Annotated in this window: 39 protein-coding genes and 2 tRNA genes; 27 read left to right on the forward strand and 14 right to left on the reverse strand. The window is 61.5% G+C overall.

The window, feature by feature from the left end; translation table 11 throughout:
• Positions 1-126 precede the first annotated feature (126 nt).
• From dxs to xseB, 3 genes are read right to left on the reverse strand one after another with little or no spacing between them, the layout of a single operon-like run.
• Positions 127-1,986, reverse strand: coding sequence for a 1-deoxy-D-xylulose-5-phosphate synthase (dxs, locus tag AB5Y48_RS03170; protein WP_368163739.1), 1,860 nt, complete (start codon positions 1,984-1,986; stop codon positions 127-129).
• A 23-nt stretch (positions 1,987-2,009) separates the two neighbouring features.
• Positions 2,010-2,900, reverse strand: a complete 891-nt coding sequence (ispA, locus tag AB5Y48_RS03175; protein WP_060584207.1) for a (2E,6E)-farnesyl diphosphate synthase — start codon at positions 2,898-2,900, stop codon at positions 2,010-2,012.
• A complete protein-coding gene (gene xseB, locus AB5Y48_RS03180) occupies positions 2,901-3,152 on the reverse strand; it encodes an exodeoxyribonuclease VII small subunit (protein ID WP_050666835.1) in 252 nt (83 codons plus the stop codon).
• A gap of 212 nt (positions 3,153-3,364) precedes the next feature.
• Here xseB and pomA point away from each other — a divergent pair, with 212 nt between their 5' ends.
• The 3 genes from pomA to greA all read left to right on the forward strand — a co-directional run bounded on the left by pomA (position 3,365) and on the right by greA (position 5,626).
• The gene (gene pomA / locus AB5Y48_RS03185) at positions 3,365-4,123 is read left to right on the forward strand and encodes a flagellar motor protein PomA (protein ID WP_050666834.1); all 759 of its coding nucleotides are present in this window, start codon (positions 3,365-3,367) and stop codon (positions 4,121-4,123) included.
• A gap of 5 nt (positions 4,124-4,128) precedes the next feature.
• Positions 4,129-5,037 carry a flagellar motor protein MotB gene (locus AB5Y48_RS03190; protein WP_050666833.1) on the forward strand — a complete coding sequence of 303 codons (909 nt, stop codon included), beginning with the start codon at positions 4,129-4,131 and terminating at the stop codon, positions 5,035-5,037.
• 112 nt (positions 5,038-5,149) lie between these two features.
• Positions 5,150-5,626, forward strand: coding sequence for a transcription elongation factor GreA (gene greA, locus AB5Y48_RS03195; RefSeq protein ID WP_050666832.1), 477 nt, complete (start codon positions 5,150-5,152; stop codon positions 5,624-5,626).
• A 40-nt stretch (positions 5,627-5,666) separates the two neighbouring features.
• Here greA and AB5Y48_RS03200 read toward each other — a convergent pair whose 3' ends face one another.
• A complete protein-coding gene (locus tag AB5Y48_RS03200) occupies positions 5,667-6,251 on the reverse strand; it encodes a PilZ domain-containing protein (RefSeq protein ID WP_368163740.1) in 585 nt (194 codons plus the stop codon).
• Between the two features lie 103 nt (positions 6,252-6,354).
• Positions 6,355-6,651 carry a ribosome assembly RNA-binding protein YhbY gene (gene yhbY, locus AB5Y48_RS03205; RefSeq protein WP_050666830.1) on the reverse strand — a complete coding sequence of 99 codons (297 nt, stop codon included), beginning with the start codon at positions 6,649-6,651 and terminating at the stop codon, positions 6,355-6,357.
• Positions 6,652-6,748: 97 nt separating this feature from the next.
• Here yhbY and rlmE point away from each other — a divergent pair, with 97 nt between their 5' ends.
• The 14 genes from rlmE to pnp all read left to right on the forward strand — a co-directional run bounded on the left by rlmE (position 6,749) and on the right by pnp (position 21,405).
• Positions 6,749-7,378, forward strand: coding sequence for a 23S rRNA (uridine(2552)-2'-O)-methyltransferase RlmE (gene rlmE / locus AB5Y48_RS03210; RefSeq protein WP_050666829.1), 630 nt, complete (start codon positions 6,749-6,751; stop codon positions 7,376-7,378).
• A 45-nt stretch (positions 7,379-7,423) separates the two neighbouring features.
• Entirely contained in the window at positions 7,424-9,364 is a 1,941-nt protein-coding gene (gene ftsH, locus AB5Y48_RS03215) for an ATP-dependent zinc metalloprotease FtsH (RefSeq protein WP_050666828.1), read from the forward strand.
• Positions 9,365-9,429: 65 nt separating this feature from the next.
• The gene (gene folP / locus AB5Y48_RS03220; RefSeq protein WP_136612888.1) at positions 9,430-10,275 is read left to right on the forward strand and encodes a dihydropteroate synthase; all 846 of its coding nucleotides are present in this window, start codon (positions 9,430-9,432) and stop codon (positions 10,273-10,275) included.
• 16 nt (positions 10,276-10,291) lie between these two features.
• A complete protein-coding gene (gene glmM, locus AB5Y48_RS03225) occupies positions 10,292-11,626 on the forward strand; it encodes a phosphoglucosamine mutase (protein ID WP_050666826.1) in 1,335 nt (444 codons plus the stop codon).
• Positions 11,627-11,836: 210 nt separating this feature from the next.
• Positions 11,837-12,163, forward strand: a complete 327-nt coding sequence (gene secG, locus AB5Y48_RS03230) for a preprotein translocase subunit SecG (RefSeq protein ID WP_050666825.1) — start codon at positions 11,837-11,839, stop codon at positions 12,161-12,163.
• Between the two features lie 8 nt (positions 12,164-12,171).
• A tRNA-Leu gene (locus AB5Y48_RS03235) sits at positions 12,172-12,256 on the forward strand.
• 89 nt (positions 12,257-12,345) lie between these two features.
• Positions 12,346-12,422, forward strand: a tRNA-Met gene (locus AB5Y48_RS03240).
• Positions 12,423-12,585: 163 nt separating this feature from the next.
• Positions 12,586-13,044, forward strand: coding sequence for a ribosome maturation factor RimP (rimP, locus tag AB5Y48_RS03245; protein ID WP_050666824.1), 459 nt, complete (start codon positions 12,586-12,588; stop codon positions 13,042-13,044).
• Positions 13,045-13,058: 14 nt separating this feature from the next.
• Positions 13,059-14,555, forward strand: coding sequence for a transcription termination factor NusA (nusA, locus tag AB5Y48_RS03250; RefSeq protein ID WP_050666823.1), 1,497 nt, complete (start codon positions 13,059-13,061; stop codon positions 14,553-14,555).
• A gap of 25 nt (positions 14,556-14,580) precedes the next feature.
• On the forward strand, positions 14,581-17,274 hold the full coding sequence (infB, locus tag AB5Y48_RS03255; RefSeq protein ID WP_050666822.1) for a translation initiation factor IF-2: 2,694 nt from the start codon (positions 14,581-14,583) through the stop codon (positions 17,272-17,274).
• 54 nt (positions 17,275-17,328) lie between these two features.
• Positions 17,329-17,757 carry a 30S ribosome-binding factor RbfA gene (gene rbfA, locus AB5Y48_RS03260; protein ID WP_005347492.1) on the forward strand — a complete coding sequence of 143 codons (429 nt, stop codon included), beginning with the start codon at positions 17,329-17,331 and terminating at the stop codon, positions 17,755-17,757.
• Position 17,758: 1 nt separating this feature from the next.
• Positions 17,759-18,712 carry a tRNA pseudouridine(55) synthase TruB gene (gene truB, locus AB5Y48_RS03265; RefSeq protein WP_050666821.1) on the forward strand — a complete coding sequence of 318 codons (954 nt, stop codon included), beginning with the start codon at positions 17,759-17,761 and terminating at the stop codon, positions 18,710-18,712.
• A gap of 121 nt (positions 18,713-18,833) precedes the next feature.
• A complete protein-coding gene (gene rpsO, locus AB5Y48_RS03270) occupies positions 18,834-19,103 on the forward strand; it encodes a 30S ribosomal protein S15 (protein WP_050666820.1) in 270 nt (89 codons plus the stop codon).
• 157 nt (positions 19,104-19,260) lie between these two features.
• Complete coding sequence (pnp, locus tag AB5Y48_RS03275) at positions 19,261-21,405, forward strand: polyribonucleotide nucleotidyltransferase (RefSeq protein WP_368163741.1); 2,145 nt, start codon at positions 19,261-19,263, stop codon at positions 21,403-21,405.
• A 73-nt stretch (positions 21,406-21,478) separates the two neighbouring features.
• On the opposite strand, the gene AB5Y48_RS03280 is transcribed toward pnp, so the two are convergent.
• From AB5Y48_RS03280 to AB5Y48_RS03300, 5 genes are all read right to left on the reverse strand, one after another.
• The gene (locus tag AB5Y48_RS03280) at positions 21,479-23,563 is read right to left on the reverse strand and encodes an alpha-amylase (protein ID WP_368163742.1); all 2,085 of its coding nucleotides are present in this window, start codon (positions 23,561-23,563) and stop codon (positions 21,479-21,481) included.
• 161 nt (positions 23,564-23,724) lie between these two features.
• Complete coding sequence (locus tag AB5Y48_RS03285; RefSeq protein ID WP_060584230.1) at positions 23,725-24,870, reverse strand: hypothetical protein; 1,146 nt, start codon at positions 24,868-24,870, stop codon at positions 23,725-23,727.
• On the reverse strand, positions 24,870-25,241 hold the full coding sequence (locus tag AB5Y48_RS03290) for a GtrA family protein (protein WP_050666816.1): 372 nt from the start codon (positions 25,239-25,241) through the stop codon (positions 24,870-24,872). Before AB5Y48_RS03290 ends, AB5Y48_RS03285 begins: the two co-directional genes overlap by 1 nt.
• Positions 25,238-26,227 carry a glycosyltransferase family 2 protein gene (locus tag AB5Y48_RS03295; protein ID WP_050666815.1) on the reverse strand — a complete coding sequence of 330 codons (990 nt, stop codon included), beginning with the start codon at positions 26,225-26,227 and terminating at the stop codon, positions 25,238-25,240. Before AB5Y48_RS03295 ends, AB5Y48_RS03290 begins: the two co-directional genes overlap by 4 nt.
• A 92-nt stretch (positions 26,228-26,319) precedes the next feature.
• On the reverse strand, positions 26,320-26,853 hold the full coding sequence (locus tag AB5Y48_RS03300; RefSeq protein WP_050666814.1) for a hypothetical protein: 534 nt from the start codon (positions 26,851-26,853) through the stop codon (positions 26,320-26,322).
• A 202-nt stretch (positions 26,854-27,055) separates the two neighbouring features.
• On the opposite strand from AB5Y48_RS03300, the gene AB5Y48_RS03305 reads away from it, so the two are divergent.
• The 4 genes from AB5Y48_RS03305 (at position 27,056) to AB5Y48_RS03320 (ending at position 30,370) form a co-directional block, all read left to right on the forward strand.
• Positions 27,056-27,841, forward strand: a complete 786-nt coding sequence (locus AB5Y48_RS03305) for an ABC transporter substrate-binding protein (RefSeq protein ID WP_136612891.1) — start codon at positions 27,056-27,058, stop codon at positions 27,839-27,841.
• Positions 27,842-27,884: 43 nt separating this feature from the next.
• Complete coding sequence (locus AB5Y48_RS03310; RefSeq protein ID WP_368163743.1) at positions 27,885-29,360, forward strand: murein L,D-transpeptidase; 1,476 nt, start codon at positions 27,885-27,887, stop codon at positions 29,358-29,360.
• A gap of 138 nt (positions 29,361-29,498) precedes the next feature.
• On the forward strand, positions 29,499-30,044 hold the full coding sequence (locus tag AB5Y48_RS03315) for a DUF882 domain-containing protein (RefSeq protein ID WP_136612893.1): 546 nt from the start codon (positions 29,499-29,501) through the stop codon (positions 30,042-30,044).
• A gap of 77 nt (positions 30,045-30,121) precedes the next feature.
• Positions 30,122-30,370, forward strand: coding sequence for a hypothetical protein (locus AB5Y48_RS03320; protein WP_050666810.1), 249 nt, complete (start codon positions 30,122-30,124; stop codon positions 30,368-30,370).
• A gap of 58 nt (positions 30,371-30,428) precedes the next feature.
• On the opposite strand, the gene AB5Y48_RS03325 is transcribed toward AB5Y48_RS03320, so the two are convergent.
• From AB5Y48_RS03325 to AB5Y48_RS03340, 4 genes are all read right to left on the reverse strand, one after another.
• Entirely contained in the window at positions 30,429-31,016 is a 588-nt protein-coding gene (locus AB5Y48_RS03325; RefSeq protein WP_050666809.1) for a superinfection exclusion B family protein, read from the reverse strand.
• 118 nt (positions 31,017-31,134) lie between these two features.
• The gene (ansB, locus tag AB5Y48_RS03330; RefSeq protein ID WP_224162744.1) at positions 31,135-32,193 is read right to left on the reverse strand and encodes an L-asparaginase 2; all 1,059 of its coding nucleotides are present in this window, start codon (positions 32,191-32,193) and stop codon (positions 31,135-31,137) included.
• A gap of 133 nt (positions 32,194-32,326) precedes the next feature.
• Positions 32,327-32,521, reverse strand: coding sequence for a heavy-metal-associated domain-containing protein (locus tag AB5Y48_RS03335; RefSeq protein WP_368163744.1), 195 nt, complete (start codon positions 32,519-32,521; stop codon positions 32,327-32,329).
• 55 nt (positions 32,522-32,576) lie between these two features.
• Positions 32,577-33,527, reverse strand: a complete 951-nt coding sequence (locus AB5Y48_RS03340) for an AEC family transporter (RefSeq protein ID WP_368163745.1) — start codon at positions 33,525-33,527, stop codon at positions 32,577-32,579.
• A 105-nt stretch (positions 33,528-33,632) separates the two neighbouring features.
• On the opposite strand from AB5Y48_RS03340, the gene treR reads away from it, so the two are divergent.
• The 6 genes from treR to AB5Y48_RS03370 all read left to right on the forward strand — a co-directional run bounded on the left by treR (position 33,633) and on the right by AB5Y48_RS03370 (position 40,422).
• The gene (treR, locus tag AB5Y48_RS03345) at positions 33,633-34,583 is read left to right on the forward strand and encodes a trehalose operon repressor TreR (RefSeq protein ID WP_368163746.1); all 951 of its coding nucleotides are present in this window, start codon (positions 33,633-33,635) and stop codon (positions 34,581-34,583) included.
• A 158-nt stretch (positions 34,584-34,741) separates the two neighbouring features.
• On the forward strand, positions 34,742-36,172 hold the full coding sequence (treB, locus tag AB5Y48_RS03350; protein ID WP_368163747.1) for a PTS trehalose transporter subunit IIBC: 1,431 nt from the start codon (positions 34,742-34,744) through the stop codon (positions 36,170-36,172).
• Between the two features lie 68 nt (positions 36,173-36,240).
• Positions 36,241-37,911 (forward strand): alpha,alpha-phosphotrehalase, encoded by a 1,671-nt coding sequence (gene treC, locus AB5Y48_RS03355; RefSeq protein ID WP_368163748.1) that lies wholly within the window; start codon positions 36,241-36,243, stop codon positions 37,909-37,911.
• A complete protein-coding gene (locus AB5Y48_RS03360) occupies positions 37,908-38,495 on the forward strand; it encodes a sugar O-acetyltransferase (RefSeq protein ID WP_368163749.1) in 588 nt (195 codons plus the stop codon). The genes treC and AB5Y48_RS03360 overlap by 4 nt, the downstream gene beginning before the upstream one ends.
• A gap of 314 nt (positions 38,496-38,809) precedes the next feature.
• Positions 38,810-39,130, forward strand: coding sequence for a hypothetical protein (locus tag AB5Y48_RS03365; protein WP_368163750.1), 321 nt, complete (start codon positions 38,810-38,812; stop codon positions 39,128-39,130).
• Positions 39,131-39,324: 194 nt separating this feature from the next.
• On the forward strand, positions 39,325-40,422 hold the full coding sequence (locus AB5Y48_RS03370; protein ID WP_368163751.1) for a PotD/PotF family extracellular solute-binding protein: 1,098 nt from the start codon (positions 39,325-39,327) through the stop codon (positions 40,420-40,422).
• The last annotated feature ends 1,271 nt before the right edge of the window (positions 40,423-41,693 follow it).

Genomic DNA, 41,693 nt, shown 5'->3' on the forward strand with positions numbered 1-41,693 from the left:
GATGCGCATAAAAAATCCGAAACCAATCAATAGGTTTCGGATTTTCACACATCAGAAGGATCGGTCAATGGATCCTTAACTGATCGGCATTAGGCCCTTGGGGCCCGTCTTCGTACATCCGGCCAATCAGGCCAGGTAGCGCTCGATGGCGATGCGAATGCCGTCGCCGTCGAGGCCGAGCAGGGCGTAGATCTCCTCCTGGGTGCCCTGCTCGACGAAGCGGTCAGGCAGACCCAGGTTGAGTACGGGGCGCAGCAGTCGCTCGCGCATCAGGAACTCATTGACCGCCGAGCCGGCGCCGCCCTGAATGGCGTTGTCCTCGACCGTGACCAACACCTCGTGGCGAGCGGCCAGGTCCCGCAGCAGCACCTCGTCCAGCGGCTTGACGAAACGCATGTCCACCAGGGTGGCGTCCAGCGCCTCGGCGGCGATCCGGGCCTGGGTGAGCAGGGTGCCAAAGGCCAGGATGGCCAGCTTGCTCCCTTCACGCACGACGTGTCCCTTGCCGATGGGCAGGGTCTCGAGATCCTGGCCTGCCTCGATGCCGGTACCACAGCCGCGGGGGTAGCGCACCGCAGCCGGGCCATTGTGGTGATAACCGGTGGAGAGCATCAGGCGGCACTCACGCTCGTCGGACGGGGTCATGATCACCATGTTGGGCACGGTGCGCAGGAAACCGATATCGAACGCTCCCTGATGAGTCGGACCATCGGCACCCACCAGACCGGCACGATCGATGGCAAACAGCACCGGCAGGTTCTGCAGGGCCACGTCGTGGATCACCTGATCGTAGGCGCGCTGCAGGAAGCTCGAATAGATGGCCACGACCGGTTTCTTGCCTTCGATGGCGAGACCGGCGGCGAAGGTGACCGCATGTTGCTCGGCGATGGCCACGTCGAAGTAGCGGCCCGGGTACTGCTGGCTGAACTTGACCAGTCCCGACCCTTCGCGCATGGCCGGGGTGATGCCGATGAGGCGCACATCCTGGGCGGCGGTGTCGCACAACCACTGGCCGAAGATGGCGGAAAAGCTTGGCTGGCCGCCACTCTTGGGCAGGGCACACTCGTCCGGGTTAAATTTTGGGACACCGTGATAGCCGATGGGATCTTTCTCGGCCGGCTCGTAACCCTTGCCCTTCTTGGTCTTGACGTGCAGTAGCTGGGGCCCCTTGAGGCTGCGCATGTTGCGCAGGGTCTCGATGAGGGCGTCGATATCGTGACCGTCGATGGGACCTATGTAGTTGAAGCCGAACTCCTCAAACAGAGTGCCCGGGACCACCATTCCCTTGAGGTGCTCCTCGGCCCGTTTGGCCAGCTCTTTGACCGGCGGCATGCCGGAGAGCACCTTCTTGCCCCCCTCGCGGATCGTGGTATAGAGCTTGCCGGACATGAGGCGAGCCAGGTTGTTGTTGACGGCTCCCACGTTTTCGGAGATGGACATCTCGTTATCGTTGAGGATGACCAGCATGTCCTTGTGCACGTCACCGGCATGGTTGAGGGCCTCGAAGGCCATGCCGGCGGTGAGGGCGCCATCGCCAATGATGGCGACCACCTTGCGTCCCAGCGCCTCTTCCTCGGCGGCGACGGCCATGCCCAGTGCGGCACCGATAGAGGTGCTGGAGTGGCCAACCGACAGCACGTCATACTCGCTCTCGCCGCGCCACGGGAAGGGGTGCAGGCCATCCTTCTGGCGGATGGTGTGCATGCGATCCCGTCGTCCGGTCAGGATCTTGTGGGGATAGGCCTGGTGGCCCACGTCCCACACCAGGCGATCGAACGGCGTGTTGTAGACGTAGTGCAGGGCCACCGTCAGCTCGACGGTGCCGAGGCCCGAGGCAAGATGGCCACTGGAGCGGCTCACCGAGCGCAGCAGGTATTCACGCAGCTCGTTACAGAGCAGGGGAAGGCGCTCGCGGGGGAGAGATCTCAGCTCGATCGGGGTATCGGCCAAGGCCAGGTTGGGATAGTGGTTGATGTCGACGCTCATGTTATTTGAATCGTGTCCAGCGTTCAGTGGGTTCGTTCGACTATGTAGTCGGCGAACGCTTCCAGAATGTCCGTATTGTAGGGCAGGGAGTGCAGCGCCGTTAAGGCGCGTTGGTGCAATTCGCGGGCCAGCTCACGGGCGCCCTCTATGCCGATGAGGGCCGGGTAGGTGCTCTTCTCATGGGCGAGATCGGATCCTTGTGGCTTACCCAGGGTCGCGGTATCCCCGACGATATCGAGGATGTCATCCTGTACCTGGAAGGCGAGACCAATCGCGGCTGCATAGTCGCGCAGGGCGGTCAGGGTTGCATCATCCATGTCGGGGCGGCACAAGGCTCCCAGCGTGACGGCGCAGCGGATCAGGGCACCCGTCTTGTGGCGATGGATCGCCTCGAGTTGGGACAGGCCCAGTTGCTGACGCTCTCCTTCCATGTCCAGTGCCTGACCACCGCACATCCCCCCATAGCCGGAGGCCTGTGCCAGTTCGGCCACCATTCTGACTCTATTGGGCATCAGGTCGGCAGGCATGGGGTGCTCGGCGAGGATGGAGAAGGCCAGGGTCTGCAATGCATCGCCGGCGAGGATCGCGGTCGCCTCATCGAACGCCTTGTGGACCGTGGGCTGACCGCGACGCAGGTCATCGTCATCCATGGCCGGCAGATCGTCGTGAATGAGTGAGTAGGCGTGGATGCACTCCACGGCGGCGGCGGGACCATCCAGCACCTGCGGGCTGACTCCCAGCATCTCGCCCACCGCGTAGACCAAAAAGGGGCGAACGCGTTTGCCGCCGAGCAGCAGGCCGTGTGACATGGCCTGCTTGAGGCGCGGGGCGATCAGGGGAAGGGTATCGAGGTGGGCCTGCAGAGCCCGATCGATACGAGCCCTGTGCTGCTCGGTAAAGGGTTCCAGAGACACTCAATCCTCTCCTTGCTCGGGTCTGAACTCGGTCAGCGATGTCTGGCCGTGGTGGTCGCTCATCAGGATCTGGATCTTCTGTTCTGCTTGTTCCAGCTTGGCCTGGCCGGCGCGCACCAGATTGATGCCCTGCTCGAACTGCTTGAGTGCTTCCTCCAGGGGCAGGGAACCTTGCTCCAACTGTTGAACAATGGTTTCCAACTCCGCCAGGGTGGCATCAAAACTCAGGCGATCACTCTTTTTGCTGGCCATCTTGGTCCTCTGGGGGTGAAAAAACGCCTTATAGTAACACCAGAGTGGACGTCGGGGGAGGCTGAAAGCGGCGGGCGGGTTAAACTCAGAAAGCTTGGTGCCGATACAGGTGAGCCAGCCGGTGCAGAGGCGACAGGGCTTTGTCACCTGTTGTACATTACGTATTAAATTCAAATAACTACTGTTTTTCTTGGGCCGACAGGAGCAGCGACGTGGATCTGGGCAGTTTAATCGGGGTTTTGCTGGGATTTGGGGTGGTGATCTACGGCATGCTGCTGGGTGGTCCGGTGAGCATGTATGTGGATGTGCCCTCCGTCATGATCACCATCTTCGGTTCACTCTTCATCGCCATGATGAAGTTCAATCTGGGACAGTTCCTGACTTCATTCAAGGTGGCCGGCAAGGCCTTCATGTACAAGAGCGACAAGCTCGAAGAGCTCATCGCCAAGTCGGTGGAGCTGGCCGATGCGGCCAGAAAGGGGGGCTTTCTGGCGCTGGAGGCTGCCGAGATCCCCAACTCCTTCATGAAGAAGGGAATCGACATGTTGGTCGACGGCCATGACGCCGATGTGGTGCGCTCTGTGCTGGAGAAGGATATCGAGCTGACGGCCGAGCGCCACTCCATCGCCATCAAGGTGTTCAAGACCATAGGTGACCTCGGTCCTGCCATGGGCATGATCGGTACCCTGGTCGGCCTGGTGGCCATGCTCTCCAACATGAGCGATCCCAAGTCCATCGGCCCGGCCATGGCGGTCGCTCTGTTAACGACCCTCTACGGGGCCATCGAGGCCAACATGCTGGCTCTGCCTATCGCCGACAAGCTGGACCTGCGCAGCGGAGAGGAGAAGCTGGCCCGCTGCCTTATCCTCGATGCGGTGATGGGGATTCAGGATGGCCAGAATCCCAGGGTCATCGAGGCCATGCTGAAGAATTATCTCAATCAGTCCAAGCGTGATGTGGGCGGGGAGTAATCCATATGGCCGACTGCAAGTGCCCACCACCCGGCCTGCCCGCCTATATGGGGACCTTTGCCGATCTCATGTCCCTGCTCATGTGCTTCTTCGTGCTGTTGCTCTCGTTTGCCGAGATGGATGTGCAGAAGTTCAAGCAGATTGCGGGATCGATGGAGAAGGCCTTCGGGGTGCAAAATATTCTGGAGGTCAAAGATATTCCCAAGGGAACCTCGGTGATCGCCCAGGAGTTCAGACCTGGCCGTCCCGAGCCGACCCCTATCGATACCGTGATGCAGCAGACGGTCGACCTGACCCAGACCGAACTCGATTTCCAGCCCGGCAAGGAGGACACCTCGGGCGGGCAGAAGAATCAGGATGGCTCTGAGGCCGGTGGCCGTGGGCAAGAGGTGGCTGCCAGCGCCAGCAGCAACGCCGAGGCACAGGCACAGTCCAATGCCCTGGCCCAGCAACTGGCGCAGCAGTTGAACGACCAGATCAAGGATGACTCCATCGAGATCGAGGCGCTGGGCCAACAGGTGATCATCCGCATTCGTGAAAAGGCGGCCTTCCCGGCGGGCTCCGCCTTCCTGCAGCCCCAGTTTTGGCCGGTGATCACCAAGGTCGCCCGACTGCTCAAGGATGTACCGGGTGAGATTACCGTCTCCGGCCATACGGATAACAGTCCCACCTCGAACGAACTCTATAGCTCCAACTGGGATCTTTCGACCCAGCGTGCCGTGGCGGTGGCGCACCAGATGATCAAGGTTCCGGGTTTTGGCCAGGATCGCCTGGTGGTGCAGGGAATGGCCGATACCCATCCCCTGGTGCCCAATACCACGCCCGAGAACCGGCGCATGAACCGGCGTGTCGAGATTGCCATCATGCAGGGCAAACCCAAGGTGAGTGAGCCCCTCTCCGTGCCTGCAGAGTGACCGTTTCGACTTGGATTTGTGGGAGCGACATATTAAGATGCCCTCCCACAACCCGTGACAGCGGCCGGTTTCCGGCGGCTGTCTCTCTCTTTATGTAACCCAGGTTTCGACTATGAATCATACTCCGATGACTGTGCGCGGCGCCGAGAAGCTGCGTCAAGAGCTTGAACATCTCAAGACCGTGTTGCGCCCGCAGATTATCGAAGCCATTGCCGAAGCGCGTGAGCACGGCGATCTGAAGGAGAACGCCGAGTACCATGCGGCCCGGGAGCAGCAAGGGTTCTGCGAAGGCCGGATCCAGGAGATCGAGAGCAAGCTCTCCAATGCTCAGGTGATCGATGTGACCAAGATTGCCAACAATGGTCGTGTCATCTTCGGGGCTACCGTTACCCTGCTCAAGGTGGAAGAGGATGAAGAGGTCACCTACCGCATCGTGGGTGACGACGAGGCGGATATCAAACAGAACCTCATTTCGGTCAACTCCCCCATCGCCCGCGCCTTGATCGGCAAAGAAGTGGATGATGTGGCCGTGGTGAAAACCCCGGCTGGCGATGTGGAGTACGAGGTACTCGACGTCCAGTATCTCTGAGTCGGCAGAGAGTGATGCGGGGAGCCCAGGCTCCCCGTTTTTACTCGTTATCGCCGCTGCCCGGGAAGACCCGTTGGTGATGCCGAAACAGCCAGCCTTGCAGCCGTTGTCGCTTATCGGGGTCCAGAGCGAAGTGCAGTGCCCAGTGGCCGGGCTCTGTCGTTGGCCTGATCCAGACCCCTTCGAGGGGAAGCGGATCCATCCCCTCCAGCTCCAGGGTAGCGCTGAACGTCTCACCGGTTTTCGGGGTGAAATGGGTTACATCGACCTGTAATCCCTGTTCCGAGAGCTCGTATACGGCCCAGTGCCAGGGGCCTGCCTTGAGGATGGCTTTCTGCTGCGATCGCCAGGGCCTTGGATGGTCGCCACCGAGTTCCTCGATGGCCGGGGCGGCCAGGGTGGGAGTGAGTTCGCCCTCCGAGTGAGCCTCTAGGCTCAGGGGGAAACGGAGTCGGTGATCGGCAACCTCGGCCTCCAGCGTCAAGCGCCGGGAGCGCTGTAACAGAGAGAGTAAGGCCGGAGGAAGTTGGCCATGCAGCAATGAACCGACCTCTGTACGGGGGGCTTCGAAGCCCTCCAACAGCATGGCCAGTTCATCGGGGGTCAGGTGTGACGCGCCGCTCATGGTTGTCTCCCGGACTGCATTCATCACAGGTTAAGAGGCGTGGCGCTAGCTTGGCAACCGCTTTATGCAGGTAGAAAGGGCAAGGAGAGAGCGGGCTCTCTCCTTATTTGCGGGGCAGGGCGATCTTGGGTTCTTGTGCCTGGCGATAGATAGTCAGGATGTGGCCCATGGTCTGTACCTTGATGGCGGCAGTCTCGCGCACGATGGCATCGAAAATCAGCTGCTTGGTCTCGCGATCTGAGGTCGCAACCTTGACCTTGATCAGTTCATGATGGGCGAGTGCCACATCGATCTCGGCCAGCACGCCTTCGGTCAGGCCATGTTGCCCGAGCAGGACGACCGGCTTGAGGCTGTGGGCGAGTCCTTTCAGATACTGTTTCTGTTTGTTGTTCAGCGTCATGGCAATTTCTTCGTCAATCAGGGTTGAAAGGGGCGTATTCTAACCCCACTTAGCCCTCAATAGTAATAACCCTCGCGGTTTTTTGAAGTCGGATATCATGACCCAGAAGAAACGTTCCGCCAGCTCTACGCGCTGGTTGAAAGAACACTTTGATGATCAATATGTTAAAAAGGCCCAGCAGAGGGGGCTGCGTTCGCGCGCCGTGTTCAAGCTGGAAGAGATTCAGGGCAAGGACCGCTTGCTCAAGACAGGCATGACGGTGGTGGACCTCGGTGCGGCCCCCGGCAGCTGGTCCCAGTATACCGTCGATCTGGTGGGGGAGCGTGGGCGTGTCATCGCCTGTGACATCCTGCCTATGGATCCCATCGCCGGTGTCGATTTCCTGCAAGGGGACTTCAGGGAGGATAGTGTTCTCACTGCCCTGCTGGAGCGGGTCGGCCCCGACAAGGTGGACGTGGTCATGTCTGACATGGCCCCCAACATGAGCGGCGCACAGCAGGTGGATCAGGCACGCTCCATGTATCTGGTCGAGCTGGCGCTGGACATGTGCCATCAGGTGCTACGTCCCGACGGAGCCTTCGTGGTCAAGGTGTTTCAGGGGGAGGGGTTTACCTCCTATCTGGATGAAATGAAAAAGATTTTTAAGGCCGTCAAGATTCGCAAGCCAGACTCATCAAGAGCCCGTTCACGGGAAGTCTACATTGTGGCTACCGGTTTTAAACTGTAGTACCCTAACTTTTGTCGTTAACTGTCAGTCTGCGAGGTTACGGATTTGAGTGACATGGCGAAAAATTTAATCCTGTGGCTGGTTATCGCCGTCGTTTTGATGTCGGTGTTCAACAGCTTCAGCCCCAGTGATACCGCCGGACGACAGCTGGATTACACCAGTTTCGTCAAGGAAGTGACCCAGGAGCAGATCCGTGAAGTGCGGATTGACGGTAAGGTCATCAATGGGGTCAAACGCAGTGGTGAGCGTTTCCTGACCGTGATCCCGGCCCAGGATGACCAACTCCTCAACGATCTCATCAATCACAACGTGAAGGTTGAGGGGGTCAAGCCGGAAGAGCCCTCGCTCATCACCTCTATCTTCATCTCCTGGTTCCCCATGCTGCTGCTGATCGGGGTCTGGGTCTTCTTCATGCGCCAGATGCAGGGCGGCGGTGGCAAGGGTGCCATGTCGTTTGGCAAGAGCAAGGCTCGGCTGATGAGTGAAGATCAGATCAAGACCACCTTTGCCGACGTTGCCGGCTGTGACGAGGCGAAGGAAGAGGTCAAGGAGCTGGTGGACTACCTGCGCGATCCCAGCAAATTCCAGAAGCTGGGCGGCAAGATCCCGACCGGCGTCTTGATGGTGGGTCCTCCCGGTACCGGTAAGACGCTGCTCGCCAAGGCGATTGCCGGTGAGGCAAAGGTGCCTTTCTTTACCATCTCGGGCTCCGACTTCGTCGAGATGTTTGTGGGTGTCGGTGCCTCCCGGGTGCGTGACATGTTCGATCAGGCCAAGAAGTCCGCCCCCTGCATCATTTTCATCGATGAGATCGATGCGGTCGGTCGTCAGCGCGGTGCCGGTCTCGGCGGTGGCCATGACGAGCGTGAGCAGACCCTCAACCAGATGCTGGTCGAGATGGACGGCTTCGAAGGTAACGAAGGCATCATCGTCATCGCAGCGACCAACCGTCCGGACGTATTGGATCCGGCACTGCTGCGTCCTGGCCGCTTTGACCGTCAGGTCGTGGTAGGCCTGCCGGATGTGCGCGGTCGTGAACAGATCCTCAAGGTGCACATGCGTAAGGTGCCGTTGGCCGATGACGTCAATGCGGCGCTGATCGCCCGCGGTACTCCCGGGTTTTCCGGTGCCGACCTGGCCAACCTGGTGAATGAGGCCGCTCTCTTCTCTGCCCGTGAGAACCGCCGCGTGGTCTCCATGGCCGAGTTTGAGAAGGCCAAGGACAAGATCATGATGGGGGCCGAGCGCCGCTCCATGGTGATGAAAGAGTCCGAGAAGGAGATGACCGCCTACCACGAGGCCGGGCACGCCATTATCGGTCGCCTGGTGCCGGATCATGACCCGGTTTACAAGGTCTCTATCATTCCCCGTGGCCGCGCCCTCGGTGTGACCATGTACCTGCCGGAGCAGGATCGCTGGAGTCACTCCAAGCAGCATCTGGAGTCCATGATCTCCAGTCTCTACGGTGGCCGTCTGGCGGAAGAGCTCATCTATGGTGCCGAGAAGGTATCGACCGGTGCCTCCAACGACATCGAGCGCGCCACCGATATCGCTCGCAAGATGGTGACCCAGTGGGGGATGTCCGAGCGTCTCGGTCCCATGCTCTATGCCGAAGAGGAAGGGGAAGTGTTCCTCGGCCGCAGCATGGCCAAGGCCAAGCATATGTCCGACGATACCGCTCGCATCATCGATGCCGAGGTGAAGCAGGTGATCGATCGCAACTACGATCGTGCCAAGCAGATGCTGATCGACAACATGGATATCCTTCATACCATGAAGGATGCCCTGATGAAGTACGAGACCATAGACGCCAAGCAGATCGACGATCTGATGGCCCGTCGCGAGGTCCGGGCTCCCAGCAACTGGCACGACGAACACGGTGACACGCCTCAGGGCGGTACCCCTGCCGATGCCGAGCCTGCCACACAGGGCAGTGCCAAGCCGGAGAGCGACATCAACAAGGCCAACGATCTGCCGGCCCAGTAAATCGCACATCATCAACCCCGGGCTTGCCCGGGGTTTTCTTTTTCCCCAAGACATGAAGGATTTATATGCTGCTGGAAAGCAAGGGTCTGCACCTCTCCCTCGAGCGGCCCCATGTGATGGGCATTCTCAATGTAACCCCGGATTCATTTTCCGATGGCGGACGTTGGCATCATCTGGACAATGCCCTGGCTCATGCCCGCGAGATGGTTGCCCAAGGGGCGACCCTGATCGATGTGGGTGGGGAGTCTACCCGCCCAGGCGCCCCGGATGTGAGCGAGCAGGAGGAGCTGGATCGGGTCATCCCTGTGATCGAGGCCCTCTCTGCCGAGCTGGAGGTGTTGATCTCCCTCGACACCTCCAAGGCGGTGGTGATGCGTGAGGGTTGCCGCGCCGGCGCTCATCTCATCAACGATGTGCGCGCCCTGCAGGAGCCGGGGGCTCTGGCTGCAGCGGTTGAGGCGGCGGTGCCTGTCTGTCTGATGCATATGCAGGGGCAACCGAGGACCATGCAAGTGGCCCCTCACTATGAGGATCTGCTCGCAGAGGTCGCCATCTTCTTCGAGCAGCGTATCGAGGCCTGTCTTGAGGCGGGTATCCCGAGGGCGCGGCTGCTGCTCGACCCCGGTTACGGCTTTGGCAAGAGCCTGGAGCACAACTATCAGCTTCTGGCGAGACAGGATGAACTGTTGGGGCTGGGAGTGCCGCTCTTGGTGGGGATGTCGAGAAAGTCTATGATAGGCAACCTGCTTGAACGTCCTGTCTCCGAGCGTCTCTCTGGCAGCCTGGCCTGTGCCGTGCTGGGGATGCAGAAGGGGGCCCGCATCATCCGCGTTCATGACGTACAACCCACCATGGATGCCCTGCGTGTCGCCTGGATGACCATGACGGGTCACGATTTTTATTCCGAGTAAGACGAGTACAACAATAATGGCAAGAAAATACTTTGGCACCGACGGTGTGCGCGGGAAGGTGGGTGACTATCCGATCACCCCCGAGTTTGTGATGAAACTGGGTTGGGCCGCCGGCAAGGTGCTCTCCAAGAAAGGCACCAAGAAGGTGCTGATCGGCAAGGATACCCGCATCTCCGGCTATATGCTGGAGGCAGCGCTGGAGGCGGGTCTTTCCGCCGCCGGTCTCAAGGCCACCCTGCTTGGCCCCATGCCGACTCCTGCCGTCGCCTACCTGACCCGTACCTTCCGTGCCGAGGCGGGTATTGTCATCAGCGCCTCCCATAACCCCTACTACGATAACGGCATCAAGTTCTTCTCTGCCGATGGCACCAAGCTGCCTGACGAGGTTGAGCTGGCCATCGAGGCCGAGCTTGATCACCCTCTCACCTGTGTCGATTCGGCGCTGCTGGGCAAGGCGGTGCGTATCGAAGATGCCGCCGGCCGCTACATCGAGTTCTGCAAGAGCACCTTCCCCTCCAAGTTGAATCTGGATGGGCTGCGCATCGTCGTCGATTGTGGTCACGGGGCGACCTATCATATCGCCCCCTCTGTGTTCCGCGAGCTGGGTGCCGAGGTGATCGCCATGGGTTGCGAGCCAAACGGTCTCAACATCAATGAAGGTGTGGGCTCGACGGCACCGGATGCCCTGGCGGCCAAGGTGATCGAGAGCAAGGCCGACCTCGGGGTTGCCTTCGACGGCGACGGTGACCGTCTGGTGATGGTCGATCACACGGGCTACATCATAGACGGTGACGAGATCCTCTATATCATCGCCCGCGATGCCCTGCGTAATGGCCGACTCAAGGGAGGGGTGGTCGGTACCCTGATGGCCAACATGGGCCTGGAGCTGGCGCTGCAGACCCTGGGCATTCCGTTTGCCCGCGCCAAGGTTGGGGATCGCTACGTTCTCGAGATGATGGAGGAGAAGGGGTGGCGCATCGGGGGTGAGAACTCCGGCCACATCATCTGTCTTGATCAGACCACCACGGGTGACGGTATCGTGGCGGCCCTGCAGGTGCTGGGGGCCATGCGTGCCGCCGAGATGCCCCTGGCCAAGCTGCGCTCCGGTATGTCCAAGTTCCCCCAGATCCTGATCAACGTTCGTTATGGGGAAGGACAGGATCCTCTCTCCTCCGAGGCGGTACAGGGGGAGGTTGCCCTGGTTGAGCAGGAGCTGGCCGGTCGCGGCCGTGTGCTGCTGCGCAAGTCAGGCACCGAACCCCTGATCCGGGTCATGGTGGAAGGGGAGCACGAAGATCAGGTGCGTGCGATGGCAGAGCGGATCGCCGAACGGGTAAAATCGGCGATCTAATCACCAGTCGAGGCGGCTTTTTAGTCGCCTTGATTGTATCTTGTTCAAACGATTCAAAAACTTCAAAAAAGTGCTTGTCAGTGCGGTGGGGGGTCGATATTATCTGCCTCGCTTTCGCAAGGGAGTGAGGATTCAAGCCTGCCGCGAGTAAGCGACGAGGTGATGAAAACCTGGTAGGGTGGTGACCCTCCTTCCGAAAAGGTAAGTGAAATGTACGAAATTCTGTTGGTTCTTTATCTGTTGGTGTCTCTGGGTCTGATTGGCCTGGTGATGGTTCAGCAAGGTAAGGGAGCTGATATGGGTGCCTCCTTCGGCGCCGGGGCATCGAATACCATCTTCGGTTCCTCCGGTTCAGGTAACTTCCTGACCCGTACAACTGCGATTTTGGCTACGCTGTTTTTCGTGATTAGTCTGGTGCTTGGCAACATGTCTACTCACAAGGGAACTCAGGGTAGTGGTTGGGAAAACCTGCAACAACCTCAGCAGGTTGAGAAGACCGAAGCGCCGGTAAAGAAAGACGCTGACGTCCCCAACTAAAGGTTTATGCCGTGGTGGTGAAATTGGTAGACACGCTATCTTGAGGGGGTAGTGCCCTAGGGTGTGCGGGTTCGAGTCCCGCCCACGGCACCAATTGAAGTGACCTCAGCCTGAGGGTTGAGGAAGCCAGTCAAATCTTGAACCTGAGTTTTGACATGGCTATAATCTCGCACGATTTCGGACGCGGGGTGGAGCAGCCTGGTAGCTCGTCGGGCTCATAACCCGAAGGTCGTCGGTTCAAATCCGGCCCCCGCAACCAAATTTCACGCATCCCATTGCTCAGGGTGCGGTCGCTGCGAGGCGACAATCAGGGTAAAGCGCCAAGCCCCGATTTGATATCGGGGCTTTTTGTTATGTGTGTTTTACGCTGACCTGATCTGACATGGGCTTTATGCCCTTTTTTTGTTTTTCGGAGGGTGACTTTGGCTACGTTGGAACAACGTTTGACCGAGCTGCTCGAGGCGCCGATCCAGGCCCTGGGCTTCGAGTTGTGGGGCATCGAGTTTGTGCGCGCCGGCAAGCACTCCACCTTGCGTGTCTTCATTGACAGCGAGAATGGGGTTTCTGTCGAAAACTGCGCCGAGGTGAGTTATCAGGCGGGGGCTCTGCTCGATGTAGAGGATCCCATCAGCGAGGAGTATTACCTCGAAGTCTCCTCACCCGGGCTGGATCGACTCCTGTTCAAGGTCGCCCATTACGAGAAATACATTGGCCAGGAGGCGGCGGTAACGCTTCGGATGGCAACAAATAACCGCCGCAAGTTCAAAGGCGTAATCAAGTCTGTCGAGGGGGACATGATCACCTTGACGGTAGATGGTAAGGACGAAGTGCTGGCTTTCACCAATATCCAGAAAGCCAACATAGTTCCGCACTTTGGTTAACGAGGCTTTTCCACATGAATAAAGAGATTTTGCTGGTCGTTGACGCCGTATCCAACGAGAAGGCCGTTCCCCGCGAGAAGATCTTCCAGGCGCTGGAGACTGCTCTGGCCACCGCGACCAAGAAAAAATATGAAGGCGAGATCGAAGTGCGCGTCGCCATCGATCGCAAGACCGGGGATTTCGACACCTTCCGTCGCTGGAAAGTCATTGCCGACCAGGCCGAGATGGAAAACCCGTACGCCGAGATCACCCTGGAAGCCGCTCAGGTCGAAGAGCCCGAGATTCAGGTGGGCGAGTACGTTGAGGATCAGATCGAATCTGTCACCTTCGACCGTATCACCACCCAGACTGCCAAGCAGGTGATCGTGCAAAAAGTGCGCGAAGCCGAGCGTTCCCAAGTCGTCGAGCAGTTCAAGGATAAAGAAGGCACCATCATCAGCGGTGTGGTCAAGAAGAGCAACCGCGAGAACGTGGTGCTGGATCTGGGCAGCAACGCCGAAGCCGTTATCTTCCGTGATGACATGCTCCCGCGCGAGACCTTCCGCCCGGGTGACCGTGTGCGTGGTCTGCTCTATGCCGTGCGTCCCGAGGCCCGTGGCTCCCAGCTGTTTGTCAGCCGCTCCAGCCCGGATTTCCTCAAAGAGCTGTTTCGCATCGAAGTGCCGGAGATCGGCGAAGAGATGATTCAGATCATGGGCGCCGCCCGCGATCCGGGCTCCCGTGCCAAGATCGCCGTCAAGACCAACGATCGCCGCATCGATCCTATCGGTGCCTGTATCGGCATGCGTGGTGCCCGTGTCCAGGCCGTCTCCGCGGAGCTGGGTGGCGAGCGTGCCGACATCGTGCTGTACGATGACAATCCGGCCCAGTATGTGATCAACGCCATGGCGCCGGCCGATGTGGCCTCCATCGTGGTCGATGAAGACAATCACACCATGGATATTGCCGTCGAAGCGGCCAATCTGGCCCAGGCCATCGGCCGTAACGGTCAGAACGTGCGCCTGGCTTCCCAGCTGACCGGTTGGGAGCTCAACGTCATGACCGTCGAGGACATGCGTGCCAAGCACCAGGCCGAGAACGACCGCATCATGAACCTCTTCACCAGCACCCTGGATATCGATGACGATTTCGCCGAGATGCTGATGGAAGAGGGCTTCTCCACCCTGGAGGAGATCGCTTACGTGCCGGTCAACGAGCTGCTCGCCATCGACGGTCTGGACGAAGACATGGTCGAAGAGTTGCGCGGCCGTGCCAAGGCAGCCCTGACCACCAAGGCCCTGGCCAGCGAAGAGTCCAAGGAAGCCGTCGAGCCGACCGAGGAGCTGCTGGCTCTCGAAGGGCTCTCCACCGCCGTCGGTTATGCCCTGGCGGGCCGTGGTATCGGCACCCTGGAAGACCTGGCCGAGCAGGGCATCGACGACCTTGCCGATATTGAAGGGCTGACCGCCGAGAAGGCCGGTGAGCTGATCATGGCTGCTCGCAACATCTGCTGGTTCGGAGAGCAGTCCTAAGTACGAGATCAACGGAGGTATATGAATGGCAGAAGTATCAGTAAAACAACTTGCCACTGACATCGACACGCCGGTTGATCGTCTTCTCCAGCAGTTTGCTGCGGCCGGTATCGACAAGAGCAAGGCCGATGACATGGTTAGCGAGTCCGAGAAACAGGCTCTGTTGACCCATCTGAAGAAGCAACACGGTGAAGAGGCGAGTGCCGCCCCTGCCCGTATGACCTTGCAGCGCAAGACCAAGAGCACCCTGAGTGTTCAGGGGACTGGTGGCAAGAGCAAGGAAGTACAGGTAGAGGTGCGCAAGTCTCGCACCTATGTAAGACGCTCGGCGCTGGAAGAAGAACAGCGTCAGGAAGCCGAAGAAAAAGCGCGTTTGGAAGCGGAAGAGAAGGCTCGTCGCGAGGCCGAAGAAAAGGCTCGCAACGAGGCGGAAGAGAAGGCTCGCCGTGTGGCTGAGCAGGCTCGCCTGGAAGCTGAGGAAAAGGCGCGTATCGAGGCAGAGAAAAAGGCTCGCCAGGCTCAGCAGCAGCCAGCGAACGCAGCCGATAGCAAAGCTCAGCAAGAGGCAGAGAAGATGGCCAAGCGCGAAGCAGAAGAACTGAAGCGCCAACAAGAAGCGACCGCCCTTCAGAAGGCGGAAGAACTGGCAGCCAAGAAGGCGGAAGAAGCCCGCCTGATGGCTGAAGAGAATGCGGCCCGTTGGGCCGAGGAAGAGGCCAAGCGTGCCACCGAGAGCGGAGACTACCACGTCACCACCTCCATGCATGCCCGTGCCGCCGAAGACGAGCAGGACAGCAAGGAAGAGAGCCGTCGCCGTGGTGCTACCGCCGCCAAGGGGCCGAAGAAGACCGGCCGCCGCGACGATGACCGCGACGATCGCAACCCGCGTGCTCGCAAGGGCAAGCGTGGCAAAATGGCCACCCCGAACGCCATGAAGCACGGCTTCAACAAGCCGGCTGCCGCGGTCAACCGTGACGTCATCATCGGCGAGACCATCACAGTGGCCGAGCTGGCCAACAAGATGGCCGTCAAGGGCGTTGAAGTCATCAAGGTGATGATGAAGATGGGTGCCATGGCCACCATCAACCAGGTGATCGACCAGGAGACCGCTCAGCTGGTCGCCGAGGAGATGGGTCACAAGGTGGTGCTGCGTCGTGAGAACGAGCTGGAAGAGGCGGTGCTGTCCGATCGTGACGAGACCTCCGAAGCCAAGCCGCGTGCGCCGGTCGTCACCATCATGGGTCACGTCGACCACGGTAAGACCTCCCTGCTGGACTACATCCGTAAGGCCAAGGTTGCCGCAGGCGAAGCCGGTGGCATTACCCAGCATATCGGTGCTTACCACGTTAAGACCGAAAGCGGCATGATCACCTTCCTGGATACCCCGGGTCACGCGGCCTTTACCTCCATGCGTGCTCGTGGTGCCAAGGCGACCGATATCGTGGTCCTGGTGGTGGCGGCGGACGACGGCGTGATGCCGCAGACCATCGAAGCCATCCAGCACGCCAAGGCGGCCGGTGTGCCGCTGGTTGTTGCGGTCAACAAGATCGACAAGCCGGAAGCGGATCCGGATCGCGTCAAGACCGAGCTGGCCCGCTACGACGTCATGTCCGAAGACTGGGGTGGTGACTGCCAGTTCGTGCACGTCTCCGCCAAGTCCGGTCAGGGCATCGACGACCTGCTGGAGGCCATTCTGATCCAGTCCGAAGTGCTGGAGCTCAAGGCCGTGGTCGACGGCATGGCCAACGGCGTGGTCATCGAATCCTTCCTCGACAAGGGTCGTGGCCCGGTTGCCACCGTACTGGTGCAGGAAGGTACCCTGCGTCAAGGCGACATCGTGCTGTGTGGCCTCGAGTACGGCCGTGTGCGCGCCATGCGTGACGAGCTGGGCAAAGAGATCAAGGAGGCTGGTCCCTCCCTGCCGGTCGAGATCCTGGGTCTCTCCGGTGTTCCCTCTGCCGGTGACGAAGCCACCGTCGTGCGTGACGAGAAGAAGGCCCGTGAAGTGGCTCTCTATCGTCAGGGCAAGTTCCGCGAGGTCAAGCTGGCTCGCCAGCAGAAGGCCAAGCTGGAGAACATGTTCGCTAACATGACCGAAGGCGAAGTCTCCGAGGTGAACGTGGTCCTGAAGGCCGACGTACAGGGTTCCGTGGAAGCGATCTGCGACGCCCTGGTCAAGCTCTCCACCGACGAGGTGAAGGTGAAGATCGTCGGCTCCGGTGTCGGTGGTATCACCGAGACCGACGCCACCCTGGCGGCCGCGTCCAGCGCCATCCTGGTGGGCTTCAACGTCCGTGCCGACGCCTCTGCCCGCAAGGTGATCGAGGCCGAGAGCCTGGATCTGCGCTACTACTCCGTCATCTATGATCTGATCGACGAAGTGAAGCAGGCCATGAGCGGCATGCTGGCGCCGGAGTACAAGCAGGAGATCATCGGTCTGGCCGAAGTGCGCGACGTGTTCAAGTCGCCCAAGTTCGGTGCCGTTGCCGGTTGTATGGTCACCGAGGGCGTGGTCAAGCGCTCCAACCGTATCCGTGTGCTGCGTGACAACGTGGTCATCTACGAAGGCGAGCTGGAGTCCCTGCGTCGCTTCAAGGATGACGTCAACGAGGTCAAGAATGGCTACGAGTGCGGCATCGCGGTGAAGAACTACAACGACGTCCGCGTTGGCGACCAGATCGAAGTCTACGAGACCGTGGAAATCAAGCGCTCTCTGTAATTCGAAGGTTCAAGATGGGGGGCTGCGGCCCCCCTTTATCGCAGGTGTAAAAACATGGCGAGAGAATTCAGTCGGACCCGTCGGGTCGGACAGCAGATCCAGCGTGAAATCGCGCTGATCCTGCAACGTGAGGTGAAAGACCCGCGTTTCGGCATGGTGACCGTCTCTGACGTAGAGGTCTCCCGTGACCTCAACTATGCCAAGGTATATGTCACCTTCCTGCAGCTCGACAACGATCCCGAGCGCATCAAGGAGGCCCTGACCGCCCTCGGTGAGGCCGCCGGCTACATCCGTAGTCTGCTGGGCAGCGCCATGCGTCTGCGCGTGGTGCCCGAGCTGCGCTTCTTCTATGACGAGACCCTGGTGGAAGGGATGCGCATGTCCAACCTGGTGACCAACACCATCCGTGAGGACAAGCGTCGCATGGCCGAATCCGGTCGTGAGGACGATGTGGCGGATGACACAACTGAGGATAACGCCTGAGATGTCTCGTAGACGTCGTTTCAAGGGCCGTGAGGTTCACGGCATCCTGCTGCTCGACAAGCCGACCGGCCTGACCTCCAACGATGTGTTGCAGAAGGTCAAGCGTATCTATAACGCCGCCAAGGCGGGCCACACCGGTGCCCTGGATCCCCTGGCCACCGGCATGTTGCCCATCTGCCTTGGTGAGGCGACCAAGTTCTCCCAGTTCCTGCTGGACGCCGACAAGCGTTATCAGGTGACCGCCAAGCTTGGCGTGCGCACCAACACCAGCGACGCGGACGGGGAAGTGGTCAGCGAGCGTCCGGTCAATGTGGCTACCGGTGACATCATTGAGGCGCTGGACAAGTTCCGTGGCCCCATCATGCAGGTGCCGTCCATGTACTCGGCGCTCAAGCACAACGGTCGCCCGCTCTATGAGTATGCCCGCGAAGGGATCGTCATCGAGCGCGAGGCTCGTCCCATCACCATCTATGAGCTCAAGCTCATCAGCGTGGAGGGAGACGAGATCAAGATGGAGGTGCACTGCAGCAAGGGTACCTACATCCGCTCCCTGGTGGACGATCTCGGTGAGCTGCTCGGCTGTGGCGCCCACGTCACTGCCCTGCGTCGCACTCAGGTGGCCAGCTATCCGTACGATCGAATGCTGACCCTGGAGCAGCTCGAGTGCATCCTGGAGCACGCCCGTGCCCAGACAGTGCCGCCGCGCGAGCACCTGGATCCGCTGCTGCTGCCGATGGACACCGCCGTGGCCTCCCTGCCCGAGGTGAATCTGCTGCCGGCGGTGGCCGCCTACGTCAATCAGGGCCAGGCGGTCCAGGTGGCGGGGGCACCCCAGAGCGGTCAGGTGCGCATGACGGTCGGACCCGAGCGCGAGTTCATCGGCGTTGGCGAGATCGATGACGATGGCCGCGTGGCACCCCGTCGTTTGGTTCGCCTCGGCGCTGACGAAGAGTAATTTTCGGCGGGTGTCATGCAGCGTTGCCAAGTGCGGCAAAGATGGTATGATACCGCCCTCATTTCACGGCTGAATTAGAGATCGGCTGTGAACCTTTAAACACTCTAGCTGGAGTAGACACATGTCTCTAAATGCTGAAATCAAGGCTCAGATCGTAGCCGAACACGCTCGTGGCGCCAACGACACCGGTTCTCCGGAAGTTCAGGTTGCCCTGCTGACTGCTCAGATCAACCACCTGCAAGGCCACTTCAAGCAGCACGCCAAAGACCACCACGGTCGTCGCGGTCTGCTGCGCATGGTTTCCCAGCGTCGTAAGCTGCTGGACTACCTGAAGCGTAAAGACAACGCTCGTTACGCCGCGCTGATCGCCAAGCTGGGTCTGCGTCGCTAATCGACCGCACGATTTCGTTGGAAAAGGGGGAACCGTCAGGTTCCCCCTTTTTTCGTTAAGGCGCATCAAGCGTGCGGTTGCACCGCTTACCTTTTAATTCGAATCAAGTATACTTGTGCGCGAATTTGAAAGGCCAAATTGATAAAAGGAAATTCACGTGAATCCTACCGTTAAGTCATTCCAGTACGGTCAACACACCGTTACTCTCGAAACCGGCATGATGGCCCGCCAGGCCACCGGCGCGGTCATGGTCAGCATGGACGACACCTGCGTGTTCGTCACCGTGGTAGGCAAGAAGGAGGCCGACGCCGGTCGTGACTTCTTCCCGCTCACCGTCAACTATCAGGAGCGTACCTACGCCGCCGGCCGTATCCCGGGTGGTTTCTTCCGTCGTGAAGGCCGTCCGAGTGAAGGCGAGACCCTGATCGCCCGCCTGATCGACCGCCCGATCCGTCCGCTGTTCCCGGAAGGCTTCCTCAATGAGGTTCAGGTAGTGGCCACCGTGATGTCCGTGAACCCGCAGGTGTCTCCGGACATCGTTGCCATGATCGGCGCCTCTGCTGCTCTGGCCGTTTCCGGCATTCCTTTCAATGGCCCGATCGGCGCAGCCCGCGTCGGTTACATGAACGGTCAGTACCTGCTGAACCCGACCATGAAGGAGCTGGAAACCAGCCTGCTGGATCTGGTCGTTGCCGGTACCGCCAGCGCCGTGCTGATGGTGGAGTCCGAGGCCTCCGTGCTGCCGGAAGACGTCATGCTGGGCGCCGTGGTCTATGGCCACGAGCAGATGCAGACCGTCATCGCTGCCATCAACGAGTTTGCCGCCGAAGCCGGTGCCAAGCCGTGGAACTGGGTGGCTCCGGCCGTTAACCAGGCGCTGAAGGACAAGGTTGCCGAGCTGGCCACCGCCGAGCTCGGCGAAGCCTACCGCATCACCGAGAAGGCCGTGCGTTACGAGACCATCGGTGGCATCAAGCAACGTGTCATCGAGCAGCTGATCGCCGCCGACGAGACCCTGGACCCGAAGAAGATCGGCGAAGAGTTCCACAATCTGGAAAGCCGCATCGTTCGTGGTCGTGTGGTGCGCGGCGAGCCGCGTATCGACGGTCGTGACCCGCACATGGTGCGCGCCCTGAACGTGGCCACCGGCGTGCTGCCGCGTACCCACGGCTCTGCCCTCTTCACCCGTGGTGAGACTCAGGCCATGGTGGTTGCCACCCTGGGTACCGAGCGCGATGCCCAGAACATCGACGAGCTGACCGGCAATCGTGCCGACCGCTTCATGCTGCACTACAACTTCCCGCCCTACTGCGTCGGCGAGACCGGCATGATGGGCAGCCCCAAGCGCCGCGAAATCGGCCACGGTCGTCTGGCCAAGCGTGGCGTTGCCGCCGTGATGCCGAGCGCCGACGAGTTCCCGTACGTGGTGCGTGTGGTGTCTGAGATCACCGAATCCAACGGCTCCTCCTCCATGGCCTCCGTCTGTGGTACTTCCCTGGCCCTGATGGACGCCGGTGTGCCGATCAAGGCCTCCGTTGCCGGCATCGCCATGGGTCTGGTGAAGGAAGAAGACGGCTTCGTCGTGCTGTCCGACATCCTGGGTGACGAAGATCACCTGGGCGATATGGACTTCAAGGTTGCCGGTACCACCGAGGGCGTGACCGCCCTGCAGATGGACATCAAGATCGAGGGTATCACCAAGGAGATCATGGAGATCGCCCTGAAGCAGGCCCGTGACGCGCGTCTGCACATCCTGAAGGTGATGGATCAGGCTATCAACGCCCCGCGCGACGAGATCTCCGATTTCGCTCCGCGTATCCACACCATCAAGATCAGCCCGGAGAAAATCAAGGACGTCATCGGTAAGGGTGGCTCCGTGATCCGTGCCCTGACCGAAGAGACCGGCACCAACATTGAGCTCGATGACGACGGTACCGTGCGTATCGCCGCCGTGGATGGCGATGCCGCCAAGGAAGCCATTCGCCGCATCGAAGCCATCACCGCCGAGGTGGAAGTGGGCCGCATCTACGAAGGTAAGGTCGTGCGTCTGGCCGACTTCGGTGCCTTCGTCAACATCCTGCCTGGCAAGGATGGTCTGGTGCACATCTCCCAGATCACCGAAGAGCGCGTGCAGAACGTGGCCGACTACCTGAACATCGGTGACATGGTCAAGGTGAAGGTGCTGGAAGTGGACCGTCAGGGTCGCGTGCGCCTCTCCATCAAGGAAGCCAACGCCGAGGCCGCCGCGCCGGCTGCCGAAGCTGCACCTGCCGCTGCCGCCGAAGAGCCGGCTGCCGAGTAAGGCATGCCCAAGAAGAAGCCGCCCGATTGGGCGGCTTTTTTTATCTCTGCTTGCCAGGAAGGCCGCTGCAGGCTTATGAGCGACCGGCGAAGACCACCACCACCTTGTCTTCTCCCTGCTCTCGCACGAAGGCGTAGGGCGCGCCGGAGAGCTTCCGGTGGCTGCCGGCGGCGATGGCCGGATGGGCGGCACGGAACTGACCGAGCTTCTGCCAGTGGCGCAGCAAGCCCGCCTTCTCACCCTGGCCGAGCTCGCCCCAGTTCATGTCGGCGCGCAGGGCCTGATCGAACACGCCCCCATCCTTGGCCAGACCCCGGCCAGACTCGTCACCATAGTAGACCTGCACCCCGCCCGGCAGCAGCAGGAAGCTGTTGGCCACCCGCTTTTGCAGACCCACGTCCTGATAGTCCCCGAAGAAGAGCTTGGTATCGTGGGAGGAGATGTAGCTCAGCACGTTGAAGCTTGCATCGCCGTTGATGCGCCTGGCGTAGGAGGCATAGGTCTCCTCGGCCTGGCTCATGCACTGGGCATGGGTAAGGGCGCCTTCTCTCTGGTAGTCGAAGTTGATGACCGAGTCGAAGCCGTTGTCGTACCAGAGATCCTTGCTCACCCCGTGATCCCACACCTCACCGACCATGTAGAAGGGGAGATCGTCGATCTTCTTGTCGGGGTTGGCCGCCTTCCACTCCCGGAGCGCCTCGCTGCCCGCCTGTTTCAGCCTGGCCCAGACGGCGGGCTCCAGATGTTTGACCGTATCACCCCGAAAGCCGTCGATACCAAAGCGGCGTACCCAGTCGGTGTGCCAGGCGATGAGGTAGTCGCTCACGCTCGCATTGGGAATGGTTCTGGCACGGGTGTCGGCCTTGTGTTTGAGAAACTCGGGCAGATCCACCGCCTTGGTGGACTCGGTGAGAAAATCGGGCAGTCCGGCCACCGATCCCTGCACGTCGTCGTTACCCGGCTTGGGGTAGCCTGGCAGGTCGGCACGCACCCAGTCGGCGCCCCACCACCGGCTCCAGTCGTTCGACTGGTAGTTGATAAACTGGTTGTAGCCATGCCAGTTGAGGCCGCCGCTCGGGGTCCAGCTGTTCCAGCGCGCCGGCAGCTTGCCGCGCTGCGCCGTGAGGGAGGCAAGATCGAGATCCTGCAGATCCCCCAGGGTGGCGTAGCCGGCGTGGTTCATCACCACGTCCAGTATGATGCGCAGACCGCGTTTGTGGGCCTCGTCCACCAGGGTGCGCAGGCTCTCCTCGTCCCCATAGTTGGGATCGATTTTGGTGAAGTCGAGGGCCCAGTAGCCGTGGTAGGCATAGAAGGGGAAGCTCCCCTGCTCGCCACCACCGATGAAGGCATGCACCTGCTCCACCATAGGAGTGATCCAGATGGCGTTCATGCCGAGGCTCTTGATGTAGTCGAGCTTCTCGGTCAGCCCCTTGAAGTCGCCGCCGTGCCAGGTGGCCACCTCGTCCTTGCCATCCTTCTGGCGGCCGAAGCTGTGGTCGTTGCTTGGGTCTCCGTTGTGGAAGCGGTCGGTCAGGAGGAAGTAGACGCTGGCCTGATCCCAGCTAAAGGGGGCCGGCTTGGCCTGGGTGACCGGCTCGAGCAACAGTATGCCTTCGCTGCTGGCCGCCGGGGTCAGGGTGATCTTGCCCCCCTGCACCACGGCCTCCTGGCCCGAGTAGGCATCCCGCAGCCGGGTGCCGTCCGGCCAGACGCCCTCGAGGGGGGTGGTGACCGGCCCCCCGTCCCACTTGCTGCAGGGCACCTCGGGCGGAGCGCGTTTGACGACCGTCTTCTTGGTGGCGCGCAGCACCTTGAGGGTGGCGTGCGCCTGATCGAAGGTGAACTCATACTCCCCCGGCAACATGACCCGCAGAGTGAAGCTCTGATCTTTGGCGCAGTCGCTCATGGGTTGGGCGGTGCCGAAGGGCAGCGGCCCGCTCTGGTTCGGGCCATAGGTGCTGCCACAGCTGTGCCCCGCATCGGCAATCTGAATGCGGTAGCTCCCCTTGGTGAGGGAGTGAACCAGCTTGCCGTCGGTAAAGGGGGTGGCGACTTGAGTGCCATCCACAGTCAGAAAAAGAGGCGTCCCGGCATGGGTCGCGGCGGGCAGCGCCGACAGCAGGGCCAGGCAGAGCGGGGTGAGTGAGGGGCGCATAGACCATCCTTTGATGCAGGCGATAAATGGGGTTTGGCCCATTCTAGGCAGCACAGTGCTCAAGGGGGGACTGGCAGGATGCGGAACTGTGAGCCGCCTTGAAATGACAACGGTTTCAAGGGGATAGAAAAAAACGGGGCCCTTCAGGACCCCGCTTTGGTTTAGACGGTAAAGAACTTGGCGTTGACGAAGGCGATGGCGATAAAAGAGGCCACCATGCCGCTCACGGCCAGCACGGCGGGGCGAATGGCCGGCCAGCGCTCGGTGATGAGGACGATGGCCAGCAGGGTCGGGTAGAGGCCAAACATGTAACGCGGTATGGCGTTGAGGCCCGTCATCAGGGGGATGGTGCAGCAGATAAACATCAGGGTCCCCTCTGCCCAGCGCTTCTGGCTGAAGAGCCAGAGGTTCAGGGCCCAACCGAACATCACCATGATGGAGAGATAGAGTTTGCGCCCCCCCAGCTCGAAGCCGGTCAGCCACCAGTCGATAGGGTTGTCCATCCCCCGTCCCCATGCCACCTGGATATGTTTGAAGGCGAAGGCATCACCGGTGAGGTGGTAGAGATAGAACATGTAGGCAAACAGGCCAAGGGGGATCAGCCAGAGGGCAAAGACCACCTTGAAGGCGTTCTCGGTGAAGCGGAAGAACTCGCGCCAGCCGTAGGCCTGCAGGGCCAGGATCAGCACCGGGAAGACCATCATGACGCCGAGGTTGCGGGTCCCCGAGATGAGCACACCGATGAGGCCGACCAGGATCCACTGCTGCCGGTAGGCAAACAGGAACATGAGCAGCATAAAGAGCATGAACATGGGTTCGGTATAGCCCGAGACGAAGTAGGCCGAGAAGGGGGAGAAGGCCAGCAGCCAGACCCCGAAGCGGGCACTCCCTTCGCTCAGTTTGAGCTGGCGAAGTACCAGCAGCATGGCTGGCAGGGCGAGGAAGAAGGCAAGGTTGGCGACCAGCATCAGGGCGGTCAGGGAGTCGCCCCCGAGCAGGTCCGAGACCAGGCTGCTCAGCATGGGATAGAGAGGCATGAAGGCCCAGTTGGCGGCATTGCCCTTGCTCAGCCAGCGGGGATAGAGATCGTAGCCGTTCTCTATGATGCGCATGAACCAGACGCAGTCGAACTGGCAATAGGCCTGGAGCGGTCCCAGCTCGGGGTTACCGTAGAGCTGGACGCCGGCATAGGCCAATCCATAGAGGGCGATGCGGCTCAGCAGGAAGGCGGCAATCACCAGCCACCAATCCTGGCGGCTGAGTCGCAGGGAGGGGCGGTAGGGCCCCGTCAGTGCAAGGTCACTCATCAGGCAAACACCCAGATTCGGGAGAGAAGATAGGTCAGTACGGTCACGGTCAGGGTCGCTATCACCACAGGCAAGAGGCCAGCCAGGCCACCCCACAGCAAGGCACTGAGGATCAGGTTGCGCACCGCCAGGGAGAAGAGGGCGACCAGCAGAAACTTGCTGGCGGCACCCTGTTTCTGGAAGGTGATGTAGCGGTGGCCGAAGAAGGAGAACCAGAAGGCCACGGCGAAGGCCAAGGTGGTCACCAGATGCTCAGAGATGCCGGGCCAGAGGTGGAAGAGGGCGAACGAGGTGCCCAGATCCACCAGGGTGGCGCCACCACCGACGAAGCCAAAGCGTACCAGACGCCAGAACTCATCACGGGAGATCATGCGGCGCCCTGCTCCTCGTCGCTCTCGGCGGCACGGCGGGCATACTCACCGTAGACGCCTTCGATGAGGTAGACAGGGCGCTGTTTGACTTCGACAAACATGCGACCGATGTACTCACCGATCACCCCGAGGGAGATGAGTTGGATGCCACCGAGGAACAGCACCACCGACATCAGGGAGGCATAACCGGGCACGTCGATGCCGAAGAAGAGCACCTGGGTGACGATCTTGATGATGTAGAGGAAGGCGAACAGGGAGATGGTGACCCCCACATAGCTCCACACCCGCAGGGGCCAGCTGGAGAAGCTCAGCAGACCGTCGAGGGCGAAGTTCCACAGCTTCCAGTAGTTGAACTTGGTCTCGCCGGCGTGGCGGGCCGGACGCTCATAGGGAACGCCCACGGAGCGAAAGCCCGCCCAGGCAAAGAGCCCCTTCATGAAGCGGTTGCGCTCGGGCAACTGCTTGATCGCTTCGACCACGCGACGGTCGATGAGGCGGAAGTCCCCCGCATTCTCCGGCAACTTGGTCTGGGTGGAGAGGGCGTTGAAGAAGCGGTAGAAGCCGCCGGCGGTGAGGCGCTTCAAGGGGGTATCGGCGCTGCGATCGACCCGGATGCCGTAGACGGTATCGTAGTCACCGCTCTGCCACAGCTTGACGAACTCGAGGATGAGGGCAGGCGGATCCTGCAGGTCCACGTCCATGGGCACCACCGCATCCCCCTGGGCGTGATGCAGACCGGCGGTCAGCGCCGCCTCCTTGCCGAAGTTGCGGGCCAGGTTGACCAGGGTGACGCGCGGGTCGCGGGCAATTGCCTGCTCGACCACTTCACGGGTGCGGTCACGGCTGCCATCGTTGACGAAGACGATCTCCAGCTGCTCCTTGAGGGGGGCGAGCTCGTTGTCGATGGCGGCGATGAAGGCATCGATACTCTCTTCCTCGTTGTACACGGGGACGACCAAGGAGAGTCGGAAAGAAGTATTCGACATGGGTGACATCCTTATTTTGGCGGATAGCGCTTATTGTGTGACGTTGTGCTGAACCGGGTGAAGCTTGCCGGCCCCGCTGGGGCCGGCCGTGATTATTGGGCCACTTTCATCTGCAGCGAGTGAACGTTGAGCGGCTCCGGGGTGGAGATGGCCAGGAAGTTGGGGTGCGAGGGATCGGCGCTGAGCAACTGGCCCGGCAGGTTGAGGCGAATCTCGTTGAGTCCCTCCTTGGCCAGCTTGACCGTGGTGCTCCAGTCGTGCCCCAGGGCTACCTTGACCAGAGTGCCCGCCTTGGGGCTCTCTACCTTGGCCAGCACGGTGAGCTGGTCGGGCTGTTTGGGCAGGACAAAGTAGAGTCCCCCCTGACCCTCGAGGCGGGTACCGGCGGCATTGGGTTTGGTTGCCCACCCCTCCCGGGAGAGGAAGCGACTCGGCTTGCTCAGATTGAGCTCGTTGCCGGCGTGGTAAACCATGTCGGAGTTGTGTTCCCAGAAGCGGGTCTTGCCTTCCATATAATAGAGACGATAGGAGAGGCTGACCTGCGGGTGGGCGGCCAGGTAGAGGGTGTAGAGATAGAAACCGCTCAGGGCCAGGATGGCAGAGGCGAAGCCAACTTTTCTGTACATGACAACTCTCGATAACTGAATGTGCCGGGGAGGGCCTTTCAGCGCACATGCTAATCAATTTATGGAAAAAGCATAGTGGATCACAAAAATAAATTTTGCTCGCCCTTTAACCAAATTATTGTGTCATTCAGGCGTGCCCAATAGCGTCTGCCGCGGCCTGATGATGCAGGCAGAGACAGCCATGGAGGCAGAGAGTCGACGAATGGGAATAGGTATCAAGAGAGGGATCCTGGGGGCCTGGCTCTGGGGGTGTTTCAGTGCTCAGGGATGGGCGCTGTGCGACACCCCCTGGCGGGTGGGGTATGACCAATGGCCGCCTTATCACTTTCGTGGCGCCGATGCGACGATGCAGGGTTACGGGGTTGAGGTGTTACAGGGGGTCGCCCGGCGGCTGGGGTGCGAGGTGACGTTTATCGAGCGACCCTGGAAACGCAACCTGCAGGAGCTGGAGCTCGGTGAGCTCAGCATCGCCATGGAGGCCTTTATCAATGATGAGCGATCGCGCTATGCCTGGTTTTCCGAGCCTTATAGTCCAGGCAAGACGATGCTCTGGGTGCGCAGGGATGCCCAGTTTGACGATGGTTCACTTCCTGCCTGGCTGGCGGCGGGGCACCGTCTCGGCATCACCAAGGAGTTCTATTATGGTGCCGAGGTTGCCAACCTGGTGGCCCGTTACCCGGATCGGATCAGCGCCCTGGTGGATGAGTCGCAAAACTACGGCAAGTTGATGCGCGGGCGTATCGACGGCTTTCTCGGGGATGCGTTGGCCACCCGATGGGCGTTGCATCAGGAGGGGCTGCTCGGCAAGATAGTGCCCTTTTCGGAACCGATATTTGTCATGCCGGCTCGTTTCATGATGAGCAAGCAGCGTTTTGACCCTTCGGAGGTGGCCCGCTTCAACCAGGAGCTGGCTGTCTTTATGGCCAGCCCGGAGTATGATGCGCTCTTGCGCCGCTACTTCCCCGAGGCGATTCGATCCGAACCGTGACGGGAGGAGTCTGTCGCGGCCACTGTGTGTTGTTGAGGTATCTATGGGAATGAGGTTCTGGCTGGCTCTGGTCAACGTGATCTGGCTCGGATGCTGGCCTGCCACTGCCGCTTTGGCGGATGAGACATCACCCGTGGTGGAGGCGGCAGAGCGCCTCTCCCACAACTGGGGCGCCGAGGATGAGGCGCGTGAGGAGCTGCAGCAGCAGCTGTTTGAGGCCGCACTGGCACAGTTGCACCCCGATTTCGTCCGTCTCTGGCGGCAGCTGGCTGCCACAGCGGAGGGACACAGAGGCCCCATCTACGACGAGGCGCTCGTCAAGCTCACCCGCTTCCAGCAGATGTGGCGCGGTCTCGACTTCGTCTCCCGAGAGCAGATCGGGAGCATGACCCTGGATCTCTCCAAGCCACTGCCCCATCAAGCCGGGCAGAGCCTGCACGAGTGGGTGTTTGCCCTGCGCCCTGCGGTCGCCGAGTATGAGGCGGTGCGCCGGGAAGTGCAGAAGCTGGTGGCCATGCCCCTGGCCACCGAGTGGCCGAGAGTCGCCATTCCGACCCTGCGCGAGGGGGAGAGCTCTCCCTCCCTGCCCGAGATCCGCAAGATACTGGTGGAGCTGGGGGACCTGCCTTCGGCCCACGCCAGTGAAGCGTTCTACAATGGCGACACCCTGCAGGCGGTCAAGGCTTTCCAGTCTCGCCACGGTCTGACCGTCGACGGCGTCATCGGGCGGCAGACCCAGCAGTGGCTCAACACCGACCCCGAGTCCCGCGCCCGCCTGCTGCTGCGCAACCTGTGGCGCCGCGATGTTGTTGACCGCCTGCCCGAGCAGCGTTATGTGCTGGTCAATATTCCCGACTACCGCCTGAGCGTGGTGGAGAAGGGCAGCGAGATCTTCACCAGCCGGGTCATCGTCGGCCAGCAATTGCGGGCCACGCCGATCCTGGCCAGCGAGATCCGCTCCGTGGTGATCAACCCCGCCTGGCATGTGCCCCGCTCCATCATGAAGAAGGACATACTGCCCAAGCTGGCCAAGGATCCCGACTACCTGGCCAAGCAGCAGCTCGAGGTGATCGACGGGGAGGGCAATCCGGTCGCCTTCTCCCCCGAGGGGTGGAGCCACGCTCTCGCCTCCGGTTTCCCCTATCGTCTGCGGCAGAAGCCGGGGGATCACAATGCCCTGGGTCGCTACAAGTTCTACCTGCCCAATAACGATGCCATCTACCTCCACTCCACGCCCAAGATGGGGTTGTTCGAGCAGGGGGCCCGGGCCCTGAGTTCGGGTTGTGTTCGGGTCGAGAAGGCCGAGAGCCTGGCCGAGCTGTTGCTGGCGCCAACACCGCGCAAGAGGGAGGAGATCAAGGGATTGCTCAAGGAGACCACTACCCGCTGGATGCCCCTGGCCAACCCGATTCCCGTCTTCACCGTCTACTGGAGCAGCTGGGTCGATGGGGAGGGGGTACAGCACTTTCGCAACGACATCTATGGCTTCGATAAAGGCAGCTTCAAACGAATTCTCTAGGCCCAAAGGGGCGTGAGGGGATTCACACTTCGAGACACCCGGGGCTACCCGGGTGTCATTTTATGAGCAGTCGGTTTGACACCCCGGCGAGCGGACGGGTAGTGTCAGACGGTTGTTTGAACGGGAGGAAAGAGGGAGATGCTGGATAAAGGGATGAGTCGTCGTCAACTGCTGCTGGGGACGGGCTGCCTGCTGACGGCCGGTCTGTTGCCGCAGAGCGCTCTGGCCAGCCGCAGCACCAGCCACCGCGCCCTCACCGTCCACAACCTCAACACGGGCGAACAGATAGAGGCGAGCTACTGGGAGAATGGTCGCTACCTGCAAGACGGCCTGGAAGAGCTCAACCACATCTTTCGCGACTATCGCCGCAACGAGGTGTTTGCCATCGATCGCAAGCTGTTCGATCAGCTCTATCTCCTGCAACACAAGCTGGGTCGCAAGGGGCGTATCGAGCTTATCTCGGGTTACCGTTCGCCAGCCACCAATCGCCAGAAGCAGCGTCGCAGCAGGGGGGTCGCCAAGCGCAGCTACCACATGCTCGGTCAGGCGGTGGATGTCCGCATGCCGGGGGTGCCGCTTGCCCACCTGCGCCAGGCCGCCCTGCAACTGAGGGTGGGGGGCGTCGGCTACTACCCTGGCGACAACTTCGTTCACCTCGACACAGGTCCTGTCCGTCACTGGTGACCTTTCCCCCGCCCTGGGCTGGCATCTTTTCTTCTCCCCCCTTACTCTCCTGCACGGGATGCAACGAGGAGCCTCTTATGCGTATGACGCTGGCGCTGGGCCTGGTAGTGCTGCTGGCAGGTTGCAGCAAGCTCGACAAGGCCCACTACGATCAACTGAAGCTGGGAATGAGTTACCAAGAGGTGAGTGCCGTATTGGGCAAGGCGGAGCGCTGTGATGAGGCATTGGGTGCCTCCAACTGCCTGTGGGGAAATGACGACAGGCAGATCCAGGTGGGATTCATCGCCGGCAAGGCGGCGCTGTTCAGCTCCAAGGGACTCAACTAGTCCGGCAGGAGACCAAAAAGCCGACACCCGCAAGGTGTCGGCTTTTTTGCATGGGGGATCAGCGGGAGAGGCCCTTCTGGGCAAACTTGGGGCGGGCGCTCATGATCTGCTCTACCTGCTCCTCGCTCATCTTGCCGCGCGACAACCCCAGCACCTTGTAGGTGAGCAGGGGGCGTGCCGGCAGGGCGATCATCAGGGCGCGGATCTGGTTCTCGTCATCCTTCTCCCGATTGGGCTTGCCATAGGCGAAGGTGAGGATCCCGGCGTCCATCAGGTTTTTGACGGCCGGCTCGGTGATCGGCAGATTAATGACGCTCTTGCGCTGCAGCACGAACTCGCGCAGTACCGCCTTCTCGTTGAAGTCGAGAAAGGTGATGGTCTGCTCCATGTTGCTCTGCTGGCGCCGCTCTTGCCACTCCTCGCACAGATATTCCCAGGCGATAAGCAGCCCCTGACTGGCGAAGTAGGAGAGGGCAATCAGCATGCCTACCCCCAGCCAGCCCGCATAGGCCTCGGCCCAGCGGCTCACGGCACCGTTCATGACCCCTTCGGGGAAGATCAGGATCAGGCTGCAGGTGAGCAGCAGCCAGGTCATGACCCAGTTGAGTTGAACCAGTTGGTGAAAATGTTGGATCCAGCGTCTCATCTCATGTCCTTCCAAACGATGGCACCTGGACCCACTTCAGCAAAGGGTGTGCCAATTTGTTTTTGACACCCCAAAAAGAGAGGGCGGGACAGGCCCGCCCTCGCGCCGCCCTGGTCGTTTAGTACTGCTGGAAGTAGTGCTGGATCTGCTTGGGATCCTGGGTCTGGGTGAGGGAGAGCATCAGCAGCACCCGCGCCTTCTGCGGGTTGAGGCTCTCGGCGGCGACGAAGCCGTACTTGGCGTCATCGATCTCCGCATCCAGGGTGGTGGAGCCGGTTGGTACGCGGGCCGAGCGCACCACGCGGATCCCCTTCTCGCTGGCCTTGGCCAGGGTGTCGAACAGGGTGTGGTAGAGGTTGCCGTTGCCCACCCCGGCGCTGACGATGCCATCGAACTTGGCGTCGACCAGAGCCTTGGCCGGCAGATCCGAGGCGTTGGCATAGCTGTAGACGATGCCGACCCGGGGCAGCTTGTCGAGCTTGCTCACGTCGAACGGAGTCTGGCTGGTGTGCAGCCGGGCCGGCGTGCGCTGATAGTCGATCTTGCCGTTGTGGATGTAACCGAGCGGGCCAAAGTTGGGGGAGGCAAAGGTCTGCACCCCTGTGGTGTTGGTCTTGGTGACGTCACGGGCGTCGAGCACGGTGTCGTTCATGGCGACCATGACGCCACGCCCCTTGGAGGCGGGGTCGGAGGCGGTGACCACGGCGTTGTAGAGGTTCATGGGGCCGTCGGCACTCATGGCGGTGGAGGGGCGCATGGCGCCGACCAGCACCACCGGCTTGTCGCTCTTGACGGTGAGGTTCAGGAAGTAGGCGGTCTCTTCCATGGTGTCGGTGCCGTGGGTGATGACGATGCCGTCCACGTCATCCTTGGCCAGCAGCTCGTTGACCCGCTTGGCGAGCGTGAGCCACACCTGGTCGTTCATGTCCTGGGAGCCGATCTTGACTACCTGCTCCCCCTGTACGTCGGCCACCTTCTTCATCTCGGGCACGGCGGCGATCAGGGTCTCGATGGCGACCTTACCCGCCTCGTAGTTGGACTGGGTGGCAGACTGGCCGGCGCCGGCGATGGTGCCGCCGGTGGCCAGGATATGCACGCTCGGCAGGGCGAAGGCCAGAGGGGAGAGGGTCATGCCGAGAACGGCGGCGATCAGGCTCTTGCGAAGGGGTAGGGACATGCTGCGACTTCCTTATTGTGATGGTGAAAGACCGCAGCATTTTTGCTCATGTATATCCGGTTTATTGTGAGTAAACTCACCAAAGAACAGGTTGATACAGAACTTTAACCTATTTTATACCTATAAAGTGGTGTTATAGGTGGGCGTGAAACCCCTGGGCTTCGATGAGGGCCACCAGGGCGGCGGGCTCCACCTCTCCCTCGATACGGGCGGTGGCGCTGGCAAAATCCACCTTCACGGCGGTGACGCCGGGCTGGGCGCCCAGGGCTCGCTCCAGCGAGGCGGCGCAGCCGCCGCAGGACATCCCCTCAACCTTCAATTCGATCATCGTGCTTCCTCCTGTGGGTAACCCGGCCATCCTCTTCCTGCCGGTCGGGGCAAGGTCAAGTCATCAGACCCAGATAGTTCATCAGGGCGGCCCCCAGGCTGGTGGTGACCAGCGAGCCCAGGGTGGTGACGGCGATGATGCTGGCGGCCAGGGCGCTGTCGCCGCCCATGGCGCGGGTCATCACATAGCTGGCGGCGGCGGTCGGGGTCGAGCTCACCAGAAACAGGATGCCGAGGGCCTGATGGTTGAAACCGAGCAGGGCGGCGCCGCTCACCATCAGCAGGGGGAACAGCAACAGGCGGTTGGCGGTGGCCCAGCCGGTGAGCAAGGCCCCGCCACGCAGGGCCTGCAGGTTGAGGCTGGCGCCGGTGCAGAGCAGGGCCAGGGGCAGGGTCATGTTGGCAAAGTAGTTGCCGGTGGTGAGCAGCAGGGGCGGCAGTTCGACCCCGAGCAGGCCAAAGGGGAGGGCCGAGAGGATGGCGATGATAAGGGGGTTTTTGGCGATCCCCTTGAGGATGGCGCGAGCGCCGTGCCCGCCCCCCAGGCTGCGGGTCAGGGTAATGACGGCGAGGATGTTATAGAGGACGGTGACCGCCCCCACATAGAGGGCGGCGGCGCCGATCCCCTCGGGTCCGTAGGCGTTTTGCACGAAGGCCAGCCCCATGATCCCCATGTTGCCGCGAAAGCTCCCCTGCACGAAGATGCCGCGCAGGGCGCGGGCGGCGATGCAGCGCGCCGCCAGCCACTCCAGCAGCAGGAAGCCGGCGAGGGTGCCGAGCAGGCCGTAGAGGATGAGCCAGGGGCTCGGCATGGTGGCAAAATCGGTGCGCACCATGCTGAGGAACAGAAGCGCCGGCAGGGTGACCTGAAACACCAGGCGCGAGGCCGACTCGATAAAGCTCTCGGGCAGCAGCCCCAGCCGCTTGAGGGCGATGCCGAGCAGCAGCACCAGGCAGATGGGGCCGGTAATGGAGAGGGAGAAGTTCAGGCTGGCGAGCAGATCCATCGTCCTGTCCTGGGCAGTGGGGAGCGTCCATTCTAACCCCAACGGCTTGTTTTTGCGGGGGCAAATCACAACAATAGGGCCCTTCCCCTCCCATCAGTGCTGCCCATGGAAAAGAAGCTCACCATCCTCGATATCGCCCGCCTCTGCGGGGTCGGCAAGTCGACCGTCTCCCGGGTATTGAACCGCGATCCCAGGGTCAAGGAGGAGACACGGGTGCGGGTCGAGCAGGTGATCGCCCGGCACGGTTTCACCCCGAGCAAGTCGGCCCGCGCCATGCGCAGCCAGAGTCAGAGGGTGGTCGGCATCATCGTCTCGCGCCTCGACTCGGGCTCGGAGAACCAGGCGGTGCGCGGCATGCTCGAGACCCTCTACGGCGAGGGGTACGACGCCGTGCTGATGGAGAGCAAGTTCTCTCCCGCCAAGGTCGAGGAGCACCTGGCGGTGCTGGAGCGGCGCGGGGTGGATGGCATCATTCTGTTTGCCTTTAACGATCTCGACTACGGCGCCATGAGTCCGTATCGGGATAAGCTGGTGCTGGTGGCGCGCGAGGCGCCGGGCTTCTCCTCGGTCTGCTTCGACGACGAGGGGGCCATCCGCACCATGATGGGAGGCTTGCTCGCCGACGGCGTGCGCGAGATAGCCTATCTGGGGGTGGACGAGGCGGATCTCACCACCGGAGCGCGGCGGCGCGATGCCTACCTGAGTTGTTGCGCCGAGCACGGCCTGCCCCCTCGGCTGGCGCTCGGGGATCTCTCCCACCAGAGCGGTTATCGCCTGGCCGCCGAGCTGCTCACGCCGGCCACCCGGGCCCTGGTCTGCGCCAGCGACACCCTGGCCATCGGCGCCGCCAAGTACCTGCAAGAGCAGGGGCGCAGCGAGGTGCGGGTCACCGGCCTGGGTAACAACCCCCTGCTCGGTTTCCTGTTTCCCAACGCACAGAGCCTGGATCTCGGCTACAAGGGGGCCGGCGTGCAGGCCGCGCGCCAGTTGCTGGGACAGATCGAGTCTGGTCATCCCCCCCAGGCCACCATAGCCCCCAGCCTGACCTGGCGTTGAAACCCGCAGGGCAGGCTGCGCTTTTTGTGACCACAACCCCAAATTGGGAACGTTCCCATTGATGCAGAGGAACTTCTGCCTCATGGTGTTTGGGAACGATTCCAAAAACCAGCCCACAGGGTAATGCACACCATGCGGCGTCACAGAGGGAAGACCCGATGACCAAGATCAACACTCAGCACCTGGCCACGCTCATCGACAAGATCGGTGGTAAGGAGAACATCGCCACCGTCAGCCACTGCCTGACCCGGTTGCGCTTCGTCCTGAACGATCCGGCCAAGGCCGACAGCAAGGCCATCGAGACCATACCGGCGGTGAAGGGGAGCTTCACCCAGGGCGGCCAGTTCCAGGTGGTCATCGGCAACGAGGTGGAGCAGTGGTACCAGGCGCTGACCGAAGAGATCGGCGTCAGCGGCGGCAGCAAGGAGGCCGCCAAGCAGGCGGCGCGCCAGAACATGAATCCGCTGGAGCGCGGCATCTCCCACCTGGCGGAGATCTTCGTGCCCCTGTTGCCCGCCATCATCACCGGCGGTCTGATCCTGGGTTTTCGCAACGTCATCGGCGACATCAAGATGTTCGACGACGGCACCCGTACCCTCACCGAGATCAGCCAGTTCTGGGCTCAGGTGCACGCCTTCCTCTGGCTGCTGGGCGAGGCCATCTTCCACTTCCTGCCGGTGGGCGTCTGCTGGTCGGCGGTCAAGAAGATGGGCGGCTCCGAGATCCTGGGCATAGTGCTCGGTATCACGCTGGTGTCGCCCCAGCTGATGAACGCCTATGGCATCGGCCAGCAGACCCCCGAGGTGTGGGACTTTGGCCTCTTCGTCATCCAGAAGGTGGGTTATCAGGCCCAGGTCATTCCGGCCCTGCTGGCGGGGGTCTTCCTCGCCTGGGTGGAGACCAATCTCAAGCGGATCATCCCGGCCTACCTTTACCTGGTCATAGTCCCCTTCATCTCCCTGCTGCTGGCGGTGATCGTGGCCCACGCCTTTATCGGTCCGTTCGGTCGCTGGCTGGGTGACGGCGTCGGCTTTGCCGCCAAGGCCGCCATGACCGGCTCCTTTGCCCCCATCGGCGCCGCCCTGTTCGGCTTTCTCTACGCGCCCCTGGTCATCACCGGCATCCACCACACCACCAACGCGGTGGATCTGCAGCTGATGCAGAGCATGGGGGGCACCCCGATCTGGCCGCTGATCGCCCTCTCCAACATCGCCCAGGCCTCTGCGGTGGTCGGCATCATCCTGATCAGCCGCAAGGAGAACGAGCGGGAGATCTCGGTGCCTGCCGCCATCTCCGCCTACCTGGGGGTGACCGAGCCGGCCATGTACGGCATCAACCTCAAGTACAAGTTCCCCATGCTGTGCGCCATGGTGGGCTCGAGCCTGGCTGCCCTCATCTGCGGCTTCGCCGGAGTGATGGCCAACGGCATCGGGGTAGGGGGCCTGCCGGGCATCCTCTCCATCCAGCCGCAATATTGGGCCGTCTATGCCGTGGCCATGCTGGTGGCCATCGTCGTACCTATCGTGCTGACTCTGCTGGTTTACCGGCGCCAGCAGGCGGCCGGCAAGCTGGCGCTGGCCAGCGCCTGACCCCACGCATCAGGGCGACCCACCGGGGTCGCCCTCTCCCTTTTTCATTCGAGACAAGAGCAAGACCCATGAGCCAAACACCCTGGTGGCAGAGCGCCGTGATTTACCAGATCTACCCCAAGAGCTTTCAGGACAGTGGCGCGCGCGGCACTGGCGATCTCAAGGGGATCATGGCCCGCCTCGACTATCTCAAGACCCTCGGCGTCGACGCCCTCTGGCTGACCCCGGTCTACGTCTCGCCGCAGGTGGACAACGGTTACGACATCGCCGACTACCTGAATATTGATCCCGCCTACGGCACCATGGCCGATTTCGAGGCGCTCTTGGCCGCCGCCCACGCGCGCGACATCCGCATCGTGATGGATATCGTGGTGAACCACACCTCCACCGAGCACGCCTGGTTCAAGTCGGCGCTGGGGGACAAGAACAGCCCCTACCGTGACTACTACATCTGGCGCGATCCGGTGGACGGCGGCGTGCCCAACAACTGGCAATCCAAGTTTGGCGGCAGCGCCTGGGAGCTGGATAAGGCCACCGGCCAGTACTACCTGCACCTGTTTGCCCGCGAGCAGGCGGATCTCAACTGGGAGAACCCGGCCGTGCGCGCCGAGGTGAAAAACATCATCCACTTCTGGGCGAACAAGGGAGTGGACGGTTTTCGCCTCGACGTCATCAACCTCATCTCCAAGGATCAAGCGTTCCCGAGCGACGACAGTGGCGATGGCCGCCGCTTCTACACCGACGGGCCGCGCATCCACGAATTTTTGCAGGACCTGAGCCGTGACCTGTTCGCTCCGGTGGGCGCCATGACGGTGGGGGAGATGTCCTCTACCACGCTCGAGCACTGCCAGCGCTATGGCGCGCGGGATGGCTCCGAGCTCTCCATGGTGTTCAACTTCCACCATCTGAAGGTGGATTATCCGGGTGGCGACAAGTGGACCCAGGCGCCGTTTGATTTCCTCGAGCTCAAGCGCATCTTCAACCACTGGCAGAGCGGCATGCACGGCAAGGCCTGGTCGGCCCTGTTCTGGTGCAATCACGACCAGCCGCGTATCGTCTCCCGCTTCGGTGACGAGGGCGAGCACAGGGTGGTGGCGGCCAAGATGCTGGCCAGCACACTGCACGGCTTGCAGGGCACCCCCTACATCTATCAGGGGGAGGAGATCGGCATGACCAACCCCGGCTATCAGCGCATCGATGACTATCAGGATGTGGAGAGTCGCAACATCTTCGCCATCAAGCAGGCCGAAGGGATGGGCGAGGCCGAGATCCTGGCCATTCTTGGTGCCAAGTCCCGCGACAACTCGCGCACCCCCATGCAGTGGAGCGCTGCGGCCAATGCCGGTTTCACCCAAGGCACCCCCTGGCTCAAGCCCGCCGCCAACTATCCCGCGATCAATGCCGAGGCGGCCCTGGCCGACCCGGGCTCGGTGTTCTGGCACTACCGGGATCTGATCCGTCTGCGCAAGAATCATCCCATCTTCACTCACGGGGATTATCAGGAGCTGCTGGCGGGGCACCCGCGGATCTGGGCCTATGCCCGCCGCGCCGACGGTCAGACCCTGCTGGTGGTGAGCAACTTCTATGGTGAAGCGGTGGACTTTGCCCTGCCTGAAGGCATACCCCAGGGGCGCGGCGAGCGATTGATCGCCAACTATCCGGACAGCCCGGCCCGGCCGCAATCCTGTAGACTGCGCCCCTATGAATCCATTCAATGGCTTATTGAGGAAAACCCATGATCGACAAGCAGAGCCCGGAGTGGCGCAAGATGGTGGCCGGCGAGCCCTATGATGCCGGGGTGCCTGAGCTGGTCTCGGCCCGGGCCCGCTGCCGCACCCTGCTGGGGCTCATCAACCGGGAGGGGACCGACGCCCCCGAGTGGGAGTCGCGTCTCACCACCCTGTTGGGGAGCCGGGGCCAGCGCTGCTTTATCACGCCCCCCTTCTTCTGCGACTACGGGGCCAATATCTCGGTGGGTGAGAACTTCTACGCCAACTTCGGCTGCACCCTGCTCGATGTGTGCGAGATCCGGATCGGCGATAACGTGTTGCTCGCCCCCAACGTGCAGATCTACACCGCCGCTCACCCGGTGGCGGTGGCGCCGCGCATCAAGGGGGTGGAGTTTGGCAAGCCGGTGAGCATCGGCAACAACGTCTGGGTCGGTGGCGCCGCCGTCATCTGCCCCGGCGTCACCATCGGGGAGAACAGCGTCATCGGCGCAGGCTCAGTGGTGACCCGTGATATTCCCCCCAACGTGGTGGCGGCCGGCAACCCCTGCCGGGTGCTGCGTCCCCTGACGGCTGAGGAGTTGGCCGGGGTGTAAGGATAGGGGGGCAGGGTCTCCTGCCCTCTTTGGTCGGTTGCCCGCGTTTTCTGAATCCTTCCTGTATGGCTACATCAAATTTATTGAATATTCTAACCAGTTAATCTCGCTAACACCTCACATCTCTCTCCCTTAGTATCCCCATATCACCTCGGCAGGATTGCCGGGTGCCCAAATAGCGCGTTGTAACCGGCTGTGCCTGTCAGGGGTAACCGGTGAAGGTGCAACATAATATTTGAATGAACTCTCGCAAGGATGCATTGATTCGGGCCGAGTCGGCCCAGGCAATGACATAAAACCAAGAGAGAACGAACATGAGACACGCAATCAAACTGTTGGCCGTAGCAGGCCTGATGACCGCCGGTGTTGCCCAGGCGTCGGTGCCGGCCGATTTTAGTGCCGTACCCGGAGTGCTGGTGGTGAAGTGGCACGACGCCGCCGCTATCAGTGGGGCGAGCACGCTCGAGGTGCGCGATGCGGCCGGTGAGCTGCTGGCCTCCGTCCCCGCCAGGACCATGGGCACCCAACAGATAGCGCTGCCCTATCGTGCCCAGGGCACCCTGAGTGTGAGCCTGGGGGATCAGAGCAGTGACTACCGCATCCCCTATGGCATCGGCGACGGCCGTCAACGCTAAGACGCCGCGAGCCGGTAATCCGGCTCGGGCCAGGCACAAAAACAGGGAGGCCTTGGCCTCCCTGTTGCTATGGTGTGCGGTGAATGCCCGGCGTGGTGGCGCCTCACCTCGTTATGGCAGGGCCTATACTCCTTGAAGGGTCTCTCCCTGGAGTTGTGAACATGCGCAGTTTCGCCTTGTTGGCCTGGTTTTGTATGGGGTCGGCATTGGCCGCCCCGGTGCAGCTCAAGCTGCTGGAGTGGGGGTATCTTCCTACCGGCTATGAACAGCAGTTTGCCGAGTACGCCAGGAGTCGGGGGGTTGAGGCGACGGTGAGCCGTGTCGAGCCGTTGATCACCGACTTTGACAGCGTCTATCGTGCCTTGCGCACCCGCAGCGCCGATGTGGTGATGCCGACCAGCTATTTCTACAAGGCCCACCATCAGCCGCTGTTCAAGCTGCTGCTGCCCATCGACGTTGGGCGCCTCGAGCACTACAAAGAGGTGAAGCCCGCCCTCAAAAACACCGAGTATGACAAGCAAGGGGAGCGTAACTATTCGGTGCCCTTCTCCTATGCCATGTTCAGCCTCGCCTATGACAGCAAGCAGGAGCCCAACCCGCCGACCAGTTGGCAGGTGCTGGCCGACCCGGTTCGGAAGGGGCAGTTTGCGGTTTTCTGCGATCAGTTCGAGCCTCTGCTCTTCTCGGTACTGCTCTCCCTTGGCAAGTCACCCGCTCTCTTTGCCAGCGGCGAGATGCTGGCCGACAACCCCTTGCAGCTCGAGGTAGAAAGCCAGCTGACCCGTCGGCTCGAGGCAAGCCGGGGATTTTGGTTTAACCAGGCCAATCGCTGTGAGGATCTGCGCCACCAACGCCTCGCCACCACCTGGGGGCTGGAGCTGGTGGAGTGCAACCGGCAAAACGGCCAGCAGTGGCGCATCGCCATGGTGCGGGAGGGGGCTATCTATGCCCTCGATGCCCTCTCGATCGCCCGTCATGTGGAGAGTGATCCTGACCGCCTCAAGGCGGCTTATCTGCTGATCGACTTTCTGCTCAGCGCCCCCCTGCAGAGTCGCATGTTGGTGGGGACTCCCACAGTGTCGGGGAGCAACATGGGGGCAAGACCGCCTCTTACCCCTGAGGAGCAAGCCGTTTTGCCGGAGCGGGCCCTGCCCGAGTTTGACGAGCGGCTGTTGGTGCCGGCCCTGCCCGCACACATCAAGAATCGCTACAAGCGGATGGTACAGCAGGCCCTGGCCAGTAGCGGCAAGGAGAGCCCTTCACGCGTCTGTCCCTGGGATCTGGCCAACTGATCTATTGGCCACGCTGCGGCGCTCGGTGGGGGGGCTCTCTGGGGAGTGGATGGGGCGTGACCGTATAGGATGCGAGGGCTTTTGGCCCTCGACCTTTTTCGCCCGCTCACCCGGGAGCTCGGTCGAGCTCCTGGCCTACGACGGGGATCTCGATGCGGCTTTGCCGCATAGGGGTTTCGCCTGCCCTTCGGGCCGGGGCGAGTGACTTTGGAAAGACCCAAAGTCACCAAAGGTCTTCTCCCCCGCCGATTCGCTTTCCTTCGGCGAGTGCCCTCGCTTCAGTCATCAGGCCGACGGCACGCGCCGACGGGCCTTTTTCCTTCGCCATCCATGGCTTCGGCCAAAGCCCGCTTCGAACATCCTTGTTCTCGCGCCAACTCGGGATCGAGCCGTGCTCGCCCTGATCCGAATTGGCCCATGCCCCGCTGCGGCTGCGCCGTCCTCCCTGACGGCGCTACTGACCCGTTCAACTCACCTTGGCGACTTGCAGGGGGGCCAATACCGTGCCCGAAGGCGGCTAAGTGGGCTCGCTACGCGGCGCTCAAAATGGTGGGTGTCCCAATTTGGTGCCTGGGGCTTGGGATGAGGGAAGGGACAATCCCCAACCGGGGTGTGGCCGCCGCCGCTCGGTCGAGCTCCTGGCCTGCGACGGGGATCTCGATGCGGCTTTGCCGCATAGGGCGAGGGGGCAACCAGCGCGGCGCATTGCACCGGGTGAGTGAGGCGCGAGGGCGCTGCCCTCGACGTTTTTCGCCAGCCACCTGGAGGCGCTCAGTCGAGCTCCTGGCCTACGACGGGGATCTCGATGCGGCTTTGCCGCATAGGGGAGGGGGCAATCAGCGCGGCGCATTGCACCGGGTGAGTGAGGGGCGAGGGCTCTGCCCTCGAAGGTTTTCGCCAGCCCACCTGGAGGCGCTCAGTCGAGCTCCTGGCCTACGACTGGGATCTGGATGCGGCTTTGTCGCATAGGGGGAGGGGGCAATCAGCGCGGCGTATTGCATCGGGTGAGTGAGGGGCGAGGGCTCTGCCCTCGAAGTTTTTCGCCAGCCCTTTGGGCTTTGGCGAGTGACTTTTCTTTGCGTGGCCAAAGAAAAGTCACCAATCGAGCGGCCAACCCCGGCAAGTCGTCCGCTGCGCGGATGCCCTCGGCTCGTCGATCGGGTCGGCCGTACCGCCGCACACGGCACTTTGGTCTACGCCATCCATGGCTTCGGCCAAAGCCCGCTTCGAACATCCTTGTTCTCGCGCCAAATCGGGGTCGAGCAGTGCTC

Origin of the sequence: Aeromonas sp. R6-2, assembly GCF_040908155.1 — a bacterium.
In the GTDB taxonomy this organism is placed as follows: Bacteria; Pseudomonadota; Gammaproteobacteria; order Enterobacterales; family Aeromonadaceae; genus Aeromonas; species Aeromonas schubertii.

Bases quoted from the DNA above. Each gene is read 5' to 3' on its own strand.
- rlmE (WP_050666829.1), top strand. From the start codon at position 6,749: ATGACCCAGAAGAAACGTTCCGCCAGCTCTACGCGCTGGTTGAAAGAA.
- folP (WP_136612888.1), top strand. From the start codon at position 9,430: ATGCTGCTGGAAAGCAAGGGTCTGCACCTCTCCCTCGAGCGGCCCCAT.
- infB (WP_050666822.1), top strand. From the start codon at position 14,581: ATGGCAGAAGTATCAGTAAAACAACTTGCCACTGACATCGACACGCCG.
- greA (WP_050666832.1), top strand. From the start codon at position 5,150: ATGAATCATACTCCGATGACTGTGCGCGGCGCCGAGAAGCTGCGTCAA.
- rbfA (WP_005347492.1), top strand. From the start codon at position 17,329: ATGGCGAGAGAATTCAGTCGGACCCGTCGGGTCGGACAGCAGATCCAG.
- AB5Y48_RS03295 (WP_050666815.1), bottom strand. From the start codon at position 26,227: ATGTCGAATACTTCTTTCCGACTCTCCTTGGTCGTCCCCGTGTACAAC.
- AB5Y48_RS03200 (WP_368163740.1), bottom strand. From the start codon at position 6,251: ATGAGCGGCGCGTCACACCTGACCCCCGATGAACTGGCCATGCTGTTG.
- AB5Y48_RS03320 (WP_050666810.1), top strand. From the start codon at position 30,122: ATGCGTATGACGCTGGCGCTGGGCCTGGTAGTGCTGCTGGCAGGTTGC.
- AB5Y48_RS03300 (WP_050666814.1), bottom strand. From the start codon at position 26,853: ATGTACAGAAAAGTTGGCTTCGCCTCTGCCATCCTGGCCCTGAGCGGT.
- AB5Y48_RS03305 (WP_136612891.1), top strand. From the start codon at position 27,056: ATGGGAATAGGTATCAAGAGAGGGATCCTGGGGGCCTGGCTCTGGGGG.
- AB5Y48_RS03190 (WP_050666833.1), top strand. From the start codon at position 4,129: ATGGCCGACTGCAAGTGCCCACCACCCGGCCTGCCCGCCTATATGGGG.
- ansB (WP_224162744.1), bottom strand. From the start codon at position 32,193: ATGTCCCTACCCCTTCGCAAGAGCCTGATCGCCGCCGTTCTCGGCATG.
- AB5Y48_RS03285 (WP_060584230.1), bottom strand. From the start codon at position 24,870: ATGAGTGACCTTGCACTGACGGGGCCCTACCGCCCCTCCCTGCGACTC.
- dxs (WP_368163739.1), bottom strand. From the start codon at position 1,986: ATGAGCGTCGACATCAACCACTATCCCAACCTGGCCTTGGCCGATACC.
- AB5Y48_RS03340 (WP_368163745.1), bottom strand. From the start codon at position 33,527: ATGGATCTGCTCGCCAGCCTGAACTTCTCCCTCTCCATTACCGGCCCC.
- AB5Y48_RS03315 (WP_136612893.1), top strand. From the start codon at position 29,499: ATGCTGGATAAAGGGATGAGTCGTCGTCAACTGCTGCTGGGGACGGGC.
- AB5Y48_RS03290 (WP_050666816.1), bottom strand. From the start codon at position 25,241: ATGATCTCCCGTGATGAGTTCTGGCGTCTGGTACGCTTTGGCTTCGTC.
- AB5Y48_RS03365 (WP_368163750.1), top strand. From the start codon at position 38,810: ATGAGACACGCAATCAAACTGTTGGCCGTAGCAGGCCTGATGACCGCC.
- AB5Y48_RS03370 (WP_368163751.1), top strand. From the start codon at position 39,325: ATGGGGTCGGCATTGGCCGCCCCGGTGCAGCTCAAGCTGCTGGAGTGG.
- AB5Y48_RS03280 (WP_368163742.1), bottom strand. From the start codon at position 23,563: ATGCGCCCCTCACTCACCCCGCTCTGCCTGGCCCTGCTGTCGGCGCTG.
- treB (WP_368163747.1), top strand. From the start codon at position 34,742: ATGACCAAGATCAACACTCAGCACCTGGCCACGCTCATCGACAAGATC.
- rpsO (WP_050666820.1), top strand. From the start codon at position 18,834: ATGTCTCTAAATGCTGAAATCAAGGCTCAGATCGTAGCCGAACACGCT.
- glmM (WP_050666826.1), top strand. From the start codon at position 10,292: ATGGCAAGAAAATACTTTGGCACCGACGGTGTGCGCGGGAAGGTGGGT.
- AB5Y48_RS03360 (WP_368163749.1), top strand. From the start codon at position 37,908: ATGATCGACAAGCAGAGCCCGGAGTGGCGCAAGATGGTGGCCGGCGAG.
- treC (WP_368163748.1), top strand. From the start codon at position 36,241: ATGAGCCAAACACCCTGGTGGCAGAGCGCCGTGATTTACCAGATCTAC.
- xseB (WP_050666835.1), bottom strand. From the start codon at position 3,152: ATGGCCAGCAAAAAGAGTGATCGCCTGAGTTTTGATGCCACCCTGGCG.
- AB5Y48_RS03310 (WP_368163743.1), top strand. From the start codon at position 27,885: ATGGGAATGAGGTTCTGGCTGGCTCTGGTCAACGTGATCTGGCTCGGA.
- AB5Y48_RS03335 (WP_368163744.1), bottom strand. From the start codon at position 32,521: ATGATCGAATTGAAGGTTGAGGGGATGTCCTGCGGCGGCTGCGCCGCC.
- secG (WP_050666825.1), top strand. From the start codon at position 11,837: ATGTACGAAATTCTGTTGGTTCTTTATCTGTTGGTGTCTCTGGGTCTG.
- nusA (WP_050666823.1), top strand. From the start codon at position 13,059: ATGAATAAAGAGATTTTGCTGGTCGTTGACGCCGTATCCAACGAGAAG.
- yhbY (WP_050666830.1), bottom strand. From the start codon at position 6,651: ATGACGCTGAACAACAAACAGAAACAGTATCTGAAAGGACTCGCCCAC.
- truB (WP_050666821.1), top strand. From the start codon at position 17,759: ATGTCTCGTAGACGTCGTTTCAAGGGCCGTGAGGTTCACGGCATCCTG.
- AB5Y48_RS03325 (WP_050666809.1), bottom strand. From the start codon at position 31,016: ATGAGACGCTGGATCCAACATTTTCACCAACTGGTTCAACTCAACTGG.
- treR (WP_368163746.1), top strand. From the start codon at position 33,633: ATGGAAAAGAAGCTCACCATCCTCGATATCGCCCGCCTCTGCGGGGTC.